Origin of the sequence: Streptomyces sp. NPDC048197, from assembly GCF_043202395.1 — a bacterium.
Classification (GTDB): Bacteria; Actinomycetota; Actinomycetes; order Streptomycetales; family Streptomycetaceae; genus Streptomyces; species Streptomyces siderophoricus.
In genome coordinates this window covers 1-56,984 of the sequence record NZ_JBIDAJ010000026.1, presented here as the reverse complement: position 1 = coordinate 56,984, position 56,984 = coordinate 1, and the positions used below count along the sequence as shown (strand labels likewise).

At 72.9% G+C, this 56,984-nt stretch carries 49 protein-coding genes and 2 pseudogenes; 31 read left to right on the top strand and 20 right to left on the bottom strand.

Features of this window, described 5'->3' with window-relative positions:
* Nucleotides 1-135 precede the first annotated feature (135 nt).
* The 3 genes from ACGF4C_RS28350 to ACGF4C_RS28340 all read left to right on the top strand — a co-directional run bounded on the left by ACGF4C_RS28350 (nt 136) and on the right by ACGF4C_RS28340 (nt 2,925).
* A complete protein-coding gene (locus ACGF4C_RS28350) occupies nt 136-1,173 on the top strand; it encodes a LacI family DNA-binding transcriptional regulator (protein ID WP_393569712.1) in 1,038 nt (345 codons plus the stop codon).
* A gap of 79 nt (nt 1,174-1,252) precedes the next feature.
* Nucleotides 1,253-1,771 carry a lytic polysaccharide monooxygenase auxiliary activity family 9 protein gene (locus ACGF4C_RS28345; protein WP_393569710.1) on the top strand — a complete coding sequence of 173 codons (519 nt, stop codon included), beginning with the start codon at nt 1,253-1,255 and terminating at the stop codon, nt 1,769-1,771.
* A 206-nt stretch (nt 1,772-1,977) separates the two neighbouring features.
* Complete coding sequence (locus tag ACGF4C_RS28340; RefSeq protein WP_393569794.1) at nt 1,978-2,925, top strand: hypothetical protein; 948 nt, start codon at nt 1,978-1,980, stop codon at nt 2,923-2,925.
* Nucleotides 2,926-3,124: 199 nt separating this feature from the next.
* Here ACGF4C_RS28340 and ACGF4C_RS28335 read toward each other — a convergent pair whose 3' ends face one another.
* Both ACGF4C_RS28335 and ACGF4C_RS28330 read right to left on the bottom strand, forming a co-directional pair.
* Nucleotides 3,125-3,517 (bottom strand): DUF779 domain-containing protein, encoded by a 393-nt coding sequence (locus ACGF4C_RS28335; RefSeq protein WP_037808113.1) that lies wholly within the window; start codon nt 3,515-3,517, stop codon nt 3,125-3,127.
* A gap of 122 nt (nt 3,518-3,639) precedes the next feature.
* A complete protein-coding gene (locus ACGF4C_RS28330; RefSeq protein ID WP_393569708.1) occupies nt 3,640-4,068 on the bottom strand; it encodes a cupin domain-containing protein in 429 nt (142 codons plus the stop codon).
* 153 nt (nt 4,069-4,221) lie between these two features.
* Between ACGF4C_RS28330 and nsrR the strand changes: the two genes are divergently transcribed.
* The 4 genes and pseudogenes from nsrR to ACGF4C_RS28310 form a co-directional block, all read left to right on the top strand.
* Complete coding sequence (gene nsrR, locus ACGF4C_RS28325; protein WP_362140747.1) at nt 4,222-4,665, top strand: nitric oxide-sensing transcriptional repressor NsrR; 444 nt, start codon at nt 4,222-4,224, stop codon at nt 4,663-4,665.
* A gap of 116 nt (nt 4,666-4,781) precedes the next feature.
* Nucleotides 4,782-5,996, top strand: a complete 1,215-nt coding sequence (locus tag ACGF4C_RS28320; RefSeq protein ID WP_393569706.1) for a globin domain-containing protein — start codon at nt 4,782-4,784, stop codon at nt 5,994-5,996.
* Nucleotides 5,997-6,046: 50 nt separating this feature from the next.
* Entirely contained in the window at nt 6,047-6,475 is a 429-nt protein-coding gene (locus tag ACGF4C_RS28315) for a hypothetical protein (RefSeq protein WP_393569792.1), read from the top strand.
* 201 nt (nt 6,476-6,676) lie between these two features.
* Nucleotides 6,677-7,033, top strand: a pseudogene (locus tag ACGF4C_RS28310) (FG-GAP repeat protein); the annotation flags it as partial.
* 148 nt (nt 7,034-7,181) lie between these two features.
* Here ACGF4C_RS28310 and ACGF4C_RS28305 read toward each other — a convergent pair.
* Nucleotides 7,182-7,559 carry a helix-turn-helix domain-containing protein gene (locus tag ACGF4C_RS28305; protein WP_261954440.1) on the bottom strand — a complete coding sequence of 126 codons (378 nt, stop codon included), beginning with the start codon at nt 7,557-7,559 and terminating at the stop codon, nt 7,182-7,184.
* A gap of 173 nt (nt 7,560-7,732) precedes the next feature.
* Here ACGF4C_RS28305 and ACGF4C_RS28300 point away from each other — a divergent pair, with 173 nt between their 5' ends.
* The 3 genes from ACGF4C_RS28300 (at nt 7,733) to ACGF4C_RS28290 (ending at nt 11,029) form a co-directional block, all read left to right on the top strand.
* A complete protein-coding gene (locus ACGF4C_RS28300) occupies nt 7,733-8,704 on the top strand; it encodes an NADP-dependent oxidoreductase (protein WP_393569703.1) in 972 nt (323 codons plus the stop codon).
* Nucleotides 8,705-8,859: 155 nt separating this feature from the next.
* The gene (locus ACGF4C_RS28295; protein ID WP_393569701.1) at nt 8,860-9,465 is read left to right on the top strand and encodes a TetR family transcriptional regulator; all 606 of its coding nucleotides are present in this window, start codon (nt 8,860-8,862) and stop codon (nt 9,463-9,465) included.
* Between the two features lie 103 nt (nt 9,466-9,568).
* Entirely contained in the window at nt 9,569-11,029 is a 1,461-nt protein-coding gene (locus ACGF4C_RS28290; protein WP_393569699.1) for an FAD-dependent monooxygenase, read from the top strand.
* Nucleotides 11,030-11,113: 84 nt separating this feature from the next.
* On the opposite strand, the gene ACGF4C_RS28285 is transcribed toward ACGF4C_RS28290, so the two are convergent.
* Nucleotides 11,114-11,854, bottom strand: coding sequence for an SDR family NAD(P)-dependent oxidoreductase (locus ACGF4C_RS28285; protein WP_393569697.1), 741 nt, complete (start codon nt 11,852-11,854; stop codon nt 11,114-11,116).
* 191 nt (nt 11,855-12,045) lie between these two features.
* Between ACGF4C_RS28285 and ACGF4C_RS28280 the strand changes: the two genes are divergently transcribed.
* The 4 genes from ACGF4C_RS28280 to narI are packed head-to-tail and all read left to right on the top strand — an operon-like array spanning nt 12,046 to nt 18,893.
* Nucleotides 12,046-15,855 (top strand): nitrate reductase subunit alpha, encoded by a 3,810-nt coding sequence (locus ACGF4C_RS28280; protein ID WP_393569695.1) that lies wholly within the window; start codon nt 12,046-12,048, stop codon nt 15,853-15,855.
* A gap of 1 nt (nt 15,856) precedes the next feature.
* Nucleotides 15,857-17,518 carry a nitrate reductase subunit beta gene (gene narH, locus ACGF4C_RS28275; protein WP_393569693.1) on the top strand — a complete coding sequence of 554 codons (1,662 nt, stop codon included), beginning with the start codon at nt 15,857-15,859 and terminating at the stop codon, nt 17,516-17,518.
* Nucleotides 17,515-18,153, top strand: coding sequence for a nitrate reductase molybdenum cofactor assembly chaperone (gene narJ, locus ACGF4C_RS28270; protein WP_393569691.1), 639 nt, complete (start codon nt 17,515-17,517; stop codon nt 18,151-18,153). The genes narH and narJ overlap by 4 nt, the downstream gene beginning before the upstream one ends.
* The gene (narI, locus tag ACGF4C_RS28265) at nt 18,150-18,893 is read left to right on the top strand and encodes a respiratory nitrate reductase subunit gamma (protein WP_393569689.1); all 744 of its coding nucleotides are present in this window, start codon (nt 18,150-18,152) and stop codon (nt 18,891-18,893) included. Before narJ ends, narI begins: the two co-directional genes overlap by 4 nt.
* Here narI and ACGF4C_RS28260 read toward each other — a convergent pair.
* Nucleotides 18,871-20,775 carry a chloride channel protein gene (locus tag ACGF4C_RS28260; RefSeq protein ID WP_393569687.1) on the bottom strand — a complete coding sequence of 635 codons (1,905 nt, stop codon included), beginning with the start codon at nt 20,773-20,775 and terminating at the stop codon, nt 18,871-18,873. The genes narI and ACGF4C_RS28260 overlap by 23 nt on opposite strands.
* A gap of 515 nt (nt 20,776-21,290) precedes the next feature.
* On the opposite strand from ACGF4C_RS28260, the gene ACGF4C_RS28255 reads away from it, so the two are divergent.
* Entirely contained in the window at nt 21,291-21,644 is a 354-nt protein-coding gene (locus ACGF4C_RS28255; RefSeq protein WP_393569685.1) for a DoxX family protein, read from the top strand.
* A gap of 87 nt (nt 21,645-21,731) precedes the next feature.
* Here the strand turns inward: ACGF4C_RS28255 and ACGF4C_RS28250 are convergent, their stop codons facing one another.
* Together ACGF4C_RS28250 and ACGF4C_RS28245 are read right to left on the bottom strand one after the other, a co-directional pair.
* A complete protein-coding gene (locus ACGF4C_RS28250; protein ID WP_393569683.1) occupies nt 21,732-23,228 on the bottom strand; it encodes an alpha/beta hydrolase family protein in 1,497 nt (498 codons plus the stop codon).
* Nucleotides 23,225-23,800 (bottom strand): helix-turn-helix domain-containing protein, encoded by a 576-nt coding sequence (locus ACGF4C_RS28245; protein ID WP_393569681.1) that lies wholly within the window; start codon nt 23,798-23,800, stop codon nt 23,225-23,227. Before ACGF4C_RS28245 ends, ACGF4C_RS28250 begins: the two co-directional genes overlap by 4 nt.
* 177 nt (nt 23,801-23,977) lie before the next feature.
* On the opposite strand from ACGF4C_RS28245, the pseudogene ACGF4C_RS28240 reads away from it, so the two are divergent.
* A pseudogene (locus ACGF4C_RS28240) lies at nt 23,978-26,432 on the top strand (SpoIIE family protein phosphatase).
* Between the two features lie 9 nt (nt 26,433-26,441).
* Here ACGF4C_RS28240 and adh read toward each other — a convergent pair.
* Both adh and ACGF4C_RS28230 read right to left on the bottom strand, forming a co-directional pair.
* Nucleotides 26,442-27,965, bottom strand: a complete 1,524-nt coding sequence (adh, locus tag ACGF4C_RS28235; protein WP_393569679.1) for an aldehyde dehydrogenase — start codon at nt 27,963-27,965, stop codon at nt 26,442-26,444.
* Between the two features lie 67 nt (nt 27,966-28,032).
* A complete protein-coding gene (locus ACGF4C_RS28230; RefSeq protein ID WP_393569677.1) occupies nt 28,033-29,346 on the bottom strand; it encodes a GAF domain-containing protein in 1,314 nt (437 codons plus the stop codon).
* A gap of 230 nt (nt 29,347-29,576) precedes the next feature.
* Between ACGF4C_RS28230 and ACGF4C_RS28225 the strand changes: the two genes are divergently transcribed.
* On the top strand, nt 29,577-30,233 hold the full coding sequence (locus tag ACGF4C_RS28225) for a TetR/AcrR family transcriptional regulator (protein WP_393569675.1): 657 nt from the start codon (nt 29,577-29,579) through the stop codon (nt 30,231-30,233).
* 93 nt (nt 30,234-30,326) lie between these two features.
* Here the strand turns inward: ACGF4C_RS28225 and ACGF4C_RS28220 are convergent, their stop codons facing one another.
* A complete protein-coding gene (locus tag ACGF4C_RS28220; protein WP_393569673.1) occupies nt 30,327-31,607 on the bottom strand; it encodes a glycoside hydrolase family 18 protein in 1,281 nt (426 codons plus the stop codon).
* Nucleotides 31,608-31,968: 361 nt separating this feature from the next.
* On the opposite strand from ACGF4C_RS28220, the gene ACGF4C_RS28215 reads away from it, so the two are divergent.
* The 3 genes from ACGF4C_RS28215 to ACGF4C_RS28205 all read left to right on the top strand — a co-directional run bounded on the left by ACGF4C_RS28215 (nt 31,969) and on the right by ACGF4C_RS28205 (nt 35,574).
* The gene (locus ACGF4C_RS28215) at nt 31,969-33,141 is read left to right on the top strand and encodes an acyl-CoA dehydrogenase family protein (RefSeq protein ID WP_201811380.1); all 1,173 of its coding nucleotides are present in this window, start codon (nt 31,969-31,971) and stop codon (nt 33,139-33,141) included.
* 163 nt (nt 33,142-33,304) lie between these two features.
* The gene (locus ACGF4C_RS28210; protein ID WP_393569671.1) at nt 33,305-34,447 is read left to right on the top strand and encodes a hypothetical protein; all 1,143 of its coding nucleotides are present in this window, start codon (nt 33,305-33,307) and stop codon (nt 34,445-34,447) included.
* Entirely contained in the window at nt 34,444-35,574 is a 1,131-nt protein-coding gene (locus ACGF4C_RS28205; RefSeq protein ID WP_393569669.1) for a phosphotransferase family protein, read from the top strand. The genes ACGF4C_RS28210 and ACGF4C_RS28205 overlap by 4 nt, the downstream gene beginning before the upstream one ends.
* Nucleotides 35,575-35,647: 73 nt before the next feature.
* On the opposite strand, the gene ACGF4C_RS28200 is transcribed toward ACGF4C_RS28205, so the two are convergent.
* Entirely contained in the window at nt 35,648-36,073 is a 426-nt protein-coding gene (locus ACGF4C_RS28200) for a hypothetical protein (RefSeq protein ID WP_030412642.1), read from the bottom strand.
* Nucleotides 36,074-36,281: 208 nt separating this feature from the next.
* Here ACGF4C_RS28200 and ACGF4C_RS28195 point away from each other — a divergent pair, with 208 nt between their 5' ends.
* From ACGF4C_RS28195 to fxsA, 5 genes are all read left to right on the top strand, one after another.
* Nucleotides 36,282-36,722, top strand: coding sequence for an Lrp/AsnC family transcriptional regulator (locus ACGF4C_RS28195; RefSeq protein WP_030412641.1), 441 nt, complete (start codon nt 36,282-36,284; stop codon nt 36,720-36,722).
* A gap of 67 nt (nt 36,723-36,789) precedes the next feature.
* Nucleotides 36,790-38,430, top strand: coding sequence for an amidohydrolase (locus tag ACGF4C_RS28190; protein WP_393569666.1), 1,641 nt, complete (start codon nt 36,790-36,792; stop codon nt 38,428-38,430).
* Nucleotides 38,431-38,941: 511 nt separating this feature from the next.
* Nucleotides 38,942-40,615 (top strand): apolipoprotein N-acyltransferase, encoded by a 1,674-nt coding sequence (gene lnt / locus ACGF4C_RS28185; protein WP_393569790.1) that lies wholly within the window; start codon nt 38,942-38,944, stop codon nt 40,613-40,615.
* A complete protein-coding gene (locus tag ACGF4C_RS28180) occupies nt 40,612-41,367 on the top strand; it encodes a polyprenol monophosphomannose synthase (RefSeq protein ID WP_393569664.1) in 756 nt (251 codons plus the stop codon). Before lnt ends, ACGF4C_RS28180 begins: the two co-directional genes overlap by 4 nt.
* Before the next feature lie 81 nt (nt 41,368-41,448).
* Nucleotides 41,449-42,033 carry an FxsA family membrane protein gene (fxsA, locus tag ACGF4C_RS28175; RefSeq protein ID WP_393569662.1) on the top strand — a complete coding sequence of 195 codons (585 nt, stop codon included), beginning with the start codon at nt 41,449-41,451 and terminating at the stop codon, nt 42,031-42,033.
* 138 nt (nt 42,034-42,171) lie between these two features.
* Here the strand turns inward: fxsA and ACGF4C_RS28170 are convergent, their stop codons facing one another.
* From ACGF4C_RS28170 to ACGF4C_RS28155, 4 genes are all read right to left on the bottom strand, one after another.
* On the bottom strand, nt 42,172-42,549 hold the full coding sequence (locus ACGF4C_RS28170; RefSeq protein ID WP_026170122.1) for an RNA polymerase-binding protein RbpA: 378 nt from the start codon (nt 42,547-42,549) through the stop codon (nt 42,172-42,174).
* Nucleotides 42,550-42,807: 258 nt separating this feature from the next.
* Nucleotides 42,808-44,196 (bottom strand): MFS transporter, encoded by a 1,389-nt coding sequence (locus ACGF4C_RS28165; protein WP_393569660.1) that lies wholly within the window; start codon nt 44,194-44,196, stop codon nt 42,808-42,810.
* Nucleotides 44,197-44,246: 50 nt separating this feature from the next.
* Complete coding sequence (locus ACGF4C_RS28160) at nt 44,247-45,047, bottom strand: glycerophosphodiester phosphodiesterase family protein (RefSeq protein ID WP_393569658.1); 801 nt, start codon at nt 45,045-45,047, stop codon at nt 44,247-44,249.
* The gene (locus ACGF4C_RS28155; protein WP_393569656.1) at nt 45,044-45,721 is read right to left on the bottom strand and encodes a YitT family protein; all 678 of its coding nucleotides are present in this window, start codon (nt 45,719-45,721) and stop codon (nt 45,044-45,046) included. Before ACGF4C_RS28155 ends, ACGF4C_RS28160 begins: the two co-directional genes overlap by 4 nt.
* A gap of 107 nt (nt 45,722-45,828) precedes the next feature.
* Here ACGF4C_RS28155 and ACGF4C_RS28150 point away from each other — a divergent pair, with 107 nt between their 5' ends.
* Entirely contained in the window at nt 45,829-47,334 is a 1,506-nt protein-coding gene (locus tag ACGF4C_RS28150) for a PLP-dependent aminotransferase family protein (RefSeq protein WP_393569654.1), read from the top strand.
* A 32-nt stretch (nt 47,335-47,366) separates the two neighbouring features.
* Here the strand turns inward: ACGF4C_RS28150 and ACGF4C_RS28145 are convergent, their stop codons facing one another.
* The gene (locus ACGF4C_RS28145; protein WP_393569652.1) at nt 47,367-49,037 is read right to left on the bottom strand and encodes a hypothetical protein; all 1,671 of its coding nucleotides are present in this window, start codon (nt 49,035-49,037) and stop codon (nt 47,367-47,369) included.
* 153 nt (nt 49,038-49,190) lie between these two features.
* A complete protein-coding gene (locus ACGF4C_RS28140) occupies nt 49,191-49,385 on the bottom strand; it encodes a hypothetical protein (protein WP_030412631.1) in 195 nt (64 codons plus the stop codon).
* A gap of 227 nt (nt 49,386-49,612) precedes the next feature.
* Here ACGF4C_RS28140 and ACGF4C_RS28135 point away from each other — a divergent pair, with 227 nt between their 5' ends.
* A complete protein-coding gene (locus ACGF4C_RS28135; protein WP_393569649.1) occupies nt 49,613-50,053 on the top strand; it encodes a YchJ family protein in 441 nt (146 codons plus the stop codon).
* 13 nt (nt 50,054-50,066) lie between these two features.
* Here the strand turns inward: ACGF4C_RS28135 and ACGF4C_RS28130 are convergent, their stop codons facing one another.
* Nucleotides 50,067-50,450: an RNA-binding S4 domain-containing protein gene (locus ACGF4C_RS28130; protein ID WP_393569647.1), complete on the bottom strand. Its 384-nt coding sequence runs from the start codon at nt 50,448-50,450 to the stop codon at nt 50,067-50,069.
* A gap of 64 nt (nt 50,451-50,514) precedes the next feature.
* On the bottom strand, nt 50,515-51,639 hold the full coding sequence (locus ACGF4C_RS28125; protein ID WP_393569645.1) for a Ku protein: 1,125 nt from the start codon (nt 51,637-51,639) through the stop codon (nt 50,515-50,517).
* 30 nt (nt 51,640-51,669) lie between these two features.
* Here ACGF4C_RS28125 and ligD point away from each other — a divergent pair, with 30 nt between their 5' ends.
* Together ligD and murJ are read left to right on the top strand one after the other, a co-directional pair.
* Nucleotides 51,670-52,563, top strand: coding sequence for a non-homologous end-joining DNA ligase (gene ligD / locus ACGF4C_RS28120; RefSeq protein ID WP_393569643.1), 894 nt, complete (start codon nt 51,670-51,672; stop codon nt 52,561-52,563).
* A 132-nt stretch (nt 52,564-52,695) separates the two neighbouring features.
* Nucleotides 52,696-54,264, top strand: coding sequence for a murein biosynthesis integral membrane protein MurJ (murJ, locus tag ACGF4C_RS28115; protein ID WP_393569788.1), 1,569 nt, complete (start codon nt 52,696-52,698; stop codon nt 54,262-54,264).
* 34 nt (nt 54,265-54,298) lie between these two features.
* Here murJ and ACGF4C_RS28110 read toward each other — a convergent pair whose 3' ends face one another.
* A complete protein-coding gene (locus tag ACGF4C_RS28110) occupies nt 54,299-54,700 on the bottom strand; it encodes a hypothetical protein (protein ID WP_393569641.1) in 402 nt (133 codons plus the stop codon).
* A 139-nt stretch (nt 54,701-54,839) separates the two neighbouring features.
* On the opposite strand from ACGF4C_RS28110, the gene ACGF4C_RS28105 reads away from it, so the two are divergent.
* Entirely contained in the window at nt 54,840-55,469 is a 630-nt protein-coding gene (locus tag ACGF4C_RS28105) for a class I SAM-dependent methyltransferase (protein ID WP_393569639.1), read from the top strand.
* Between the two features lie 161 nt (nt 55,470-55,630).
* Complete coding sequence (locus ACGF4C_RS28100; protein WP_393569786.1) at nt 55,631-56,773, top strand: MFS transporter; 1,143 nt, start codon at nt 55,631-55,633, stop codon at nt 56,771-56,773.
* Nucleotides 56,774-56,984: the final 211 nt, after the last annotated feature.

The following is a 56,984-nucleotide window of genomic DNA, read 5'->3' as shown; positions in this document are numbered from 1 at the left end:
CGCCCATCGCTCCTTGCGATGTCAACGAAATGTGAGCCATACGACCGCTTGATCCGGCTCACGGACACGGTGGGTGAGCGGTGATAACGTTTGCCGCCCTCATCCGGTACGGGTCGACAAAAGGGGCGCGCCACCGTGGCCGAAGTGACCTTGAAGGACGTCGCGCTGGCGTCCGGCTGCTCGATCGCCACGGTCTCCCGGGTGCTCGCCGGCACCCGCCCGGTCGGCGCCGAGACCGCCCGCACCGTCCGCGCGGCGGCCGAGCGCCTCGGCTACCGCCCCAACCACGTCGCGCGCGCCCTGCGCAGCCGCTCCACCGGCACCGTCGGGCTGGTCCTGCCGCAGATCACCAACCCGTTCTTCCCCACCCTCGTCCGGGAGCTGGAGCACGCCCTGCACGCCGAGGGCCGCGCCGTCCTGCTCGCCGACTGCGACGACGACCCGGCCACCGAGGCGGCCCGGATCAGCGCCCTGCTGGCCCGGCAGGTCGACGGGCTGCTGCTGATACCGGTCGACGAACGGCACAGCCGGGAGGCGGTGGCGGCCGCCGCCGCACAGGTGCCGCTGGTCCTGCTGGACCGCGGCTGCGGCCCCGGCGTCGCCGACTCCGTGGCCGTCGACAACGCCGCCGGAATGGCGCTCGTACTGGCCCATCTGGCCGCCACCGGGCGCCGCCGCCCCTGCTTCATCGGGGCCGCCGGCACCGCCTCCGCGGCCGTCGAGCGGCGCACGGCGTACGAGAACGGCGCCGCGGCCCTCGATCCGGCGGCACCCGGCCGGCTCGCCCTCGGCGACTTCTCGGTGGAGTGGGGCCGGGCCGCCGTCGACCGCCTCTGGCCGGCCCGCCCGGACGCGGTGGTCTGCGCCAACGACCTGATCGCGGCCGGCGCGCTGCAACGGCTGCGGCAGTTGGGCGCGGACGTCCCGGGCGAGGTCGCGGTCACCGGCTTCGACGACATCCCGCTCGCCGGGCTGGCCGACCCCGCGCTCACCACCGTCCGGCAACCGGTCGCCGACCTCGCCGCCGAGGCCGCCCGCCTGTTGTCCCGGCGCCGGGCCGACGGTTCGTCAGGGCCGGGCCACACGGTCCGCCTCGCCCCGGAGTTGGTGGTCCGGGCCTCCAGCGGGACGGCGGTCGCGGTCGCTGCCGACGGACCCTTCCGGACCTCTTGACCGTACACGGTCACGGAGTAAAGTCCAGACCAATCAGTGCACCCCTCGCGCCCCTCACCCCCCTCGCGAAAGGGTTGACATGAACAAGAAAAGAAGGCTGGCCCTCGCCATCGGCGCCGGCATCGCCCCGCTGCTGGTCGTCACCCTGCCGGTCACCCCGGCGAGCGCCCACGGTTACGTCTCCGCACCCCCCAGCCGCCAGGCGCAGTGCGCCGCCGGCACCATCGACTGCGGCCCCGTCAAGTGGGAGCCGCAGAGCGTCGAGGGCCCCAAGGGGCTGACCAGTTGCAGCGGCGGCAACAGCCGGTTCGCCGAACTCGACGACGACGCCAAGGGCTGGAAGGTCACCCCGATCGGCCACACCCAGACCTTCACCTGGCGACTGACGGCCCGTCATGCCACCAGCACCTGGCAGTACTTCGCGGGCGGCAGGAAGGTCGCCGAGTTCGGCGGCGGCGGCGCGCAGCCTCCGGAGACCGTGACCCATACCGTCAACTTCGGCAGCATCACGGGCAAGCAGAAGATCCTCGCGGTCTGGAACATCGCCGACACCGCGAACGCCTTCTACGCCTGCATCGACGTCACCATCGGCGGCTGACCGGTCGCCGCCGGCCGACCGCTTCTTCCGCGTACGTCCCCCTCGCCCCGCTCGTCCGTCCCCGTCCTCACCCGCCTCACCCGCCCCGTCGCCCTGCGGTGTCACGGCAGTGTTCCGTGGTCAGCAGGGTGCCGGGGCCGGCCGGCGCACCCGTTACGATCGGCCCATTCATGGCCGTTGTGCGTGGCCGCTGCCGGGAGGAAGAGATGGGCCTGTTCCGCCGAGGACCGAAGCGGGATTCCCGCGACCTGGCACGCGACGGGGAGTTCAGCTTCTTCTCCGAGCGGGAGGGCGGGGTCTTCCGGTCCCAGGTCCGGCAGGCCTTCGCCGAACAGGGCCTGGAGGTCACCGCGTACGCGGGGGTGGTCACCGACTCGTCGGGGCGTCAGTTCGGCCTCGGCAACCTCGCCGCGGTGTGCCACCGCGACCGGCGCGGCGAACGCGCCTGGCCCGGGCTGATCCGGGACCACGTCGGCAAGGTGCTGCGCACCATGGACGGCCCGCAGCCGCTGGAGGTGCTCTCCGCGGACGAGATCCGGGCCTGCCTCTACCCCCGGGTCGTCGCCCAGGAGACCCTGCCCGCCTCGGACGCCTTCCGCTACGGCCGGGAACCGGCCCCCGGTCTGCGCGAGGTGCTCGCGCTCGATCTGCCCGAAGCGGTGCAGATGCTGAGCGAGGACTCGCTGAGCGACCTCGGGAACGTCGCCGAACTGCGGATCCGGGCCATGAACAACCTCCGCGCCCTGCCCGTCGAGGGGCACGAGACGGTACGCCGCGGCGACGGCTCGGCCTTCGAAGTCCTGCTCGGCGACTCCTTCTTCACCGCCAGCCGGGTGCTGGTGCTCGACGATCTGGTCCAGCGGCTCATGGGCACCGGGCTCACCCCGGACGGTGCGCTGGTCGCCATGCCGTTCCGCCACCAACTGGCGTTCCACCGCATCCAGGACGCCCAGGTGATCCCGGCGCTCCAGGCCATGGCGCAGTTCGCCGCGGCCGGCCACGAGGACGCGGCGGGAGCCATCAGCCCGCGGGTCTTCTGGTGGCGCCGGGGCATGATGACCCCGCTGAGCGAGCCGGACGGGGACGGCCTGCGCGTGGTCGTCGACGGGGAATTCCAGGAGCTGCTCGAACGCCTGGTACAGGGCGAGACCTGAGCGGGCGGACGGGACCCGAGCGGGTGGACGCGAGCCGGCCGGGGGGCCCGGCCGGAGGCGTCGTTTCCGCGAACCCGAAAGATTCTTCCCCGAATCCTCACAGCAGGGGAACCACTTCGCGCTCCCACCCGTTCCTATAGGTGAGACCCCACGCTCTCCCCCGTGCGTGGGGTCTCACCACGTTCTCCCGGCCGGCCCCTCAACCGTGGGCCGGCCGGCTCGCCGGCTCCTCGGTCAGCAGCCGCGAGCGGATCAGGAACCGCACCCCTTCGGGCGCCTCCAGGGAGAAGCCACTGCCCCGCCCCGGTACGACGTCCACGGTCAGATGGGTGTGCCGCCAGCGCGCGAACTGGTCCGCCGACATCCAGAAGTCCACCGGCTCGGGCACCCCCGCCACCGCCAGCCGTCCCAGCAGCACGTCCGACCCGCCCGTACGGAATTCCCCCGCCGGGTAGCACATCGGCGCACTGCCGTCGCAGCAGCCGCCGGACTGATGGAACATCAACGGCCCGTGCTGCTCCCGCAAGGCCCGCAGCACGGCACCCGCCTCCGCGGTCACCGCGATCCGCTCCACACCGGCATCCGCGTCCACGGCCGCACCACCCTCCACATCACATCAACGTCAGGCAGACGCCCTTCAGTCAACCTCCTACGAGGTTGCGAGAGGGTTGCACGACCCGTCCAGGGCGGAAGCGGTGCACCACCGACCGCGGTTCACGGCCGGAGGCGGTCGGCGGACGAGGGCGGCTGGATCTGCATGCCCGGCCGGCGGCGGTGGACGGTCAGGTAACCGAGGCCCCCCGCGCCCGCGACGAGGCCGCGGGTGGAACCGTGCGGCAGCCAGACGAGGCTTCCTTCGCCCAGCGGGTGCGCACCGTCGGTGGCGAGCAGGGTGCCGTCGCCGGCGACGACCAGCAGGAGGACGTCCAGGTCCGGCTCGGTGTGCGGGTCCACCCGCCCCGCGGGCGGGATGCGGACGACATTGGCGTCTAGTTGCCGTCCCGGTTCCGCCAGGCGCCACAGCGCTCCGGCCGGCGCGCCGTCGAGCGCCGCGTGCGCGGTCAGGGCCCCGGCGTCGCACAGCACGCGGGGGACCGGTGCGTCACCGGCCGGTCCGGGGGAGCCGTCGTTTTCCACAGTCATACACGTGCCCTGTTCGATGTGCGGTGCCCACCGCCTGCGGAACGGGCCCTCGGTGGCCGCTGCCCGCCGGCAGTCTCGCTCGTGACGCATACCACACCGTCACGGGCGGATCTGAATGGGAATCTTACATGCGTCTTTGTTAACGTCCGGTTTGTGCGGCTGACGAAGTTCACCGACCTGGCGCTGCGTTCCGTGATGCGCCTGGCGGTCTCCGGAGAGGGCGACCCGCTGACCACGCGCGAGGTGGCCGAGGCCATGGACGTGCCCTACACCCACATGGCGAAGGCGGTCACCCGCCTCCAGCGCCTGGGTGTGGTGGAGGCGCGCCGGGGTCGCGGCGGCGGCCTGGCGCTGACCGGTCTCGGCCGGCAGGCGTCGGTCGGCTGGCTGGTCCGGGAGCTGGAAGGTGAGGGCGAGGTCGTCGCCTGCGAGGGCGACCCGCCGTGCCCACTGCGTGCGGCCTGCCGCCTCCGCCGGGCGCTGCGCGACGCCCAGGAGGCGTTCTACGCCACGCTCGACCCGCTCACCGTGGCGGACCTGGTGGCCTCACCCACCGGCCCCGTGCTGATCGGTCTGGTCGGCCGCCCGCCGGAGTGACCCTCGCCCCACCGGCACCACCGCCCTGCGGGCGGCCGGTGCCTTACCCCTGCATGCCCGCACCCGCGCCCTGCGCGCCTGAATAAGAAGATCGTTAACCAATTAAAGGAGTCGCGGTGCTCTCCGAGCAGTCCACCCCGGTCATCCGGGCCTCCCTCCCGGCGGTCGGCGCCGCCATAGGCGACATCACCGCGCTGTTCTACCGGAAGCTGTTCGACGCCCATCCCGAGCTGCTGCGGGACCTGTTCAACCGGGGCAACCAGGCCAACGGGGAGCAGCAGCGCGCCCTCGCCGGCTCCATCGCGGCGTTCGCGGGCATGCTGCTGGAGGGCCCGGACGCCCGGCCCGACACCATGCTTGCCCGGATCGCGCACAAGCACGCCTCCCTCGGCATCACCTCCGACCAGTACAAGATCGTCCATCGCCACCTCTTCGCGGCGATCACCGAAGTGCTCGGCGACGCGGTCACCCCCGAGGTCGCCGCGGCCTGGGACGAGGTCTACTGGCTGATGGCGAACGCGCTGATCGCCGTCGAGGCGCGGCTCTACCAGGAGGCCGGCGCGGCCGAGGGCGACGTCTGGCACCGCATGGAGATCGTCGAACGGCGGCAGGAAACCCCCGACGCCGTCTCCTTCGTCCTGCGTCCGGCCGACGGCCGCCCCACCGCCCCCTTCCGCCCGGGCCAGTACGTCAGCGTCCAGGTCGAACTCCCCGACGGCGCCCGGCAGATCCGCCAGTACAGCCTGTCCGCCGCGCCCGGCCGCGCCGATTGGCGCATCACCGTCAAGCGGGTCCGGGCCGGGAACGCGAACGACGCGGCCGGCGGGCAGCCGGACGGCGAAGTGTCCAACTGGCTCTGCGACCACGCCCGTACCGGGGACGGGCTCACGGTCTCCGTCCCGTTCGGCGACCTCGTGCTGCCGGAGGGGGAGGCCCCGCTGCTCCTGGTGTCCGCCGGTATCGGCGTCACGCCCATGCTGTCCATGCTCGACCACCTCGCCGCCGGCGGATCCGCCCGCCCGGTGACCGTCCTGCACGCCGACCGCACCCCCGCCGACCACGCCCACCGCGGCGAACAGCGCAGCCTGGTGGGCGCGTTGCCGGACGCCCGGCTGCACCTCTGGTACGAGCAGATGGACGACCAGGCCCCGGAGGCGTCGACCGGCCGGGTCGATCTCGACACCGTCGACCTTCCCCCGGGCGTGACCGCCTACCTCTGCGGCCCGCTGCCCTTCCTGCGCGCGGTCCGCGGCGACCTGCTGCGCCGCGGCGTCCCCGCGGAAGCCATCCACTACGAGGTCTTCGGCCCGGACCTGTGGCTGGGGCAGTGACCGCCGTGCATGCTACGAACACCGTGCACGCGCTGCACGCCACGAGCACCCTGCACGCCGCCCCCGCCGCCGTGGCCGTCGCGGCGACCTTCGTCTGGCTGGGAATGGTCCTCGCCATCTCCTTCCTGGAGGCGCCCCTGAAGTTCCGCGCCCCCGACGTGACCATCCGCATCGGCCTCGGCATCGGCCGCCTGGTCTTCCGGGCCCTGAACCGGGTCGAGGCGGTGCTGGCCGTCGTCGTGGTCACCACGGTCGCCCTCGGCCGTCCCCCGGCCTCCGTGGTGCTCCCGGCGGCCGTCGCCGTCCTTGTCCTGGCCACCCAGCTCACGGCGATCCGCCCGGCCCTGAACCGCCGCTCCGACCGGGTGCTGGCCGGCGAGGAACTCCCGCGCTCCCGCGCCCACTTGCTCTACGCCGTAGCCGAGTCGCTCAAGGCACTCGCCCTGCTGGCCCTGGGCATCGCGACACTGACGGCCTGAGCGCTTACGGCCTGAGCGCCCGTACCGGGGGAGGTGCGACCCGTGGGCTCGCGCCTCGCACCGGCGGCCCCAGCTCCTACGCGTCGGCCGTACAACCCCGGGCCGCTCAAGTGGTCCCCTCCGTACCGCGGTTGCCGGACTGCGCACCGCGGCAGCCGGCCAGGGCCTCGTGCCCGTTCCGAACCGGAGACCCACCCACCCATGAGACCCCATTCGATCGGAGAAGCGGCCTTCCCCGGGACGCGCACCGAGCGGAACGCGTGGTTCCTCAAAGGCGGTGCGAAGCCCGCGTCCGGCAAGGTGCTGAAGGTCAACTCCGCGGACTTCCACGTCGGGGACGGTCTGATCGCCGACTTCGACAAGGACGGCCACGGCGACATCGCCATCGGAAATCCGGACGACGCGAACGGCCGGGGCGCGGTGACCGTCTGGCGCGGCGGCGCACAGGGCCCCACGACCGCCGCCCGGATCACCCAGGCCACCGCAGGAATCCCCGGTACCCCCGAGCCGGAGGACTGTTTCGGCGCCTCGCTCTCCGCGGGCGATATCGATCACGACGGCTACGCCGACCCTGTTCGTGACCAGCACCGGTGGCGCGCTCCGCCTGCCCGGCAGCGCGGCGGGCCTCACGACCGCGGGGGTCACCTCCGTCGACCCCGACTTGGTCGACGGCTCCCTCCAGTAGGCCGACGGGCCGGGGCGCACGTCAGCCCGCTGCGGCGGCCGGGCTGCCGATCTCGTCGAGGTGGGCCTCGACCCAGTGCCGTACGGCCGCCAGCGGCTGGGCGACGCTGCGTCCCAGGTCGGTCAGCGCGTACTCGACGTGCAGCGGTACGGCGGGGATGACGGTCCGGTCGACGAAGCCGCCGGTCTCCAGCCGCCGCAGGGTCTGCGTCAGCACCTTCGGGCTGACGCCTTGGAGCCGGCGCTGCAGGGCCCCGAAACGCTGCGGTCCCTCCTCCATGGCGCCGATCGCGAGCGCCGTCCACTTGTTGGACAGCAGATCGAACACCTCACGTCCCGGGCAGAGCGCCGCGTAGACGTCGTGTTCGTCATGGCTCCCGGTCCTGCACGTCGTCGTCATCCCCTGCCACCTCTCCACCACCTCGATACTTCCCCTTGGATAGTAACCGCCCTTGCTGGTTACTACTCCCTCCGGGGTAGCTTCCGGGACGCGCGGTGAGGTGCGGTCCACCAGACCTCCCCGTCACCGTCGCCACCACCCGTTGTCCCGCCCCAGTACCCAGGAGCCACCCCATGACCACCCCCTCCACCACCATGCTTGCCGTCGTCCAGGACGCCTTCGGCGGTCCCGAGGTGCTGCGCGTCGCGCAGACCGCGCGGCCGGTGCCGTTGCCGACCGAGGTACTGGTGCGGGTGCACGCCGCCGGGGTCAACCCGGTCGACTGGAAGACCCGGGCCGTGGGCGGGCTCGGCGTGCTCGGTGACCCGCCGTTCACCCTGGGCTGGGACGTCTCCGGCGTGGTGGAGGAGGTCGGCTTCGGCGTCCACACGCTCAAGGTGGGCGACGAGGTCTTCGGCATGCCCTGGTTCCCCCGGGCCGCCTCGGCCTACGCCGAGTACGTGACCGCGCCGGCCCGGCAGTTCGTCCGCAAGCCCGCGGTCCTGAGCCACGAGGCGGCGGCTGCGGTTCCGCTGGCCGCGCTCACCGCCTGGCAGATCCTGGTCGACGCCGCGGACGTCCGGCCGGGCCGGCGGGTGCTGATCCACGCCGCGGCCGGCGGGGTGGGTCATTTCGCCGTGCAGATCGCCCGGCACCTGGGCGCCCATGTCATCGGGACGGCGCGTGCGGGCAAGCACGAGTGGCTGCGGGAGCTGGGCGCCGACGAGCTGATCGACTACACCGCCGTCCGCTTCGAGGACGTGGTGAAGGACGTCGACGTGGTGGTCGACCTCGTCGGTGACGCGGTGGACGCGACGGGCACCCGTTCCCTCGACGTCCTGGCCCCGGGCGGTCTGCTGGTCGTCGTGCCGTCGGACGTGGCGCCGGAACTCGCCGCCCAGGCCGAGGACCGCGGCCTGCGCACGACCCCCTTCCTCGTCGAGCCCGACGGCGCGGCGCTCGCCCAGGTCGCCCGGCTGATCTCGGACGGCGCCCTCTCCGTCGAGGTCGCCGACGTCTTCCCGCTGGAACGGGCCGCCGACGCCCACCGCCTCGGCGAGACCGGGCGGACCCGCGGGAAGATCGTCCTCAAGGTCACCGACTGAGCACCGTCCTCGCGCGAGCCGGCGCACTTCTCCGCCGAGGAGGCACCTCGACGTCCACACCGAGGCGGGACGGCGGGCTGAGGAACACCGCCGAAACGAAACTTGCGTGGCACGCATATTTGCGTGCCACGCAAGTTTTGCTACCGTCTTCTGTCATGGGGTTGCGAGAGCAGAAGAAGGCCGAGACGCGTGCGGCGCTCAGCTGGGCGGCGGTCCGGCTGACCGTCGAGCGCGGTTTCGGCAACGTCAAGGTGGAGGACATCGCCGAGGCTGCCGGCGTCTCCCCGCGCACGTTCAACAACTACTTCTCCAGCAAGGGAGAAGCGATCGTCGCCCGCCACCTCGACCGGATCCTCCGCATCGCGGAAGCGCTGCGTGCGGGGCCGGGGGAGCCGCTCTGGGAGGCGCTCACCCGCTCGGTGCTGGCCCAGTTCGGGCCGGACGCCGAGACGGCCGCGCATCCCGTCGCCGACGCGGCCCGGTGGACGGCCGGCGTGCGCATGATGGTCTCCGAACCGGCCCTGCAGGGCGAGATGTTGCGGGCCGGCGCCCTCGCCGAGGCCGAGATCGCCGCGGCCGTCGCCGACCGTACCGGTACCGATCTGCGGCAGGACCTGTACCCGCACCTCGTCGCGTCCGCAGTCGTCGCCGCGATCAACACCGCCACCGCGCACCACCTCCGCACCGATCCGCCGGTGCCGGTGAGCCGTCTGCTCGCGGACGCCCTCACCCGGGTCGCGACGGGTCTGTCGGCCCCGTAGGCGTCCACCCCGAGGAATCCACCCGTAGGCAACACTTCCTCCCGGACCGGAAGCCCGGCGGCGGCCGGGCCGACGGCCCCTGCCCGGAAACGGAAACCCACTCATGATCGACGTCGTCATCGCGGGCGCCGGCCCCAACGGCCTGATGCTCGCCTGCGAGCTCGCCCTGGCCGGCGTGCGCCCGCTCGTCCTGGAACGCCTCGCCGAACCGACCTCCGAGCAGCGCGCGAACGGCCTGGTCGGTCAGGTCGTCCGCATGCTCGACCGGCGCGGCCTGTACGAGCGGCTGACCGCGCCCGGTGCCCCTGCCACCCCCCGGCCGGCACCCGGCTACGTCTTCGGTGCGTTCCCGCTCGACCTGACCGGTTTGCCGGACAACCCGCTCCACACCTTGCAGGTGCCACAGCGCCGAATTGAGCAGATGCTCGCTGAGCGCGCGGCCGAACTGGGCGTGGAGATCCGCCGCGGCCATGAGGTCATCGGCCTGACGCAGGGCGAGCGGTCGGTGGTGATCGAGCTGCGCGGGCGCAAGCCGGTCGAGGCGGCGTTCCTGGTCGGCGCCGACGGCGGGCACAGCGTGGTCCGCAAGCTCACCGGGATCGACTTCCCGGGCGTGACCAGGGACGACTCGGTGTCGCGCACCGGACATGTCAGCGTGCCCCGGGAGCTGGTCGGGGCCGATGGTGAGCTGGTCGTACCCGGCTTCGGCACCGTGCCGCCGTTCCGGCACCTGCGGACCGAAGGCGGTCTGATCGCCTGGGCGCCGTTCCCCGGCGGCGATCCGCTGCTCAGCACGGTGGAATGGGGGCAGCCGGCCGAGGGTGAGGCCTCGCTCGACGCGCTTCGGGCCAGCGTCTCCCGGGTGCTCGGCGCGGACCTGCCGCTCGGCCCGCCGAACGGGCCGGGACCACACTCGATGAGGCTGCTGTCCGGCGGCAACACCCGGATCGCGTCGCGCTACCGAGCGGGCCGGACATTCCTGCTCGGCGACGCCGCGCACGTGCACTCGGCGATCGGCGGCCCGGGGCTCAACCTGGGCCTGCAGGACGCGGTGAACCTCGGGTGGAAGCTGGCCGCGGCCGTGCGCGGCCACGCGCCGGAGGGACTGCTGGACACCTACGAGGCGGAACGGTCCCCGGCCGCCCGGCGGGTCGCCATGCACACCCAGGCGCAGTCGCTGCTGACCCGGCCGGGCGGCGAAGTGACGGCGTTGCGGGAACTCTTCGGCGAGTTGCTCGCCCAGCCGGCGACGCGGCAGCACCTCGCGGATCTGCTGTCCGGCGCGGACCTCAGCTACGACATGGGGCCGGCGACCGGAGCGCTCGTCGGCCGCTGGGCACCGGACCTGCCGGGCCTGCGCGAACTGACCCGCACCGGCCGGCCGCTCCTCCTGGACCCGACGGGGACCCTCGACGCAGGCCCCTGGGCCCCGCACGTCGACACCGTGACCGTCCCCGGACTCGACACCGCCCTGCTGCTCCGGCCCGACTGCTACGTCGCCTGGCAGGGCACCACGGGCGACGGCCTGCACGAGGCGCTGGGCACCTGGTTCACGGCGGCTTGAGCGGAACGGCCCGTAAGGCGCCCGAGGTGGCCGAGGCGCCCGAGGTGGCCGTCCGCCCGCGCCGCCGCCCCGGCCCCTGGCGCGTCAGGTGAGGTTCAGCCCGCCGTCGAGCAGGATGACCTCGCCGGTGAGGTAGCTGTTGGCGAGCACCGAGGCCACCAGGTCGGCCACGTCGGAGGGTTGGGCCGGGCGGCGCATCGGCGCGCGGTCCCGCCAGATTTCGTGCGCATGTGCCCAGTCCTTCGTCATGGGCGTGTCCACCAGCCCCGGAGCCACCGCGTTGACCCGTACGTCGGGCGCGAGCGCGGCCGCGAGCAACCGGGTCACGTGGTTCAGCGCGGCCTTGCTCGCCGCGTACGGCACCGAGGAGCCCTTGGGGCGGACCCCGGCGTGGCTGGTGACGTTCACGATGCTGCCGCCCGCCGGGGCTTCGCGCAGGGCCGGCAGCGCCGCCGTGCACAGCACCCAGGGCGCGATCAGGTTGGCCTCCAGCAGCTGCCGCCAGTCCGCCGGAGTGGCCGCGGCCAGGTCATCGTGCGGGATCGGCCAGCTGATGCCCGCGTTGTTCACCAGCACGTCCAGCCGCCCGTACCGGTCGAGCGCCGCCTCGGCCAGCCCGCGGGCCTCGTCCTCCACCGCCAGATCGGCCCGTACGTACGCCCCGCCGAGCTCCGCCGCCAGTTCCTCGCCCGCCTCCGCGCTGTTCCGCGAGTGCACGACGACCCGCATGCCGTCCGCCGCCAGCCGCCGTGCGACGGCTTCGCCGATCCCCGAGGTGGACCCCGTGACCAGGGCAACGGGCCGATCCGATGGTTCAAGCGTCATGATCGGGAATCCTCCCACGGCCAGGCGGGCGAGAGGGTGCGGGGGCGCGGGGACGCGGAGTGCGGGGTGTCCGAAACTGTTCGGTCAGAAAGATAATGACGCCGCCAAACATTGCAAAGTGCAATGAAAGCCTTCGCCAGCTCTCGCTAAATGCCCCGGTATGTTCTATTTGCTCGTTGATCCCCGGCGGGATGCTGGGCGAGCAAACGAGGGCGATCCGCCTCCACCTGAGGTGGTGCTCCATCGCGTTCACAAGAGAGTGGTGGGCTGTGGTGCGAGGCAGGGCGAGGGCGGACGCGGAGCGTGCGGCGGCCGAAGCGGCCGAACGGCTCCTCAAGGCGGGCCAGTTGCTGCGGAGGGCGCCGACGACCCCCGATCTGCGGGCCGTGTACCGCACGGACCAGTCGGTCAACGACAGTGCGTACCGCGAGCGGTGGGCCCACGACAAGGTGGTCCGCTCCACCCACGGCGTCAACTGCACCGGCTCATGCTCCTGGAAGGTCTACGTCAAGGACGGGCTGATCACCTGGGAGACCCAGGAGACGGACTATCCGTCGGTCGGCCCCGACCGGCCGGAGTACGAGCCGCGGGGCTGCCCGCGCGGTGCCTCGTTCTCCTGGTACACCTACTCGCCCACCCGGGTGCGCCACCCGATGGCGCGGGGCGTGCTCGTGGAGCTGTTCCGGGCGGCGAAGGCGCGGCTCGGCGGTGACCCGGTGGCCGCCTGGGCGGAGATCACCTCGGACCCGGAGAAGCGGCGGCGGTACCAGTCGGCGCGCGGGCAGGGCGGTCTGGTGCGCATCGGCTGGGACGAGGCCCTGGAGATCGCGGCCGCCGCACAGGTGCACACCCTCAAGGAGTACGGCCCCGACCGCATCGCCGGGTTCTCGCCGATCCCCGCCATGTCGATGGCCTCCCACGCCGTCGGCGCGCGCTACCACTCCCTCATCGGCGCGCCCATGCTCTCCTTCTACGACTGGTACGCCGACCTGCCGATCGCCTCGCCGCAGGTCTTCGGCGACCAGACCGATGTCCCCGAGTCGGGGGACTGGTGGGACGCGGCGTATCTGATGCTGTGGGGCTCCAACGTGCCGGTGACGCGCACGCCGGACGCGCACTGGATGGCCGAGGCGCGCTACCGCGGCCAGAAGGTCGTGGTGGTCTCGCCCGACTACGCGGACGCGACGAAGTTCGCCGACGAGTGGCTGCACCCGCATCCGGGCACCGACGGCGCCCTGGCCATGGCGATGGGCCATGTGGTGCTCACGGAGTTCTTCGTCCAGCGTCAGGTCCCGTACTTCACCGACTACGTGAAGCGCTTCACCGATCTGCCGTTCCTCGTGGCACTGGAGGAGCGCGGCGCCGGCCGGTACGTGCCGGGCAAGTTCGTCACCGCCGCCGATCTGGGACTCGCCCCGCACGCGGAGGAGGAGGCGCGGCAGTGGATGCCGGTGCTGGTCGACGCGGACACCGAGGACGTGGTCGTACCGAACGGGACGATGGGGGACCGGTGGACCAAGGGCGGGGAGGGCGCCTGGAACCTGGACCTGGGCGGGGTCGATCCACTGCTGTCCTTCCACGGGCACGAGGACGCCCACGGCGGTGGCTCGGGCGTCGGGGTGACGCTTCCCCGGTTCGACGAGCCGGGCCGCACGGTGACCCGTGGCGTCCCGGTCCGCGAGATCGGCGGGCGGCTGGTGACCACCGTCTTCGACCTGCTGCTCGCCCAGTACGCGGTGCCCCGCCGCGGCCTGACGGGTGAGTGGCCCAGCGGCTACGACGACGCGGCGCAGCCCGGCACCCCGGCCTGGCAGGAGGAGATCACCTCGGTGCCGGCCGCCGCGGCGGTCCGGGTGGCACGGGAGTTCGCCCGCACCGCGGAACGGAGCCGGGGCCGCGCCATGATCGTGATGGGCGCGGGCACCAACCACTGGTTCCACTCCGACACCATCTACCGGACGTTCCTGTCGCTGCTGATCCTCACCGGCTGCCAGGGCGTCAACGGCGGCGGCTGGGCGCACTACGTCGGCCAGGAGAAGGTGCGGCCGTACGCGGGCTGGCAGCAGCTGTCCTCCGCGGCGGACTGGGTGCGGCCCTCGCGCCAGATGGCGGGCACGCCGTACTGGTACCTCCACACCGGCCAGTGGCGTTACGAGTCGTACGCCGCCGACGCGCTGGCCTCGCCCACCGGCCGCGGTACCTTCGCCGGGCAGCACACCGCCGACCTCGTGGCACGGTCCGCCCGGCTCGGCTGGATGCCGTCGTACCCCACGTTCTCCGCCAACCCGCTCGACCTCGGGCGGCGGGTGCGCGAGAGCGGCCAGGAACCGGGCGACTGGGTGGCGGACCGGCTCGCCGCGGGTGAACTGGACTTCGCCTGCGAGGATCCGGACGCGGCACCCAACTGGCCGCGGGTGCTGACGGTGTGGCGGGCCAACCTCATCGGCTCGTCCGCCAAGGGCAACGAGTACTTCCTGCGGCATCTGCTCGGCGCGCGGGACAGTGCCGGCGCCGAGGAGGCGCCGCCGGAGAGCCGCCCCCGAACGGTCACCTGGCGTGCGGACGCCCCGCACGGCAAGCTCGACCTGCTGCTCTCCCTCGACTTCCGGATGACCTCCACCACGCTCTTCTCCGACCTCGTGCTGCCGGCCGCGACCTGGTACGAGAAACACGACCTGTCCAGCACCGACATGCACCCCTACGTGCACGCCTTCAGCCCCGCCATCAACCCGCCCTGGCAGGCCCGCACCGACTTCGAGATCTTCCACGGCCTGGCCCGCAAGCTCAGCGAGCTGGCCGCCGGCCGCCTCGACGTGGCGTACGACCTGGTGGCCACCGCCCTGCAGCACGACACCAAGGACGAGACCGCCCAGCCCGGTGGGCGGGTCACCGACTGGCGCGACGGACCGGAGCGGCCCGAACCGGGCCGCAACCACCCGAAGATGACGCTGGTGGAGCGCGACTACACCGCGGTCGCCGACCGGATGGCCACGTTCGGACCGCTGGCCGAGGAACACGGCATGACGGTCAAGGGGGTGACCGTCATGCCGGGCCCGGAGGCGGGCTGGCTGGCCGCGCGGTGCGGCACGGCCACCTCGGGGCCGGCCCGCGGACGGCCGCTGCTCGACACCGACGTCAAACTGTGCGAGGCGATCCTCGCGCTGTCCGGCACCACCAACGGACGCCTCGCGGCCGAGGGGTTCGACCGGCTCGCCGACCGGGTCGGCCCCGGCGCCGGGCTCGCGGAGCTGTCGGCGTCGGTGGCCGAGCGCCGGGTGGTGTTCAGCGACACCCAGCAGCGGCCGGTGCAGGTCGGCGCCAGCTTCGAATGGTCCGGCAAGGAGGCCCCGGACCGCCGGTACGCGCCCTTCACCATCAACACCGAGCACCACAAGCCCTGGCACACCCTCACCGGCCGGCAGCACTTCTACCTCGACCACGACTGGATGGCCGAGCTGGGCGAGCAACTGCCCGTCTACCGGCCGCCGTTGAACATGGCCGAGCTCGGCGAGAGCGGCCCGGCCGGGCGCCCGGGCGCGGACCGCGCGGTGACCGTCCGCTATCTCACCCCGCACTCGAAGTGGTCCATCCACTCCGAGTACCAGGAGAACCTGCTGATGCAGACGCTGGCCCGCGGCGGCCCGGTGATCTGGATGAGCCCCGCCGACGCGGAGGCGATCGGGGCCGCCGACAACGACTGGGTGGAAGCGGTCAACACCAACGGCGTGGTGGTGGCCCGCGCGGTGGTCTCGCACCGCATGCCGACGGGCACGGTGTTCATGTACCACGTACAGGAACGCCTGGTGAACGTGCCCAGGTCGGAGGCGACCGGGCGGCGCGGCGGTGTGCACAACTCCCTGACCAAGCTGCTCATCAAGCCGACCCATCTCATCGGCGGATACGGCCAGTTGTCGTTCGCCCCCAACTACTACGGCCCGACCGGCAACCAGCGCGACGCCGTGACGACGATCCGCCGCCGCGCCCAGGACGTGGAGTACTGACATGAAGCAGAACAAGGCCGGGCGCCCGCGCAAAACCCCCGGGCCCGGCCGCCCACGGGTCATGGCGCAGGTGGCCATGGTCATGAACCTCGACAAGTGCATCGGCTGCCACACCTGCTCGGTCACCTGCAAACAGACCTGGACCAACCGCACCGGCACCGAGTACGTCTGGTTCAACAACGTCGAGACCCGCCCCGGCCAGGGCTACCCCCGCGGCCACGAGGACCAGGACAGGTGGAAGGGCGGCTGGCAGCTCAAGCACGGCCGGCTGGTCCCGCGCACCGGCGGCCGCGCCCGCCGCCTGGCCCGGCTCTTCGCCAACCCCGAACTGCCCACCCTCGACGACTACTACCAGCCCTGGACGTACGACTACGAGAACCTGACCACCGCCCCGCTCGGCGACGACCTCCCCACCGCCCCGCCCCGCTCCCTCATCGACGGCCGCCCCACCGCGGTCACCTGGGGCCCCAACTGGGACGACGACCTGGGCGGCGGCCCCGACCAGCTGGCCGCCGACCCGGTCCTGCGCCGGATGAACGAGAAGGTCCGGCTGGAGTACGAGCAGGCGTTCATGTTCTACCTGCCGCGCATCTGCGAGCACTGCCTCAACCCGTCCTGCGTCGCCGTCTGCCCCTCCGGCGCGATGTACAAGCGGATCGAGGACGGCATCGTCCTGGTCGACCAGGACCGCTGCCGGGGCTGGCGGATGTGTGTGAGCGGCTGCCCGTACAAGAAGGTCTACTTCAACCACTCCACCGGCAAGGCCGAGAAGTGCACCTTCTGCTATCCACGGGTCGAGGCCGGTGAGCCCACCGTCTGCTCGGAGACCTGCGTGGGGCGGCTGCGCTACCTGGGCGTCATGCTGTACGACCCGGACAAGGTCGGCGAGGCGGCCTCCGCCGAGAACGAGCAGGACCTCTACGAGGCGCAGCTCGGCTGCTTCCTCGACCCGGACGACCCCGAAGTGGTCCGGGCCGCCGGGGAGTCGGGCATCCCGCACGACTGGGTCGAGGCCGCCCGCCGCTCCCCGGTCCGCGCGCTGATCAGCCGCTTCCGGGTGGCCCTGCCGTTGCACCCGGAGTACCGGACGATGCCGATGGTCTGGTACGTCCCGCCGCTGTCACCGGTGGTGGACGCACTGACCGCCACCGGCCACGACGGCGAGGACCCGGCCGGCCTGTTCGGCGCGATCGACTCCCTGCGCATCCCCGTCGCGTACCTCGCCGAACTGTTCACCGCCGGCGACCCGGCCCCGGTGGAGGCCGCGCTGTGCCGGCTCGCGGCGATGCGCGCGCACATGCGGCGGGTCAACCTCGGCGACGAACAGGACCCGGGCATCGCGGCCGCGGTGGGCCTCGACGAGCAGGGCATCCTGGACCTCTACCGGCTGCTCGCCCTGGCCAAGTACGAAGAGCGGTACGTGATCCCGACCAGCTACACCGCCGGCGCCCCGCACGACGGGAGCGCGGACGGGTGCAGCCTGGACGGGGCCGGCGGCCCGGGGATGATGCCGGGCCGGGACGCCGACGCCTTCCACGCCGCACCCGCCGTGGGGCCGGCCGGCCCCGGCACCGGACTGCACGGCCGCGTCAACCTGCTCAACTGGGACGGAAGGGGACGGCCCGCCGGGCTCTTCCCCCGCGTGACGGAGCCGCGACGGTGACCCGCCCCGTCGGCCCCGTCGGCCCCCTCGTCCACCAGGCTGCCTCCCTGCTCCTCGGCTACCCGGACCACGACTGGCCGCAGCGGCTGCGCACGGTCCACTCCGCGGTACGCCAACTCCCGGGCACCGAGGTGGAGTTGCTGCTCGGCTTCTGCACACGGATGGCGGGCGCCGACCCCCTGGACCTCGCCGCCCGGTACGTCGCCACCTTCGACCGCAGCCGGCGGCGCTGTCTCTACCTCACGTACTACACCGACGGCGACACCCGCCGCCGCGGCTCCTCCCTGGCCCGCCTCAAGTCCCTCTACCGGCAGCACGGCTGGGTGCCGCCGGAGGAGGAGCTGCCCGACTTCCTGCCCGTCGTCCTGGAGTTCGCCGCCCGCAGCCCGGCGGCGGGCGTCCCGCTGCTGACCGGGTACCGGGCCGCTCTTGAGGTGCTGCGCTTCGCCCTGATCGCCCACCGCAGCCCGTACGCCGACCTCCTCCAGGCCGTCTGCCTCGGCCTTCCAGGCACGTCGCCGGCCAGCCGCGAGGAGGCCCTCCGGCTCGCCCGTACCGGGCCGCCGACCGAGACCGTGGGCCTGGATCCGTTCCCCGCCCAGCCGCAACCGAGCGACCGAGGAGCCCGCAGATGACGCATCTGCACATCGCGCTGTGGGGCGTCCTGCCCTATCTCACGCTGGTCCTGCTCGTCGCGGGGGTGACCTGGCGCTACCACTACGACCGGTTCGGCTTCACCACCCGCTCCAGCCAGCTGCACGAGAGCAGGCTGCTGAAGATCGGCGGCCCGCTGTTCCACTACGGCCTGCTGTTCGTCATCGCCGGACACATCGCGGGGCTGCTGGTACCGGAGTCGCTGACCGACCGGCTGCACATCAGCGAGCACCTGTACCACGAGAACGCCCTGTTGGTGGGCGGAGCCGCGGGCCTGGCCACCGCGCTGGGCCTGGCCGTCCTCCTCTACCGCCGGCTGCGCGTCCCCGCCGTACGGGCCGCGACCAGCCGCAGCGACCGGGCCGTCTACCCGCTGCTCACGGCGGTGCTGCTCGCGGGCCTGACCGCAACGGCCTCCGGGGTGGCCGCCCATTCGTACGACTACCGCCTCGGCGTCTCGATCTGGTTCCGCAGCCTGTTCGCCCTGGACCCCGAGGTCTCCGCCATGGCCCGTGCGCCGCTCGTCTACCAGGTGCACGCGCTGCTGGCGATGGCGCTGTTCGCGCTGTGGCCGTTCAGCCGTCTCGTGCACGCCTTCACCGCGCCGGTCGGCTACCTCGTCCGCCCCTACGTCGTCTACCGCTCCCGCACACCGGCCGCGCCGTACCGCCATCCGGCGGTCGGCGCGGCGCGCGGGATCAGCAGCCGGCGGCGTCGCTGAGCGCCCCGGCGGAGGCCGCCGGGGCCGGCTTGCGCTGCTGCGGCACCCGCCGGAAGGGGGTGAGGACGCGTTCGGCGTGCTGTTCCTCGTGCAGGTCCACCCGGCGCGCTTCGAGCAGATGACGCAGGCTCAGGATCCCCTCGACGCGGTCCGGCGCGCTGCGGGGAGTGACGACGACGCGGGTGACCTGGTGGGCCGCCATGCGGTTGGCGATGGTCCGCAGGGTCTCGTCCGGATGGGCGGTGATCGCGGGACGGGCGAGACCGCCCAGCTCCCGCTCGTCGTCCGGAGCGCCGTGCAGCAGTTCCGCGCGGGTGACGACCCCCGCCAGGCCTCCCGCGCCGTCCAGGACGGGGTAGAGCCGCTGGGCGAGGACGCCGTCGGCGTCCCGGGCCTGATGCGCCTCGCGCAGCCGGGCCCCGGCCTCGCCGGCGGTCTGGTCCGTACGGAAGGTGAGGGTGACGGGGGTTTCCAGCTGGCGTACGAGGTGGACCTCCAAGGGGTCCACGGAGTACTCGCGGGTGAGGTGGAGGCCGCGGCGGGCGATCTTCTCGGTGAGCACGGACCGCTTGAGGACGATCACCGACAGCAGATACGCCGAGGACGCGGTGATCACCATCGGGAGGAGGGCGTGCAGCTCATGGGTCAGTTCCACGCAGAACACGATGCCGGTCAGCGGCGAGCGCATGACCCCGCCCAGCACGCCCGCCAGTGACACCAGGGCCCAGAAGCCGGGGCTGACGGAGGGGAAGACGAGCCCCTCGGCGGCCCCGAGCGCGCCGCCGATCATGAACATCGGGGCGAGGACGCCGCCGGAGGTGCCCGAGCCCAGGGAGAGCCCCCAGATCAGCGTCTTGACGACGAGGATGCCGAGGATCAGCCCCACGGTGGCGCGGCCGGTGAGCAGCTGGTCGATGACGTCGTAGCCGACGCCCAGCGCGCGCGGCTCCACCAGGCCGCCGAGTCCGATGACCGCGCCGCCGAAGGCGGGCCACCACATCCAGTGCAGCGGCAACTTGGCGAACAGGTCCTCGGAGAAGTAGACGAGCCACGTCGCCAGAAGGGCGAGGAGCCCGGCGGCGAGCCCGGCGACGACACACAGCCCGTAGACGGAGACCGGCAGTTCGGTGGGGACGTGGGCGCCGCCGAAGAGCGGCTCGGTGCCCAGGAGCGGTCCGCGTACGAGGGTGGCGGTGACCGCGCCGACCGCGACCGGCAGGTAGGAGCGGGGCCGCCACTCGAAGAGCAGCAGCTCGACGGCGAGCAGGATGGCGGCGAGCGGGGAGTTGAAGGTGGCCGCCATGCCCGCGGCGGAACCGGCCACCAGGAGGGTCTTGCGTTCGTCGGTGGTGACGCGGAGGAACTGGGCGAGGATCGAGCCGACCGCGCCACCGGTCATGATGATCGGCCCTTCGGCGCCGAACGGGCCGCCGGAGCCGATGGATATCGCGGACGAGACCGGCTTGAGGACCGCGACGCGCGGCTGGACCCGGCTGCCTCCGACGAGGATCGACTCGATGGCCTCGGGCATGCCGTGGCCGCGGATCTTCTCCGACCCGAACCTGGCCATCAGCCCGATGACCAGCCCGCCCAGCACCGGCATGCAGAGGATGAGCCACCAGTGCGCGGTGGAGCCCGGGGTGGCCCCGCCGAAGGAGAAGCGGCCGTGGAAGCACAGGTTGGTGAACAGGGCGATCAGTTTGAGCAGCCCCACGGCGACGAGCGCGGCGACCGCCCCGACAGGCACGGCCAGGCCGGTGATCACCGCGACCCGGGGCAGGACGTGGAAGTCGCCGAGCTCCGCGATCTTCTCGCCGGAGGGGCGGCCGGGCCTCTTCGCTCCTGTCGTCGTCTGATTCCGGGCGGCGTCGGGCCGGGCCACGGGGTACCTCCGCTTCGTCTGGCTGAAAAGGAACAGGCCACTGTCAGCGGACCCCGCGAACCGGCCCCCGGCTGTCAGGGGGGCCGGGCGTGGTCACACAGCGGCAAGGGCGGGCGTCATTGCCCTGGGAAAGAGAACGGGCGGGGGCCCCGGTGCCGATACCGGTGCCGGATCAGTCGCGGTGCGATCCGCTCCGCTCTCTGGTCATCGGCGCGCACTGGTGGTGCTAGTCGATGGAACGGCGGACGGCGGCACGCGCCTCACGCCCGGTGGACCGGCCCTGCCGCGCCGCACAGGATCGGTCATCGCACTCACCGTAACATTGCACAGTGCAATAATAAATATGACGGCGATAACGGCTTGATGAACCGGCCTGGTGGGAAGGGCGGCGGACCGCCGTACTGCCTGCCCGCCCCCTCCTCGACGTGGTGATGTCACGAATCGCCGGCCCGCGCTCGTCCCTCGTGCGACAGCTGTTCCCGCGCTTCCCCCGGCTACGAAACGAGGTATCCGTCGTGATCCACCCGTGGTGGCTCTTGGCCGGCCTGGCCGCCGTCCAGCTCGGCGACGCCGCACTGTGTGTCGGGCCCGTCGCATTCGTCCGGGCCTGCCTGGAAGACGTCGGCTTTTCGCGCCGGTACTGGCGACTGCTGCCCGTGCTGAAGACCGCCTCGGCGGCCGGCCTGATCGTCGGCATCCGGTTCCTGCCGCTGGCCGTTCTCACCACCGCGTCGCTGGTGGCCTACTTCCTCGTTGCCATCTCCTTGCACGTACGCGCCAAGGACTACGGGCGCAACCTCTTCCTCAACGCCACCGGCATGCTCGTCCTGTGCACGTCCGCACTGGTCGTCGCGCTCCAGGCGGTGTGAGCCCCCCGGCCCACGGCACGGGCGCGGAGGGCTCGCCGGGGGACGTGTTCGGCCGCCGCGGCCCCGGACCGGGCGCCGCGGTGTTCCTCACGGACGCAACGTCCCCCACCACAGCGCCCACGGCACGAACAGCACCGCTGTCGCCATCAGCGTCGCCCGCGCCACCCCGGGACGGGCGGGCGGCCGCGAACGCACCGCTGTGCGGGGCCCTTTCCACCGGCGCCAGGCCGCCACCCCGGTCAGCGCGACCACGGTGACGCTCAGTGCCTGCGCCACCAGCCATCCCAGCGGACGTCCCGCCACCACCGGTCCCGCCGCACCCCCGTCGCCCACCGCATACACCGCAAGTGGGCACAGCACCGCGGCGGTTACCGCAACGAGGCCCAGCCCGGCCAGCCAACGCCGCAGGGCCGCCCCCCGGGCCGGGCCGGGCCGCGGGCGCCGCGCGATCCGTCGTAGCGCCCCGCTCACCGGGTAGGCGGCGAATCCCAGGAGCAGCAGTACGGGAGGCAGCCAGGCGTACCGGGCGCCGGCTGCGGGGGCACTGGCCACCGGCTGTGGCGGGGTGGGGGCGGTGCTGGACCGGGGAGGGTGACCGGAGGCCACCGCAGCCACCCAGGAGGTGAGGGTGTGGACGTAGCCCGGGGCCAGCGCCCCCAACCGCTTGCCCTGATAGAGCGGTCCGGCGATCCGGTCGAAGCCGTCCGAGGTGCGGTGGCCGTTGTGCGCGGCGCCCCGGAGGAAGCGGACGACGACATGCCGGTTGCCCGCCCCGGCCAGGGTGCGCCGAAATATCTGCGCGCTCTCCCGCGGCGGCACCTGCCGGTCGTGATCGCCCCACAGAGCCAGCACCGGCGTGTGGTGCAGCCGCCTCAACGCCGGCAACGGATCGAAGTCTCCCTCGGGGAACAGCCCGGTGGCGGCGACGAGTTGGGCCGCGGGCCCCTCCAGGGTGGGCAGGAAGGAGCCGGTGATGCCGCGATGCCGCAGATGGGTGGTGAGGTTCCAGGTCTGGGTGCGCAGGGGCGAGTGGCCCGGCCCGCCGATGGTGATCACGAAGCCGACGTCGGAGGAGCGCGCGGCGGCCGGCGGGGCGACCCAGCCCCCCTCGCTGAATCCCCACAGACCGACGTGGTGCGGATCCACCCCCGGCCGGCCACGCAGCAGCCGCACCCCTGCCACGGCGTCCGACACCAGCAGGCCGAAGTCGCGGTCCATCCTGGAGTAGCCCACCGTGCGCTTGTCGTACACCAGTGTCGTGATCCCCGCGCGGGCGAAGGCCTCGGCCTCCTGCCGGTACTCCTCGCGAGGCCCCGGCCCCGCCCCGCCGACCAGCACGATCCCGGGCCGGGCGGGCGCCCCCTGAGCCGTGGCCGCGCTCAGCACCGTTCCGTGCAGAACGAGCCCGTCACCGCCCCGGAAGGAAACCTCCTGGCGGACCAGGCCCGCGCCGCCGTGGACGCGTCCGTGCGAGGGGTGCCCCTCGGCCCGGGCGGCACCCGCGGGCACCAATACGGCGGCAAGGGCAACCGCCCACACCACGGCCACCCGCGGATACCGGGATCGTGGGAACAAGAGCCTCACGCCGTGCCGTCCCCTTCACCGATCTCGGGAAACCCGAGCAGACGGACCAGGACGGCGCGCGCCCCGGGAGCCGCTTCCTCCTGCGTGGGGGAGTACCGGTGGAGCAACGCGATGTACTCCTCGAAGAACTCCCGGAGTTGCGCCGGATCGAGTCGCAGCGTGGCACGGGAGAAGACCGCCGCATCCGCCCACGGGCCGAGGGTGTCACGCGCCGCCTCGAACTGCCGGGCAGTGTCGAGCAGTTCGGCGAGGTTCAGCCGGTGCATCTGCGTCAGCGCCTCGCGCATCTGCGGCGTCTGCCGGCTGTACGGCGGGAACCGGCGGTCCCCGGGGACCGCCCGCCACCACCGCTCCCGCCCCTTCGCCAGCTCGGGCGCCTCCTCGATGAACCCGTGCTTGGCCATCTGGCGCAGGTGATAGCTGGTCAGCCCGGTGCTCTCGCCCAGTTCGCGCGCGAGGGTGGTGGAGTTGGCGGGGCCCTTGCGCAGGCACTGCTCGATCTTCTGCCGCATGGGGTGCGCGAGCACCCGGAGGGCCTCCACGTCGCTGATTTCCTGAGGTTCGGGTGGCACAACGGCAGCCTAGAAGTTGCAAAGTGCCCTTGCAAGCCAGATTTGCAACTCTGCCTGCCGAGCTGGGACCCCGAACCCACGCAGGTGGCCACCCTCCGGACCGATCGTCGGGCCGGTACGAGCAGCCCTCCCGGCCTCAGCGCGCGATCTCGCCGGGGTGGTACGAGGGTGGTAGTGATGGACACACCGGTGACGACGTTCAGCGAGAGTCCGGACGACCCGTTCGCGGTGCGTCGCTCGGCCTCTGCGGTGCTGGACGACACGGGGCGGGTCGTCGGCTGGAGCGAGCGTGCCGAGGCGCTGCTCGGCCACTCGCCCGAGGAGGTGCTGGGACGGGCGGCCCGCGACCTGCTGCTCGACCCCCGCGATGAAGACGTCGTCATGGCGGCGGTGGCGGCCTGCGTGAGTGCCGGCGGTTGGTTCGGGGTCATCCCGGTGCGGAACCGGGGTGGTGAACGGGTCGAGGTGGGCTGCCGGGCCCGGGCGGTGGTGCGGCCGGGCTCCCGCGTCGAGTGGTTCCTCGCGAGTGCGCCCGCGGAGCAGGTGATCCAGTGGGAGACGGACCGGTCGGTCCTGGACGGGATGTTCCGCCGCTCCCCGATCGGTCTCGCCGTCCTCGCCCCCGACCTGAGCCTGCTACGGGTGAACCGGGCGATCGCGCGGTTCGGCGGCCTCCCGGCCGAGTACTACCGGGGGATGCGCACCGGAGACTTCGTCGTCGACCGGGACACGGCCCTGGTGGAGTCGGGGCTGCGGCGGGTGCTCGAAACGGGCCAGCCACTGATCTTCACCGAGCAGCCCTGCCATCTGCGGCACGACCCCCACACGGAGATGTTCGTCTCCGTCTCGGCCTTCCGGATGCAGGATGCGTCCGGGCGCATCCTTGGTGTCACCGAGCTCGTCGAGGACGTCACGGACCGCTACCGGGCGCGCCGGAGACTGGCGCTGCTCAATGAGGCGGGCGCCCGCATCGGCACCACCCTCGACGTGGAGGCCACGGCGCGTGAGCTGGCCGAGGTGGCGGTCCCCGACCTCGCGGACTGTGCTTCCGTGGATCTGCTCGAACCGGTGACCCGCGGTGAGGAGCCGGACCAGGAGCCGTCGGCCGCCCTGCGCAGGACGGCCGTGCGGAGCGTCTCGCCGGAGACGCCGCCGGTGATGTTCCCGGTGGGCCACACCCTGCACTTCCCCCCGGAGGCACCGCAGGCCAGATGCCTGGCCGAGCGACGTCCCGTCCTCGAACCGGTCCTGGAATTCTCCCCCGCCTGGTCGACCCTGGACCCGGCCAGGGTCGAGCGGGTCCGCGAACTGGGCGTCCACTCACTCATCGTGGTGCCGTTGGTCGCCCGCGGCCTCGTACTGGGCGTGGTGAGCCTGTGGCGGTGGCGCCGGCCCGAGCCGTTCGAGGAGGACGACCTGACGCTGGCCGAGGAGTTCGCCGCCCGCGCCGCCGTGTCCATCGACAACGCCCGGCGCTACACCCAGCAGCAACACGCCGCGGTCGCGCTGCAACGCAGCCTGCTCCCGCGCGCGGTGCCCGAGCACCACGCGGTCGAGATCGCCCGTCGGTACCGGCCGGCCGACACCACCGCCGGCGTCGGTGGCGACTGGTTCGACGTCATCCCGCTCTCCGGACTCCGGGTCGCCCTCGTCGTCGGCGATGTGGTCGGCCACGGCATCCACGCCGCGGCCACCATGGGCCGGCTGCGCACCGCGGTCCACACCCTCGCCAACCTCGACCTGCCACCGGACGAGGTCCTCTCCCATCTGGACGACCTCGTGGACCGGCTGGCCGCCGAGCAGGAGGCGACCGACGAGAACTCCCCGCAGATCGTCGGCGCGACCTGCCTGTACGCGGTCTACGACCCGGTCCACGGGCGCTGCGCCCTCGCCCGCGCCGGCCACCCGCCGCCCGCCGCCCGCCGTGGTGACCCCGGACGGACGGGTGGACTTCCCCGATCTGCCGGCCGGCCCGCCGCTCGGCCTGGGCGGCCTGCCCTTCGAAGCCACCGAATGGGACCTGCCCGAGGGCTCCCTCCTCGTCCTCTACACCGATGGACTCCTGGCGGCCTGGCGCCGCGATCTCGACGAGGGCCTGGCTCTCTTCCGCGAGGCGCTGAGCGATCCCGCCCGGTCACTGGACGAGACCTGCAAGGCGGTGGAGGACGCGCTGCTCCCCGAGAGTCCCCGCGACGACATCGCGTTGCTCGCAGCGCGCACCCGTTGCCTGGCCGAACACCAGGTGGCCACCTGGGAGTTGCCGGCCGAACCGACCGCGGCCGCCGAGGCCCGCAAGCTCGCGGCCGCCCAGCTCCACGACTGGGGCCTGGAGGACCTGGCCCTCACCACCGAGCTGATCGTCAGCGAGCTGATCACCAATGCCTACCGCTACAGCAGCGGCCCGGCCACCCTCCGGCTCATCCGGGACCACCACCTCATCTGCGAGGTCTCGGACACCAGCAGCACCTCGCCCCACCTGCGCCACGCCGCCACCACCGACGAAGGCGGCCGCGGCCTCTTCCTGATCGCCCAACTCACCGCCCGCTGGGGCACCCGCTACGTACGCAACGGCAAAACCATCTGGGCGGAACAGCCGGTGGAGTCGGCGCCCACGGGGGTGGGAAGTGCGTAGGACGGGCGCCTAGAAGAAGCCGAGCTTCTTCGGCGAGTACGACACCAGCAGGTTCTTCGTCTGCTGGTAGTGGTCCAGCATCATCTTGTGGTTCTCGCGGCCGATGCCGGACTGCTTGTAGCCGCCGAAGGCGGCGTGGGCCGGGTAGGCGTGGTAGCAGTTGGTCCAGACGCGGCCGGCCTGGATGGCGCGGCCGGCGCGGTAGGCGGTGGAGCCGTCGCGGGTCCAGACGCCGGCGCCGAGGCCGTAGAGGGTGTCGTTGGCGATGCCGATGGCGTCGTCGAAGTCGGAGAAGGGGGCCACGGCGACGACCGGGCCGAAGATTTCCTCCTGGAAGACGCGCATGTCGTTGTTGCCCTCGAAGACGGTGGGGCGGACGTAGTAGCCGCCCTCCAGTTCGCCGCCGAGTTCGGCACGGGTGCCGCCGGTCAGGATGCGGGCGCCTTCCTTCTGGCCGATGTCCAGGTAGGAGAGGATCTTTTCGAGCTGGTCGTTGGACGCCTGGGCGCCGATCATGGTGTCGGTGTCCAGCGGGTGGCCCTGGACGATCTTCTCCGTACGGGCCACGCCGGCGGCCAGGAAGTCGTCGTAGTGGCCGCGCTGGATCAGTGCGCGGGAGGGGCAGGTGCACACCTCGCCCTGGTTGAGGGCGAACATGGTGAAGCCCTCCAGCGCCTTGTCGAGGAAGTCGTCCGTGGCGGCGGAGACGTCGTCGAAGAAGATGTTGGGGCTCTTGCCGCCCAGTTCGAGCGTCACCGGGCGCAGGTTCTCCGAGGCGTACTGCATGATCAGCCGGCCGGTCGTGGTCTCGCCGGTGAAGGCGATCTTGGCGACCCGGGGGCTGGACGCCAGCGGCTTGCCGGCCTCGACGCCGAAGCCGTTGACGATGTTGACCACGCCGGGCGGCAGCAGGTCCGCGACCAGGCTCATCCAGAAGTGGAGGGAGGCGGGGGTCTGTTCGGCCGGTTTCAGGACCACCGTGTTTCCCGCCGCCAGCGCCGGGGCGAGCTTCCAGGCGGCCATCAGGATCGGGAAGTTCCACGGGATGATCTGGGCGACCACGCCGAGCGGCTCGTGGAAGTGGTAGGCGACGGTGTCCTCGTCGATCTCCGACAGCGAGCCCTCCTGGGCCCGGAGCGCCCCGGCGAAATAGCGGAAGTGGTCGACCGCGAGCGGGATGTCGGCCGCCAGGGACTCGCGTACCGGCTTGCCGTTCTCCCAGCTCTCGGCGACCGCGAGGGCCTCGAGGTGCGCCTCCGTCCGGTCGGCGATCCGGTGGAGGACGGCGGCGCGTTCGGCGGCCGGGGTACGGGCCCAGCCGGGCGCGGCCGCGTGCGCGGCGTCCAGTGCCCGCTCGACGTCCTCGGCGGTGCCCCGGGCGATCTCGGTGAACGGCGCTCCGTTGACCGGCGTCGGATTCTCGAAGTACCGGCCCGCCGCGGGCGCCACGAACTCGCCGCCGATCCAGTGGTCGTAGCGCGGCAGATAGCTCATCACGGCATCGGCGGAACCCGGGCTGGCGTAACGGGCCATGAAGCGGCCTCCCCATCACTCTCGGTGCGGTGCCCGCCGCTCCCGTGCGGCGGGGGATGGGCGCACCCTAGGGCGGCGGAGGTTGCCGGAACGTTGCGCCGCGCGCGGCGGCCGGGGCGGGTGCCGGGCCGCCGGTCAGGCCGTACGCGGCGCGCAGCCGGTCCGCGGTGGCGCGCGGCCCGCCGCGGGCCGGTGACCGCTCCGGCAGCGCGTCCACCAGGGCCTCCCAGACCTCCAGGTCGTCCTCGCCCCACGGCGTACGGGACCACGCGCCCAGCAGTCCCGGATCGCGCGCGGCGAGCAGGGCGGCGCGCAGCCGGTCCGCGAGTGCGTCCCGCAGCCGCCGCACACCGGGTGCCTCCGACGACGGCAGCAGCGGGCCGCGGTAGCCGTCCAGCGCGGACCACGGGTCGCCGGCCGTCAGCCGTTCCTCGACCGTGCCGAGGTCGGTCCCCACCGGCCGGCTCAGGCGGTACGGGCGTGAGTGCAGCAGGCCCCCGACGAGCTGCCGCAGCCGGGACAGCTCGGCGCGCAGCGTCACCGGGCGCATCTCGCGCTCGCCGTAGAGCCGAACCGTGAGCTGATCGCCCGTCAGCCCCGCCGGATGACGGGCCAGCAGCAGCACGATCTCGCTGTGCCGGCGCCCGAGCCGCAGCCGCCGGCCGTCGACGACCAGCAGCGCCTCGTCCCGGCCGAGCACGGACAGGTACGCGCCCGGTGCCGGCGCCCCGGCCGCGAGATGGGCCTCCGCGGCCCGGGCGGTGGCCTGCACCAGGGCCAGGCTGTGCGGGCTCGCCAGATGGTCGCCGCCGGTGATGTCCACCGCGCCCAGCAGCCGCCCGGTCCGCGGATCGTGCAGCGGCGCGGCGGCACAGGTCCAGCGCTGCACCTGCCGGTTGTAGTGCTCGGCGGCGAAGATCTGCACGGCGTGGTCGGCGGCGAGCGCGGTGCCGGGTGCGTTGGTGCCGGCGTGCGGCTCGTCCCAGCGCGCGCCGGCCACGAAGTTCATCCGCTCGGCGCTGCGCCGCACCCCGCGGTGCCCCTCCACCCACAGCAGCCGCCCCTGCTGGTCGCAGACGGCCAGCAGATGCGCCCCGTCCTGCGCGATGCTGCCCAGCAGGTCCCGGAAGACGGGCATCGCACGGGCCAGCGGATGGCTCTCGCGGTGGGCCCGCAGCGCCGCCTCGTCCAGTTCGATCGGCGCGGCCCCGTCCCACGCGGCCCGCGCATGCGCGGACCGGCGCCACGACTCGGCGACGACCCGGCGGACCGGCGGGGCGACGGTCCCGTCGGCCAGGAACGCGGCATGCGCCCGGCGCACCGTCCGGGTGCGCTCCACCGGATCGGCGCCGGCCTCCATCGCCAGCCAGGGGTTGACCACGTGTCACCTCTCCGCAGCGGCTCCTGCACCGTACGTGCCGATGGTGCTCGGCCGGGACGGAGCCGTAAACCCCGCCTGCCCGCCGTCGCTCAGGCGTGCGGATCTCCCGCGTGCAGCCGCAGGCGCGCCCGCGGTGATCAGGTCCGAGGTGGCGCGGTACGGCGGCCCAAGGCTCATGACGCTCTGTCATACTTCCTGGAAATCATGGCAGTTGGAGACTAGGGCGAATTGTGAACGAGGGCCGACAGCGCGGCACGAGCGGCTCCCCGGCCGCTCGTGGCACCGCGCGCTCCCAGGCGCGCCGCGCCGAACTGATAGCCACCGGAAGGAAGTTGTTCGCCGACACCTCCTACGACGCGCTGTCGATGGACGACATCGCCCGCCAGGCCGGCGTCGCCAAGGGCCTGATCTACTACTACTTCACGAACAAGCGCGGCTATTACCTCGCGATCATCGAGGACGCGGTGGCCGGGCTGGTCGAGCGGGCCGGTGCCACCCACGACCTGCCGCCGGCCGCCCGCGTGCAGCGCACCGTCGACGGCTATCTGCGCTACGCCCAGCACCACCAGGCCGCCTACCGCGCCATCGTCACCGGCGGGGTCGGCTTCGATGCCGAGGTCATGGCGATCCGCGACTCGGTGCGCGCCCGGCTGCTCGGCACCATCGCGCTCGGCGCCTGGGGCCGTACCGACCTCCCGCCGCTCGCCCGCACCGCGCTGACCGGCTGGCTCTCCGGCGTCGAGGGCGTCACCCTGGACTGGATCGCGGAGCAGGAGGTGCCCCGCGAGACCGTGGTGACGCTGCTGGTGCGCGGGCTGGGCGACACCCTCCGGCTGATCGAGGAGTTCGAACCGGCCTGCCCGGCCCCGCCGCGGCCGCCCGCCTGAGACGGGCGGGGCGCATGCCGGGCCGGCGGGGCGGCATGCCGGACGGGCGGGAGGCCGCCACCTCCCGCCCGTCCGGGTCCCGTGCGCCGACCGCTAGTCGATCGCCTTGATCAGCTCGCCGTTGGCGGTGTCACCGCTCAGTTCCCAGAAGAACGTGCCGCCCAGGCCCTGGGCGTTCTTGAAGGCCATCTTGGTCCCGATGGTCTCCGGGGTGTCGTAACTCCACCACTGGTCACCGCACTTGGCGTACGCGGCGCCGCCCACCTTGCCGGTGGCCGGGCAGCGGGTCTTGAGCACCTTGTAGTCGTCGATGCCGGCCTCGTACTTGCCCGGCGCCGCACCGGTCGCCGTGCCGCCCGGCGCGTCCTGGGTGACGCCCGACCAGCCGCGGCCGTAGAAGCCGATGCCCAGCAGCAGCTTGCTCGCCGGCACCCCGAGGCCCTTCAGCTTGGCGATGGTGTCGGTGGTGTTGAAACCGGCCTTGGGGATGCCGTTGTACGACGAGAGCGGGGAGTGCGGCGCGGTCGGGCCCTTGGCGTCCCAGGCGCCGAAGTAGTCGTACGTCATCGGGTTGTACCAGTCGACGTACGGGGCGGCGCCCGCGTAGTCGGCGGCGTCCATCTTGCCGCCCGCCGAGGCGTCCGCGGTGATCGCCGCGGTCACCAGGTTGTTCTGACCGAACTTCGCCCGCAGCGCCTTCATGACGTCTCTGAAGGCGTCCTTCCCGCTGGTGTCGCAGCTCAGGCCGCAGGCGTTGGGGTACTCCCAGTCGATGTCGATACCGTCGAAGACGTCCGCCCAGCGGGGGTCCTCGACCAGGTCGTAGCAGGACTGCGCGAAGGCGGCCGGGTTCTTGGCGGCCTCGCCGAAGCCGCCGGACCAGGTCCAGCCGCCGAAGGACCAGATCACCTTGAGGCCGGGGTGCAGCTTCTTGAGCTTCCTGAGCTGGTTGAAGTTGCCGCGCAGCGCACCGGCGTCCCAGGTGTCCGCCGTGCCGTCGACGCTCTGGTCGGCGGTGTAGGCCTTGTCGTAGTCGGCGTAGGAGTCACCGATGGCGCACCTGCCGCCCTGGACGTTGCCGAAGGCGTAGTTGATGTGTGTCAGCTTGGCCGCCGACCCGGACGTCTCGATGTTCTTGACGTGGTAATTGCGGTCGTAGACACCCCAGTTGGTGAAGTATCCGACCACCTTGCCGCCCGCCGCGGCCGGCTTCGCCGTGGGGACGGCGGCCGCGGACGGGTGCGGGGCGGAGGTGCCGGCCGGGTGGGCGGAGGCCGGGCCGGCGAGCAGGGTGCCGGCCAGCGCCGCGGTACACAGCGCGGTGGCGGCGGCGATCAGCCGGCGCGGCGATCGCCTCCGGTGCGGTCTGAGCATGTCGTCTCCTCGGAGGGGGGCGAGGGGGAAGCTTGCGGACCTGCGTTCCGAATTGGCATGAACGCGTTGAACGTTGAGGAGAAGGTAGAAGGACTAGACCAGTGCGTCAATGGTTCGGACCAATTTCACCGGCGGTCGGTAGCGGCACCGCGTGCCACCCGGGTAGCGGGCCGGAACCCGTATCCGCAGTTGATCAACCAGTGACGCGGGGCCGCCGATCGGGCATACTCCTAGCGCCACAGCCGCAGGTCATCGCGTTCCGAGACCCGGAAAGCGATCATCGGCCTGGCACTACGGAAACGGCGCCGCCGCCCACCCCGCGTGCGTCGCCGCAGCGCCCGACAGGGAGGAGAGCGCCGCCATGACCGAGTACGGCCCCCGGCCGGTGGACCGCAGGCTGCCCACGGAGGAAGCCCGCGACCTGATGACGCTCGTGCGAGAGCTCGCCGAGCGCGAGATCAGGCCGACCGCCGCCGAGGAGGAGGACGCCGGCCGCTTCCCCCGCGAGACCTTCCGGCTGCTGTCGGAATCCGGACTGCTCTCGCTGCCCTACGACGAGGAATTCGGCGGGGGCGGCCAGCCCTACGAGGTCTACCTCCAGGTCGTCGAGGAGCTCGCGGCCGCCCGCCTCACCGTCGGCCTCGGCGTCAGCGTGCACACCCTCGCCTGCCACGCCCTCGCCGGCTACGGCACGAAGGAACAGCGCGCCGAACACCTCCCCGCCATGCTCGGCGGCGGCCTGCTGGGCGCCTACTGCCTCTCCGAGCCGTCCTCCGGCTCCGACGCCGCCTCGCTGACCACCCGCGCCGAGCGGGACGGCGACACCTGGACGTTGAGCGGCACCAAGGCCTGGACCACCCACGGCGGCGTGGCCGACTTCTACACCGTGCTGGCCCGCACCGGCGGCAGCGGCGCCCACGGCATCACCGCCTTCCTCGTGCCCGGCGACGCCGACGGCCTGAGCGCCGCCGCGCCCGAGCGCAAGATGGGCATGAAGGGCTCGCCGACCGCCCAGCTGCACTTCGACGGCGTCCGCGTCCCCGACGCCCGCCGCCTCGGCGACGAGGGCCAGGGCTTCGCCATCGCGCTGTCCGCCCTGGACTCCGGCCGCCTGGGCATCGCCGCCTGTGCCGTCGGCGTCGCGCAGGCGGCGCTGGACGAGGCGCTCTCGTACACCGCCGAGCGCCGGCAGTTCGGCCGCCCCCTGGTGGACTTCCAGGGCCTGCGCTTCATGCTGGCCGACATGGCCACCCAGATCGAGGCCGGCCGGGCGCTCTACCTCACCGCCGCCCGGCTGCGGGACGCCGGTCTGCCGTTCTCCAAGGAGGCGGCGATGGCCAAGCTCTTCTGCACCGACACCGCGATGCGGGTCACCACCGACGCCGTCCAGCTCCTCGGCGGCTACGGCTACACGCTCGACTTCCCGGTCGAGCGCTACATGCGCGAGGCCAAGGTCCTGCAGATCGTCGAGGGCACCAACCAGATCCAGCGCATGGTCATCGCCCGCCACCTCGCGGGCCCGGAAGGCCGCTGATCCTTCACCGGGCGGGCCGGCACCCCCGGCCCGCCCGTGCGCCCGACACCTCTCACGCCGACCGGGGTCTGGCCGTCCGCGCCGAGCTGACGTACCGTCAACTCCCCGCCGCGGCCCGCGAGTCCGGGCGGTGCCCGGCCTGCCCGAGCGCCCAGGAGGAGAAGTGTCCGACCGTCCCATCGCGCTCGACGAATACCCGATCCACCAGGTCCCGCTGTCCCTGCGGCACGTCGCCACCGGCGACCGCAACGCCTACGACCGGTGCATCTTCCACGTCCTGGACCACTCGGGCCGGGCCCTGCTGATCGCCGGCCTCGGGGTCTACCCCAACACCGGCGTCATCGACGCCTACGCCACCCTTCGCCTCGGCGACCGGCTGCACGCCGTACGCGCCTCCGACGCGCTCACCGACGACCGGATGGCGCTCACCGTCGGCCCGCTCTCGATCACCGTCGAGGAGCCGCTCGCCCGGCTGCGGCTGACCTGCGCCGCGGACCCCGGCGACCCGGACGGCCTGGCGTACGACCTGACCTGGACCGCGGCCTTCCCGGCGACCTGGGAACCGCACCACACGCAGTACCGCGGCGACCGGCTGACGCTCCAGGCCCGGCGGTTCGTCCAGGCAGGCACCTGCACCGGCCGGATCCGCGTCGCGGGAGAGGAGATCGCCGTCACGGCGGGGGAGTGGACCGGCACCCGCGACCGCAGCTGGGGCGTCCGGCCGATCCCCGGCGAGGACCCCGGACGGGCCGGGGCGGAGCTGCGGACCGAGGGCTTCCACTGGATCTGGTGCCCGGTCCGCTTCGACGACCGGTTCGTCATGGTCATCGTCCAGGAGGACGCCGACGGGTACCGCACCCTGAACGAGGCGCGGCAGGTCCGCCCGGACCGCCCCGACGTCCAACTCGGCTGGCCCCACACGGACATCAGCTACCGCCCCGGCACCCGGCACCCCGAGCGCGCGGTCGTCCACCTCACCGGCCCGGCCCGCGAACCACTGGACCTCACCGTCGAGATCCTCACCTCCTCACCCCTGGCCGTCGGCGCCGGCTATCCCCCCGCCGATCCTGTCGACGACTGGCAGCACGGCACCTGGCGCGGCCGCGGCTGGACCGACCGCCGCGTGTACGACCTCAAGGACCCCGCGGCCCGCCCCCACGCCGCCTACGGCGTCACCGACCACGCCGCCCGCTTCACCCTCGACGGCCGCACCGGCTACGGGATCTTCGAACACGGCAGCTTCGGACGCCACGACCCCAGCGGCTTCGCCGACTACGCCGCGGTCGCCCCGGAGGCGGACCGATGAGCACCGCGCCCCGGCCCCGTACCACCACCCGCGACCCCGGCGAGCTCGCCGCCCGGCTCACCGCCTGGCTCGGCACCCGGCTCCCCGGCGCCCGCGCCACCCGCACCACCGTCCCCGGCTCCAACGGCATGTCCAGCGAGACGCTGCTCTTCGACATCGAGCACGCTCAGCCGCCGTCCCCCAGGCTCTCGGCTTCGCCCGAGCAGGGAGCGACCCCCATGCGCTGCGCCCTGCGGCTGGCCGCCGACCCGGCCGCGTACACCGTCTTCCCGCGCTACGACATGCCCCGCCAGTACCGCACCATGCGGCTGGTCGCCGCGCACACCGACCTCCCCGTGCCCCGCACCCTCTGGCTGGAGGAGGACCCGGCGCACCTCGGCGCGCCGTTCTTCGTCATGGCCCGGGCCGACGGCCGGGTGCCGCCGGACGTCATGCCCTATACGTACGAGGGGACTTGGCTGTCCGGCGCCACCGACGCCGAACGCGACCGCCTGGAGGCCGCCAGCGTCGGGGTGCTCGCCCGGCTCCACGACCAGGTCCCGCTCGCCGGGGCCGGCTTCCTGGCAACCGCCGGAACCGGGAGCGCCCTGCAGCGGCACGTCGCGGCCCAACGTGCCTACTACGCCTGGGTCGTTGCGGACACCGCGCGATCACCGCTGATCGAGCGCGGCTTCGCCTGGCTCGCCGACCACTGGCCCGCCGACCCCGGCGAGACCGTACTGACCTGGGGCGACGCCCGGATCGGCAACATCGTCTACGACGGTTTCGAACCCGCCGCCGTACTCGACTGGGAAATGGCCGCGCTCGGGCCCCGGGAACTGGACCTGGGCTGGATGATCTACCTCCACCGCTTCTTCCAGGACCTCACGGAAGGCAGCGGCCAACGCGGGCTGCCCGGTTTCCTGCGCCGGGACGCCGTCGAGAGCCGCTACGCCCGGCTCACCGGGCACACCCCGCGCGACATGGAATTCCACACCCTCTACGCGGCGCTGCGGCACGCCGTCGTGATGCTGAGAGTGGCCTACCGCCAGGTGCACTTCGGGGAGGTGCCGGTACCGGAGGACGCCGATGCGCTGATCCTCCACCGGGACAGCCTGGAGGCGATGATCGAGGGCCGGTACTGGTGAGCCACTGAGGCCGGGCCCTGGTCCCGGTACGTACGAGGAACACCGAGGCCGCCGGACGGCCGCGGGCGGAACGTCAGGCGCTGTGGCGCATCCGCGGCACCCGCAGCGGACGGGTGCCGGGCCCGCCGATGTGCGAGAACGGCTGGCGGCGCCAGTCCAGGCCCTCCGGCAGGGTCAGCAGCACGGCCGCGTCCTGCTCCTGGGCGTCCAGTGCGTCCTCGGTCTCCGGGGCCTCGGCCACCGGCCGGCCGGAACCCTGGCACACCGTCAACCCGAACGGGTTCCACGGAGTCGGGCACAGCGCGTGCTCGGGAAGGGCGTCCTCGTCCGCCAGCAGCGCGATCGGCTGCAGGCAGTCCGGGCAGGTCACCCGGTAGATCTCGAAGGTGTCGAAGGCGTCGTACGCATCGTCGTCGCCGGTGAGGCCGGAACTGTCGCCCTCCTGGGCGCCGATGTTCGCGGCGGCGGAGTCCTGCTGAAGGCGTCGCATGATGTCCATCCCCCTCGGGTGGGCCGCGGGGACCGCTGACTTCCTTGACGGGCGGTCCTGGCCACCACCAGCAATTCCCTTCATGCCGCGCGCATAATCGCGACCGCCCCACGGACACGGGTTCACCCATGTGGCATTGGTCACACGGCAGGGCGCGGGGGTGTCCACGATCCGGCGCACGATGCGCATACGCGCCCGCGCACAGTAGGTTGAACGGGTGGAGGAGTTGGACCGACAAATCGTGGATCTGCTCGTCAAGGACGGGCGGATGAGCTACACCGACCTGGGCAAGGCGACCGGCCTGTCCACCTCGGCGGTGCACCAGCGGGTGCGCCGCCTGGAGCAGCGCGGTGTGATCCGCGGCTACGCCGCGATCGTGGACCCGGAAGCCGTGGGCCTGCCGCTCACCGCCTTCATCTCGGTCAAACCCTTCGACCCCAGCGCCCCCGACGACATCGCCGACCGGCTCGCCGAGGTCCCGGAGCTGGAGGCCTGCCACAGCGTCGCCGGCGACGAGAACTACATCCTCAAGGTCCGGGTCGCCGCCCCGCTCGAACTGGAACACCTGCTCACCCGCATCCGCACGCTCGCCGGTGTCTCGACCCGCACCACCGTCGTGCTGTCCACCCCGTACGAGTCCCGCCCGCCGCGCATCTGACCCGAAGGACACCCTCGGGTGCCCCCTGCGTGCGGAGCGTGCCCGCACAGGGGCCAGACTGTCCGGTATGAGCGAGCACATCCCCGACCCGGTTTCCCCCCGCACCGTTCTGCTGCGCGGCGGTGAGGTGCACAGCCCCGCCGACCCCTTCGCCACCGCCATGGTCGTGGAGGGGGACCGCATCGCCTGGGTCGGTGAGGAGGGCGCGGCCGACTCCTTCGCCGACGGCGTCGACGAGGTCGTCCGGCTGGACGGGGCGCTGGTCACCCCGGCGTTCACGGACGCACATGTGCACACCACGGCCACCGGACTCGCGCTCACCGGCCTCGACCTGCTCGGCGCCACCTCGCTGTCCGACGCGCTGGCCCGCATCCGGGCCCACGCCGACGCCCGCCCGGCGGACCGGATCCTGCTCGGGCACGGCTGGGACGCCAGCGCCTGGCCCGAGGGCCGCCCGCCGTCCCGCGCCGAACTCGACGCCGCCACCGGCGGCCGGCCGCTCTACCTCACCCGGGTCGACGTGCACTCCGCCGTCGTCACCACCGCCCTGCTGGACCTCGTCCCCGGCATCCGCGACCGCGCCGGGTTCCGCGCCGACGCCCCGCTGACCGGCGACGCCCACCACGCGGCCCGCCGCGCCGCCTTCGCCACCGTCACCCCCGCCCAGCGCGCCGAGGCCCAGGCCGCCACACTGGCCCGGGCCGCCGCACTCGGCATCGGCAGCCTCCACGAATGCGCCGGCCCGGAGATCTCCGGCGAGGACGACTTCACCGCACTGCTCGCCCTCGCCCGGCAGGGGACCGGCCCCCGCGTGGTCGGCTACTGGGCCGAGGCGGTCGCATCCGCAAAGGACGCCGAGCGGATCCGTGAGCTGGGCGCGATCGGCGCCGCGGGCGATCTGTTCGCCGACGGCTCGCTCGGCTCGCACACCGCCCATCTGCACGCCCCGTACGCCGACGCCGGGCACACCGGCACCGCGCAGCTCGACGCCGACGCGGTCGCCGCCCATGTCGCCGCCTGCACCGAGGCCGGACTGCAGGCCGGCTTCCACGCCATCGGCGACGCCGCCCTGACCAGCGTCGTCGACGGCGTACGGGCCGCCGCCGAGAAGGTGGGAACGGACCGGATCCGGGCCGCCCGGCACCGCGTCGAACACGCCGAAATGCTCACCGACGCCACCATCGCCGGCTTCGCCGAGCTGGCGCTCACCGCCTCCGTCCAGCCCGCCTTCGACGCGGCCTGGGGCGGCACCGACGGCATGTACGCCGCCCGCCTCGGCGCCGAACGGGCAGCCACCCTCAACCCGTACGCCGCGCTGCTCAAGGCCGGTGTGCCGCTCGCCCTCGGCTCCGACAGCCCGGTCACCGCGCTCGACCCCTGGGGCACCGTGCGCGCCGCGGTCTTCCACCGCACCCCCGCCCACGGCATCTCCGCCCGCGCCGCCTTCACCGCCCACACCCGGGGCGGCTGGCGGGCCGTCGGCAGGGACGACGCGGGCGTCCTGGTCCCCGGCGCGCCCGCCGACTACGCGGTCTGGCGCACCGGCGACCTGGTCGTCCAGGCACCCGACGAGCGGGTGGAGCGCTGGTCCACCGACCCCCGCTCGGGCACCCCCGGCCTGCCCGATCTCACGCCGGGCCGGGACCTCCCGGTGTGCCTGCGCACGGTCGTCGGCGGCCGCACGGTCTTCGGGCCGCCGATCGAGTGACATCGGGCGGGCAGGTCCCTTCACGGCCCGTGCTTGCCGCTACTCGCCTCACCAGGGGCCGCTCGTTGCTGACCTGGGACGACGCGAAAACGACGCAGGCGGAGCACCTGTTGACAGCAGGCGGTCGGCGGCCGGTAGGTTCGGCCGAGTCCACCACAGGACGTCCGACCGGGAGACCTCCGCGCAGTCGTCGAACGCAGCTGGGCCATGGGGCGGTGCGCCACGGCACACCGCCACTGGGAGCCAGGTCCAGCACCAGCGGTACGGGGCGACGGAGGGTTTCGGCTGGTCGGCAGGTGCGACCCGGGTGGGGCCCGGACGCTCAGTAGACAACGGCTCTCGGTCGACCCGCAGCCAGCGGGTCCCAGGTCGGCCCGAAGGGCGCCCGGGCCCCGATCCGCACCCGTCTTCGGTGTTCTTCACCTTCTGCGCACCCCGCACCCACGATTCCGGTCATCCGATGTACGGTCACCTCACATACGCATGACCTGCTGCAGGAAGGCCCGTGACCGTGCCGTCGGGTTCCGACACCACCCAAGAAGCCGTGCGCGGCCCCTCGCCCGGCGGCGCGGTGCCGCCCGCCACGACCGGCGCCCCGGCCGCCCCCGAGAGCCCGGGCCGGGCCCGCCGCCTGCTCTCCCTGGCCCGCCGGGAGGCAACGCGCACCGGCCTCGCGGTCGTCTCCGGCGTCGCGCTGGGCCTGGCCTTCCCGCCGTACGACCTGTGGCCGCTGTCGCCGCTGGCGGTGGCCGCGCTGGCCCTGCTGACCCGCGGCCGGACCGCCCGCCAGGGCGCCTGGACCGGTCTCGCCTTCGGCCTGCCGTTCTTCCTGATCCTGCTCAAGTGGCTGCACGTCGTCGGCTGGGACGCGGTGGTGGGCCTCTCGTTCGCCGAGGCGCTCTTCGTGGCGCTGCTCGGCGCCGGGCTCGCGCTCACCTCCCGGCTGCCGGCCTGGCCGCTGTGGGGCGCCTGTCTGTGGGTCGCCGAGGAATGGGCCCGCGACCGGCTGCCGTTCGGCGGCTTCCCCTGGGGGCGGCTGGCCTTCGCGAACACCGGCTCGCCCTTCACCCCGCTCGCCGCGCTCGGCGGCGCCCCGCTGGTGACCTTCGCGGTCGCGCTGACCGGCACGCTGCTGGCGGCCTGCGCCGCCGTCCTGTGGGGCCTGCGCGGCAACGGCACGGTCCGCCGGGCCGTGCCGGCGCTGGAGGCGTTCGGGCTGGCCGCCGCGGTCGCCGCGGCCGGGGTGCTGGTGCCGGTCCCCACCAAGGCCGACGACACCGTCGACATCGCCGTGGTCCAGGGCAACGTCCAGCAGGCCGGAATGGACTTCCTGGGCCGCCCCATGAAGATCCTCGACAACCACGCCACGGCCACCGAGAAGCTCGCGGCCGACATCAAGGCCGGCCGCGCCAAGAAGCCGGACCTGGTCATCTGGCCGGAGAACTCCTCCGACCTCGACCCGTTCCAGTACCCGCAGGCGTACGACCGGATCGACGAGGCGGTCAAGGCGATCGGCGTGCCCGTGCTCGTCGGCGCCCTCGTGGACCATCCGTCCAAGAAGGGCTACGTCTTCAACGAGGGCATCGTCTGGGACCCGAAGAAGGGGCCGGGCGCCTCGTACACCAAGCAGCACCCGGTGCCGTTCGGCGAGTTCGTACCGTTCCGGGAGCAGCTCAGCAAGATCATCACGCGCTTCCAGCGGGTGCCCCGCGACTTCTATCCCGGCGACCACACCGGCCTGCTGCAGGTCGGCCCCGCCAAGCTCGGCGACGTCATCTGCTTCGAGGTCGCCTACGACGAGATCGTGCACGACACCGTCGGCGCCGGCGCCCGGGCCCTGGTCATCCAGACCAACAACGCCACCTACGGGCGCACCGGCCAGCCCGAGCAGCAACTCGCGATGTCCAAGCTGCGCGCCGTCGAGCACGGCCGCGCGGTGGTCACCGCGGCCACCAGCGGGATCAGCGCGGTGGTCGCTCCGGACGGCACGGTCACCCACCGGATCCCGGAATTCACCCAGGGCGTGGTCTCCGCCCGCATCCCGCTGCGGAACGAAACGACGCTCGCCGACCGCGTCGGCGCCGCACCTGAATGGGCGCTCGCTATCGTGGGCCTTCTGTCCTGTGCCGCCGCGGTGATCGGCGGCCGGCGCGGGCGTACGAAGGACGAGAAGGGGCAGCAGTGACAGACGGTCAGCGGCGGTACGGTCCGCTCGGCACCACCTTGGTGATCATCCCGACGTACAACGAGGCGGAGAACATCAAGCCGGTCGTCTCGCGGGTGCGGGCCGCCGTCCCCGAGGCGCACATCCTCGTCGCGGACGACAACAGCCCGGACGGGACCGGCAAGCTGGCCGACGAACTGGCCGCCGAGGACCAGCAGGTGCACGTCCTGCACCGCAAGGGCAAGGAAGGGCTCGGTGCCGCCTATCTGGCGGGCTTCAAGTGGGGCATCGACAACGGCTACGGCGTCCTCGTCGAGATGGACGCCGACGGCTCGCACCAGCCCGAGGAGCTGCCCCGGCTGCTGACCGCCCTCAAGGGCGCCGATCTGGTCCTCGGTTCGCGCTGGGTGCCCGGCGGCCGGACCGTCAACTGGCCCAAGTACCGCCAGTTCATCTCCCGCGGCGGCAGCACGTACTCGCGATTGGTGCTGGACCTGCCGCTGCGCGACATCACCGGCGGCTACCGCGCCTTCCGCGCGGAGACCCTCCAGGGGCTCGGGCTCGACGAGGTGGCCTCCCAGGGCTACTGCTTCCAGGTCGACCTCGCCCGGCGCGCGGTGCAGGCCGGCTACCACGTCGTCGAGGTCCCGATCACCTTCGTCGAACGGGAGCACGGCGACAGCAAGATGAGCCGGGACATCGTCGTCGAGGCACTGTGGCGGGTGACGGCCTGGGGCGTCGGCTCTCGGGTGGACAAGCTCCGCGGCCGCTGACCCCGGCGCCCGGGCCCCGGACATGATCCGTACCCGTCATCCGCGGGCGGTCCGACGGGGCGCGCCAGGCACACTTGAGGCATGACGTCCGGAGCCATGCCCCCGCCGAGTCCCCGCCCGCCCCAGCGCTCGCGCGCCCGCCGGTTCGCCCCCCTGGGCATCGCCGCCTGGATGGTGCTGGAGATCTGGCTGCTGACCCTGGTCGCCGGGGCCACCAACGGCCTGACCGTCTTCCTGCTGCTGGTCGCCGGGGTGATCGCCGGCGGGTACGTGATCAAGCGGGCCGGCCGCCGCGCCTGGCAGAACCTCACTGAGGGCCTCCGGGCGGGCGTCGATCCGGCCGCCGAGCAGCCGGCGCCGTCGGGCAACGACCGCCAGGGCGGCGGCAATACGCTGCCGATGGCCGGCGGTCTGCTGCTGATGATCCCCGGACTGGTCTCCGACGTCCTCGGGCTGCTGTGCCTCTTCCCGCCCACCGGCCGGCTGATCCGGCGGCGGGCCGAGAAGCTGCTGAACCGGCCGGTCTCCTACGCTCCGGGGTCGTTCGGTGACGCCTTCCAGCAGGCCCGGATGCACCGGCCGGACGGCAAGGTCGTCCAGGGCGAGGTGATCCGCGACGACGAGCCCCCACCCTCGCGCCGCCAGGACCCGCCGCTGACCGGCTGAGCAGCCGGCCGGCTCAAGGAGCCGGCCGGCGCACGCCGGAAGACGACACATGCCGGAAGACGACAAGGGCCGGGGCCACTGCACAAGTGCAGTGGCCCCGGCCCTGACGCGCTGGTGTTGCGGCCGCAGGTCGTGCCGTCAGGCGGACTTGCGGTTGCTGTCGCGCGGATGCACCGCGATGTTCATGGTGCCGGAGCGAAGGACCGCCAGCCGTTCGGCCAGCACCTCCTCCAGCTCCTCGCGGGTGCGCCGCTCCATGAGCATGTCCCAGTGCGTACGCGCGGGCTTACCCTTCTTCTCCTCAGGGCCGTCGCCATCCACCAGGAGCGAGGGTGCACCGCACACCTTGCACTCCCACTCCGGCGGAATCTCGGCCTCAACCGAGAACGGCATCTCGAATCGATGTCCGTTCTGGCATGCGTACTCCACCGCCTGGCGCGGGGCCAGGTCGATGCCGCGGTCGGTCTCGTAGCTGGTCACCACGAGGCGCGTGCCGCGGAGAGCTCGCTCACTCATGAATCGTGCCTCCCGGGCTTGTCGCCCACAGGACAGGTGTCGCTGTCGTCGTCATCCGGTCAACGTCCGGTCGGCGGTGAAGATTCCCGTAATCGGGACATGTGCGTCGCCCGTCGTGCCGCCCCTTGTTGTACCCACCGGCGCCCGGTTTGTCACATCTGGCAGCAGATGTCACCCAGCGCCTTCCATGCTTGAGCGCGCAGTAACGGTCCGCCTGGTGAGCCAAAGGCGTATACTACCGGCCCGCGCGCCCTGGGGCTAAATCCGGTCAGGTACCGGGTTCCCGGCCGCCGCGATAGCCCGCCCCACCGGCACCCTCGCCAGCAGGACGAGCCCGATCACGAAGAAGGCCGCCAGGGAAACGATCGCGGCCCGGTAGCTCCCCGACAGCTGGTAGGCCATCCCGAACACCAGCGGGCCCAGCCAGCTCACCCCGCGGTCGCTCATCTCGTACGCGGAAAAGTACTCCGCCTCCTTGCCGCGCGGGACCAGATGCGAGAACAGCGACCGGGACAGCGCCTGGCTGCCGCCCAGCACCAGCCCGATGCCGGCGGCCAGCGCGAAGAACCACACCGGAGCCCGCGCGGGCAGCACCCAGCCGGCCGCGACCGTCAGCGTCCAGGCCGCCAGCGAGCCCAGGATCGTCCGTCGGGCGCCGTACCGCCGGGCCAGCCGGCCCATCAGCAGGGCGCCCGCCGCGGCCAGCACCTGCACCAGGAGGACCGCCATGATCAGCGTCGTCTGGTCCAGGCCGAGCTCCTCGGAACCGTAGACCGACGCCTGGGTGATCACCGTCTGCACACCGTCGTTGTAGACGAGATAGGCCAGCAGGAACGACAGCGTGAGCGGGTGCCGGCGCATGTCCCGCAGGGTCTCGCGGAGCTGGTGCCGGCCCTGGCCGAGCGGGCCGCCGCCCGTCCCCGCGCGGCCGGGATCGGGATCGGTGCCGGCGGCCGTCGCGGCCCGCCGGTCGCGCAGCCGCCGCAGCGGGATCAGCGAGAACGCGCCCCACCACAGCCCGGCCGAGGCCAGGCAGATGCGCACGGCGACACCCTCGGAGACGCCGAAGGAGTCGTGCGCGCCGTAGAGGACGAGATCGGCGACGAGCACCAGCGCCCCGGAGGCGTAGCCGAACGCCCAGCCCCGCGAGGACACCGCGTCCCGTTCGTCGGGCGTCGCGATCTGCGGCAGGAAGGAGTTGTAGAGCATCGACGACACCACGAAGCCGACGTTCGCGACGACCAGCAGCGCCCCGCCCAGCAGATAGCGGTCACCGCCCAGGAAGAACATGCCGGTCGTCGCCGCGGCGCCGGTGTACGCGCACACGCCCAGCAGCGGCTTCTTACGGCCGGTCCGGTCGGCCAGCGCCCCGGCCAGCGGCATGACCACCACGGACAGCAGCAGCGACACCGACACCGTGTACGCGTAGAAGGAGCCGGCGCGCACCGGGACGCCCAGCGGGTGCACGAAGCCGTGCGGGTCCGCCGCGGCCCGGGCCACCGATGTCAGGTACGGGCCCAGGAAGACCGTGAGCACGCTCGTCGAATAGACGCTGTTCGCCCAGTCGTACCAGTACCAGCCGCGTTGCTCGCGGCGCCGGGCGGCCGTCTCGTCGACGACCCCGGCCACGGCCTCTGCGCTCCGCACGCCCACCCCCGTCTTCCCGTCCCCGTTCCGCCGCGGACGGCCCGGGGGCGTCAGACCCAGCTCCCCCGCTCGGTCAGCACCGTCCGCAGCGTCTCTATCTGGTCGGTCATGATGCCATCCACCCCCAGGTCGAGCAGGGCCTTCATCCGATCCGCATCGTTGACCGTCCAGACGTGGACCTGCATGCCCAGGGCATGCGCGGCGCGCAGGAAGAGCGCGTCGACGACCGGGATGCCGGTGTGCCGTTCGGGGACCTGGACGCAGACCGCGCTGCGCCGCACCGCCGTGCCCAGCAGCCGGTCCAGCGGCAGCGCCCCGCGGCCGTACGAGCGCATCCGCAGGCCGGCCACGCCGCGGGTGCCGAGCGAGCTGGCCATCCGGCCGCCGGCCAGCCGCTGCGCCCGGGCCACCCGGCCCTCCGAGAACGAGCCCACGCACACCCGGTCCCAGGCGTGCGTACGGCGCAGCAGGTCCAGCAGCGGCTCCAGCGCGGACTCCGCCTTGAGGTCGACGTTCCAGCGCGCCTCGGGGAACTCCTCCAGCAGCTCCTCGAAGAGCGGGAGCGGCTCGCGGCCGTCGACCCGGGCCCGGCGCACGGCCCGCCAGGGGAGCTCCGCGATGGCGCCGTGGCTGTCGGTGACCCGGTCCAGGGTCGGGTCGTGGAAGGCCACCAGCTTGCCGTCCGACGTGGTGTGCACATCGGTCTCCAGATAGCGGTAGCCGAGGCCGACCGCGCGCCGGAAGGCGGCGGCGGTGTTCTCCAGGCCGTCCGCGGCCCCGCCCCGGTGGGCGAAGGGCAGCGGTGCGGGGTGGTCGAGGTAGGCGTGGCGGAGGCGTGGTGCGGTGGTCACTTCCGCAGTATCGCGCGCGCAGGTGAAGACCCGGTGCCGGCCACCACACGGGACGGTGCCGGGGGCAGCCCGGAGATCGCGAAGCGGCGGAGGAAGAACTGCGCCAGCGGGCCGATGGCCAGGGCGTAGAGCACCGTGCCGACGCCGATCGAGCCGCCGAGGAGGAAGCCGGCCACCAGCACCGTCACCTCGATGCAGGTCCGCACCAGCCGCACCGGGCGGCCGGTCCGCAGATGCAGCCCGGTCATCAGGCCGTCGCGCGGGCCGGGCCCGAACCGGGCCGCGATGTAGAGGCCGGTCGCCGCGCCGTTCAGGACGACCGCGAAGGCGAGCAGCGGGATGCGGGCGCCGAGGGAGGACAGTTCCGGAAACCAGGCCAGGGTCAGGTCCATCACGACCCCGAGGATCACCACGTTCGACACCGTGCCCAGACCGGGGCGCTGGCGCAACGGGATCCACAGCAGCAGGATCAGCGCGCCGAAGGCGACGGTGACCGTACCGATCGACAGCCCCGTATGCCGGGAGATGCCCTGGTTCAGTACGCTCCAGGGCTCCAGGCCCAGGTCGGCGCGGAGCATCAGCCCCATGCTCACGCCGTACAGCACCAGCCCCGTGTAGAGCTGGACCAGCCGGCGCGCCAGCACTCCGCGCGGCGAGCCGGACTCCCTCGTCATGGACACGAAATTTCCCCCTCATGGCAGGATTGGACCGAGGCATGACACCATGTGGCATGTCCGGGCTCGCGAAGTAGAGCCAATTGCGGGAAGGTGGACTGATCTTCATGGCCCAGTGGACTTCAGCCGTCGGCGCGCCCCAACTCGCCCGGCTGCTCCGGTCGCAGGACTCCCGCGAGGTCCAACTCGCGGGCGGCGGACGCCGGTTGCCCGCCTACCGCGGCCTCGCCGACGGCATCCGCCTCCTCGTGCTCGAAGGCCGGATACCGGTCGCCGCCCGGCTCCCCGCCGAACGCGAACTGGCCGCCGCCTTCGGCGTCAGCCGCACCACCGTCGCCGCCGCCTACGAAGCGCTGCGCGCCGAGGGGTTCCTGGAGTCCCGGCGCGGCTCCGGCAGCTGGACCGCCGTCCCCGCCGGCAACCCCCTGCCCACCCGCGGCCTGGAGCCACTGCCCCCCGAGGCCGCCGGCTCCATGATCGACCTGGGCTGCGCCGCCCTCCCGGCCCCCGAGCCCTGGCTCACCCGCGCCGTCCAGGCCGCGATGGCCGACCTCCCGCTCTACGCCCACACCCACGGCGACTACCCGGCGGGCCTGCCCGTCCTGCGCCAGGCCCTGGCCGACCGCTACACCGCCCGCGGCATCCCCACCATGCCCGAACAGATCATGGTGACCACCGGCGCGATGGGCGCGGTCGCCGCCATCTGCCGCCTCTGTACCAGCCCCGGCGAGCGGGTGGCCGTCGACTCGCCCTCCTACGCCAACATCCTCCAGCTGATGCGGGACGCCGGCGCCCGGCTCGTCCCGGTCGCCCTCGGGGAGCGGCTGACCGGCTGGGACATCCCCGTCTGGCGCCAGGTGATGCGCGACGCCGCGCCCCGCATGGCGTACGTCGTCGCCGACTACCACAACCCCACCGGCACCCTCGCCACCGAGGACCAGCGCCGCCGCCTCGTCGACGCCGCCCGCTCCGCCGGCACCCTGCTCGTGGTCGACGAGACCATGACCGAGCTCCGGCTCGACCCGGAGACCGAAGCCCCGCCGCAGGTCTGCTCGTTCGACCCGGCCGGCAGCGCGGTGATCACCGTCGGATCGGCGAGCAAGGCCTTCTGGGCCGGGATGCGGATCGGCTGGGTGCGCGCCGCCCCCGACATCATACGCAGCCTGGTCGCCGCCCGCGCCTACTCCGACCTCGGCTCACCGGTCCTCGAACAGCTCGCCATCGCCTCGCTGCTGGACGGCGAAGGCTGGGAGCAGGCCGTCGGCATCCGGCGGGACCAGGCCCGGGAGAACCGCGACGCCATCGTCGCCGCGCTCCACCGCCACCTCCCGGACTGGGAGTTCAGCGTGCCGCACGGCGGCCTCACGCTCTGGGTGCGCACCGGCGGACTGTCCGGCTCGCGGATCGCCGAGGCGGGGGAGCGGCTGGGCGTACGGGTGCCTTCCGGCCCGCGGTTCGGCGTGGACGGCGCGTTCGAGGGCTTCGTCCGGCTGCCGTTCACGGTCAGCGGAGCGGTCGCCGACGAGGCAGCGGTCCGGCTGGCCGGCGCCGCCCGACTGGTCGCCACGGGCGCGCCGGTGGACACCGAACCACGGCACTCGTTCGTTGCCTGACAGCCCGTCAACTGCCGGGCGCGGCAAGGCGCTCAACCCTCCGCGCGCAGTGCCTCCACCGAGCCGCCCCGGGCCGCCCGGGACTCGCCGCCCTTGACGATCGACACCCGGGGCGCCGGCCCCACCGGCTCGGCGGCGGCCACCGACGCGTCCCCCGACGGCTCCTCGCCGGCCGGGACCGCCCGCTCCGGCAACAGGGCCAGCACGGCCTGCCGGTGCGCCTCGCCGGTCGCCTCGTCCAGCGGATCGGGGGTCGCGGGCACCTGCAGGCGCAGCACCTCGGCGGTCCCCAGCCGCACGTAGCCGCGCCCCGGCGGCACGCTCGCCGTCGGCGTGGTGTGCGGCGGCGCCCCGAGCACCGCCCGCACCTCCTCCGCCGTGGCGGACCCGAGCACCACCCGCGCCTTGGTGTGCGCCCGCACGGCCTCGCCGAGCAGCTCGGCGTTCTCGAACTGCTCCGCCACGACCACCGTCACCTGGGCCGCCCGGCCGTGCCGCAGCGGCACCTGCAGCCACCGCTGGGGGTCCTCCCGCCCTTCCGCGGACGCGAGGTGGGTCAGTGCCGACGGCCGGTCCACCAGGATCCACAGCGGCCGCCGGACATCCTCCGGTACGGGCCGGCCGGCCTGCCGCGCACGGTTCGCGGTGACCAGCCGCCGCTCGGTCTCCTGCGCGGCCCACTCCAGCGCCGTCAGCGCCCCGGCCAGCCCGCTCTCCACGCCCAGCACGCCCCGGCGGCCGGCCAGGCAGCCGAACTCACCGGCGCCGCCGCCGTCCACGACCAGCAACTCGCCGTGCTGCAGCGCCTGCAACGCGATCGAGCGCAGCAGCGTCGTACTGCCGGCGCCCGGCGGCCCCATGGCCAGCAGATGCGGCTCCGTGGAGCGCTGGCCGGTGCGCCACACCACCGGGGGCGCGTCGCGGGGCCCCGCGTCGCCGTCGACCGGCAGCGTCCGCCGCACCGCGTCGGCGTCGGTGAACCCGAGCACCGTCTCGCCCGGCGAGGTGACGAAGCGCTGCGCGGCGATATCGGTCGGCAGCGCGGCGAGCGCGGTCACGGTCAGCTGGTTGGTCAGCTCGTCCCAGGCGAAGTGGTACTCCCGGCCACGGCCGGCCTTGGCGTACAGCACCTGCTCGATGCGGACCCGGGACTGGTCCTCACCATCGGTGAAGTACGGCGGGTACTTCAGCCGGAGCCGCGCCAGCCGCCCGTCGTCGAAGGCGTACTCGGGGAACACCGCCGTCCAGTCACCGCCGGGCGCGTACAGCGGACCCGGGTCGCCCTCGACGGCCAGATACGGCACCAGCGCCTCGTACAGCGCCCGCAGCCGCTCGGTCTCCGCCTCACTGGGGCCGGTCTCCACCGGGACGCGTTCCCGTCCCGCCCAGGCCCCCGCGATCATCGTCGCGATCAGCGCCAGAAGCGGCCCGTACGGCACCAGCGCCACGATCAGCACGCACGCGCCGATGAAGAACAACGCCGGTCCGCGCTGCTCCCTGGGCGTCTCGGCCCACCGCCCCCGGCCGGCCACCGCCAGCCGGCGCAGCCCCCGGCCGATGGTGATCAGCGGGTGGAACACGTCCGAGGCGCCGTCGGCGGCGCTGCGCGCGACATCGCGCCCGCGCAGCAGCGACACGCTCTGCGCCACACGGGCGAGCGGTACGCGGTCGGTCAGGATGCGGGGCAGAGGACGCCGGGCCACATCGTCTCCAGGTGCTCGTGCGGTGGTCGGAGGAGCTCGGTCGGGCGGCGGGCCGGGGGCGGGCGGCGCGTGGCGGCCGCCCCGCCCCCTGGCCGCTGATCGGGAGGGGCCCGAAGGGGGAGGGACCCAGGGGGCACCCCGGGGGAGGCACTCCTAAAGCTTGATCCCCCCGAGGAGGCTCGCCAGGCTCGCCCCGCCGGCCTTGATGCTCGGCGCGATGGCGGAGCTCGCGAGGTAGAACCCGAAGAGCGCGGAGACCAGCGCGTGGGACAACTTGAGGCCGTCTTTGCGGAAGAACAGGAAGACGATGACACCGAGCAGGACGACGCCGGAAATGGACAGAATCATGGGGTGTTCTCTCCTGGGTGGTGGGGACGGTCACCTTGAGTTCTTCCAGCCTCACAGGTCGCATCAAGCCATAAGAAGCCGCAAACGGGTGATTTGTCGTTGAAATTCCCTATATGGGCGCAGCTTCAGGGCGTGTCGCCCCGGCGTGTCCGGCACCGCCGCCCGGCCGGCCCCGTGCACCCCCGGCGCGTCGCGAACCGCCCCCGCCGACCCGGCACAATCGTGGGGTGCCGAAGTCCAAGAAGAAGCCGGCCGGCCCGCCGCGCCGCCCCGCCGCCGTGACCCCCGCCGCGCCCTGCCCCTGCGGCCGCGCCGCCACCTACGCCGACTGCTGCGCCCCCTTCCACCAGGGCAGCGCCGCCGCCCCGACCGCGGAGCGGCTGATGCGCTCGCGCTACAGCGCCTTCGCCGTCGGTGACACCGGCTACCTGCTGCGCACCTGGCACCCGTCCACCCGGCCGGCCGCCCTCGACCTCGAACCGGCGCAGCACTGGACCCGCCTGGAGATCCTGGGAGCCACCGGCGGCAGCACCTTCCACACCGAGGGCACGGTGGAATTCCGCGCGCACTACACCCTGCACGGCCACGCCGACAGCCAGCACGAACACAGCCGCTTCGTCCGTCAGGACGGCGCCTGGGTCTACCTCGACGCGCTCCCGGACGCCTGAGGAACCCGCGGAGTCAGTCGATGTCGCGGCCCCGCAGCTGGTCGATCTCCCGGCGGTCGCGCTTGGTGGGACGCCCGGTGCCGCGGTCGCGGAGGCCCATCAGCGGGATCTCCTCGCGGGGCGGGGGCGGCGGGCTGTTGTCGACGAAGCACTCCGCGGCGACGGCCGCGCCGACCCGCTTGCGCACCAGCCGCGAGACCACCACGATCCGCTCCCGGCCGGCGTGCCGCAGCCGCACCTCGTCGCCGCTGCGCACGGCGTGCGCCGGCTTCACCCGCTCGCCGTTGACCCGTACGTGCCCCGCCCGGCAGGCCGCCGCGGCCAGCGAACGGGTCTTGGTGAGCCGTACGGACCAGATCCAGCTGTCGATACGGGTGGTCCCCTCGTCTGAAGCCATACCGAAACTCTAGAACGGGCGGGGGAGGAGGAAAGCGCGCGGCCGGAACCCGCGGGTGAAGGGCCTAGCCGGACTTCTTGGCCGTGCCCCTTTTGGCGGCGCTTTTCTGCGCGGCGCTCTTCTTGGCCGCACTTTTGCCCGCCGTGCTCTTCGCCGCCGCATGCTTCGTCGTCGCGCTTTTCGCCGCCCCGGTCTTCGCCGCCGTGCTTTTCTTCGCCGCGCTCTTCTCCGGAGCGGACTTCGCCGCGGACTTCGTGGCCGTGGACTTCGCCGTCGTGGATTTCTTGGCGGCGGCCTTCTTCGCCGGTGCCTTTTTCGCCGGTGCCTTCTTGGCCGCGGCCTTCTCCGCCGCCCGCCGCCCCCGTATCGGCGTCACGGACGCCGACTCCGCCTCGCCCTCCGCGGCGTCCGTCCGCCCTTCCCGCGCCGCCCGCACGCTCTTCTCCAGCGCCGCGGTCAGATCGATGACCCGGGCGGACGGCCCCGGGGCGGCGGGAGCGACCGGTTCCTCGCCCTCCAGCTTGGCCGCGACCAGCTCCTCCACGGCCTCCCGGTACTCGTCGTGGAGTTCGGCCGGGTCCAGCTCACCCAGGGAGTCCATCAGGGTCTCGGCCAGCGACAGCTCGTTCTCACGGATCTGCACGGCCTCGGGGGCCACACCGGCGGCCGGCCGGATCTGGTCGGGCCACAGCAGCGCATGCATCACGATCGCCCCCTCGTACGCCCGCAGCATCGCCAGCGACTCCCGGCCGCGCATCGCCACCTTGCCGATCGCGACCTTCCGGTGGTGCTCCAGCGCCTCCCGCAGCAGGGCGTACGGTTTGGTGGCGGCCGCCCCGTTGGGGCCCAGGTAGTACGCCTTGTCCAGCTGGAGCGGGTCGATCTCGCCGGGGTCGACGAAGGACAGGATCGTCAGCGTCTTGGACGTCGGCATCGGCAGCCGCGACAGTTCGTCGTCACTGACCGGCACGATGATGTCGTCGCCCGGCGGCTGGTAGCCCTTGCCCACCTCTTCGTTCGGAACTTCCTCACCATCGAGCTCACAGATCTTGCGGTACTGGATCTGCGCCCCGTCCTTTTCGTGAATGCGGACGAAAGAGACCGACGAGGTCCGGTCCGTGGCGCTGTACGTCTTCACGGGGATGGTGACCAGTCCGAAGGAAATTGACCCATTCCAGATAGAACGCATATTTCATCCCTTGTGTGGGATTCTCATCGTATGTCGCCGATCACCATGGTGGAGGGGCGGCGCCTCTCGCTGACCAACCTGGACAAGGTCCTCTATCCGGAGACCGGCACCACCAAGGGTGAGGTGCTGCACTACTGCACCACCACCGCGGACGCGCTGCTCGCGCACCTGCGGGACCGGCCGCTGTCCTTCCTGCGCTACCCCGACGGGCCCGACGGCCAGCGCTTCTTCACCAAGAACGTGCCGCCCGGCACGCCCTCCTGGGTGAAGACCTGCGACGTCCCCCATTCGACGTCCGGACCCACCCGGCAGGTCGTGATCGACGGCCTCGCCGCCCTGGTCTGGGCCGCGAACCTGGTCGTCGAACTGCACACCCCGCAATGGACGTGCCGGGCACCCGGCATCGCCGACCGGCTGGTGTTCGACCTGGACCCCGGAGAGCCCGCCACCGTCGTGGAGTGCTGCCTGGCGGCCCGGTGGCTGCACGCCCGGCTGGCCGCCGACGGCCTGGACGCACACGCCAAGACCAGCGGCTCCAAGGGACTGCACCTCATCGTGCCCATCGAGCCGGCCCCGTCCGAACGGGTCACCGCCTACGCCCGGCACCTCGCCGTCGAGGCCGCCCGGGCCCTGCCCGACCTCGTCGTCCACAAGATGACCAGGTCGCTGCGCCCGGGCAAGGTCTTCATCGACTTCTCGCAGAACTCCGCCGCCAAGACCACCGCCGTCGCCTACACCCTCCGCGCCCGCGCCACCCCCACCGTCTCCACCCCCGTCACCTGGGACGAGGTGGCCGACTGCACCGACCCGGCCCAACTCACCTTCCTCTTCAGCGACATCGCCCCCCGCTGCGCCGCCCACGGCGATCTGCTCGCCCCGCTCCTGGACCCCGACCGTGCCCGACCGCTACCGGGAGCGGCATAGATTGTCCCCATGATCGAGGGGACATCGGACGACACCATGCAACTGCGCGTCACCGGCCCGGAGATGGCCGCCGGCAAGGCGACCACGGGGGACGAGGAACCCGCGGGCGGCCTGGCCCGCTCCTCGCTCCTGATGGCGGTGGGCACCGTGGTGTCCCGCGCCACCGGACTCTTCCGGAACGTGCTCCAGGCGGCCGCACTCGGCACCGGACTGCTCGCCACCACCTACAACACCGCCAACGTCGTCCCGATGAGCCTCTACACCCTGCTGATCGGCGGCGCGCTCAACTCCGTGCTCGTACCGCAACTGGTCCGGGCCCGGGCCGAGCACCCGGACGGCGGCCGGGCCCACGAGCAGCGGCTGGTCACCCTCGTCCTCGCCGTGCTCGCAGTCGGCACCCTGCTCTCGGTGTGGGCCGCCCCGCAGATCGTCGCGCTCTACACCCCCGACACACCCCGGACCCACACCGCCTTCGCGCTCACCGTCGTCTTCGCCCGCTTCCTGCTCCCGCAGATCTTCTTCTACGGGCTCTTCTTCATCCTCGGCCAGGTCCTCAACGCCCGCAGCAAATTCGGCGCGATGATGTGGACACCGGTCCTCAACAACGTCGTGCTGATCGCGATGTTCGGCCTCTACCTCGGGCTGCTGGCCGGCCCCGACCGGATCGAGGACATCACCCCCGGCCAGATCGATCTGCTCGGCCTCGCCACCACCGGCGGCATCGCCCTGCAGGCCCTGGCCCTGGTCCCGTTCGTGCACGCGGCCGGCTTCCGCTTCCGGCCGCGCTTCGACTGGCGGGGCAGCGGCCTCGGCAAGAGCCTCGCCGCGGCCCGCTGGAAACTGCTGTTCGTGCTCGCCAACCTGGCCGCGATGACCGTCGTCACGCACTACGCCGGCGCCGCCGACCGCCAACTCCCCACCGCGGGCGTCGGATACACCGGGTACAGCCTGGCCCAGACCATCTGGGTGCTGCCGCAGTCCATCGTGACCGTCTCCCTGGTGACCGCCCTGCTGCCCCGGATGAGCCGGGCGGTCGCCGAGCACCGCCTGGACGACCTGCGAAGCGACCTCTCCCGGGCCCTGCGCGTCAGCGGCGTGCTCATCGTCCCGGCCGCCTTCTTCTTCGTCGCGCTCGGCCCGCAGACCGCCCAACTGCTCTTCGCCCACGGCTCGGTGAACGCCGCCTCGGCCGCACCCGCCGGCCACATGCTGCAGGCGTTCGGCCTCGGCCTGATCCCGTTCTCCGCCCAGTACCTGCTGCTGCGCGGCTTCTACGCCTTCGAGGACACCCGTACGCCGTTCTGGACCGGCGCCGGCATCGCCGCCCTCAACATCGCCCTGGCCACCGCCTGCCACCTGCTGCTGCCGGCCCGCTGGGCGGTCACCGGCATGGCCGCCGCCTACACCGTCGCCTACGGGGCCGGGCTGCTGCTCACCGCGCTGCTGCTGCGCCGGCGCCTCTCCGGCCGCCTCGACGGCCGCCGGCTGTGCCGGACCTACGGCAAGCTGACCGGCGCCGCCGCCGTGGCCGGCGCGGTGGCCTGGGCCGTGGCCCGGGCGTGCTCCGGGACCCCCGTCCCGCACTTCTGGGCCCCCGTCCTGGCGCTGGTCGCCGGCGGCCTCACCATGGCCGTGCTCTTCGTGGCACTCGCCCGGCTCCTCAAGGTCACCGAACTGCGCACCCTGCCCGGCCTGCGGTGAACCACAGGCCGGTGGCTCGCCTCGCGCCGGCCGGTCACACCGCGTGCGGCCGGGCCCAGGACGACCGGCCGGCCGCCTCGATCCAGCCGATGACGGCCCGGACCGTGGCGTCGCCCAGCCCCGAAATCTCCGCGACCACGACCGCGTCGTCGGCCTCCGACGCGATGCCGGCGGCGGTCAGCGCGGCCTGAAGGTCCGGCCGCCGATGACCGGGCAGTGCCACCGGCCCCTGCAGCCGCTCCTCGGGACGCGGCGGCAGCGGCCGGTCATCGGCCCGCCAGGGCCCGCCCGGCACCCGGTCCTCAGGACGCGGCGGCGGCAGCCGCAGATCGAGCGGCAGCGCCAGGGTGTCCAGCCGGTCCTCGGCACGCGGCGGGGCGAGCGTGTATTCCGGTGCCGCGCCGTACGGCGGGGGAGTGGGACGGTCGAGCGGCATCGGGACCTCCACGGCTCGCGGGAACGGATCAGCTCTGACAACCCTCCGGAAGCCGCGAATGCCCCGCCTGGTTGCGGCGCACGCACGGATTCACCCGATGGGACCACGCGGAACCGGCCGGGCTGGTTACGGTGATCCGATGCCGCTCACCGACGCACCGGCGCCGCCGGATCCGTACTGGAACCACAACGTGCACTACCACCGGCTGGTGCTGGACGCGGTGCCGGACGGCTGTGCGCGGGCGCTGGACGTCGGCTGCGGCGACGGCCTGCTGGTACGCAAACTGGCCCGGCGGATCGGCGAGGTGACCGGCGTGGACCGCTCCGCCGCGATGCTGCGGCTGGCCCGGGAGAGCAGCACCAAAGCCCCCAACGCCACCTTCCTGGCCGCCGACTTCATGGCGGACGGTGCCCTGCCGGGCGGCTACGACCTCGTCACGGCCGTGGCCGTCATCCACCACACGGAGTTCGCCGCCGCGGCCCGTCGTCTGACCGGGCTGCTGGCGCCCGGCGGCCGCCTGGTGGTCGTCGGGCTGGCCGCCAACAAAACCCCCTGGGACTGGCTCGTCAGCGGCGCCGGCCTTCCCGCCGCCCGCTTCCAGGCCCGCCGCCACGGCGGCAAGTCCGGGCCGCCCGGCATGCCGGTCATGGACAGCGTCATGACGTGGGGCGAGGTCCGGCGCGCCGCCCGCGCCTGCCTGCCCGGCAGCCGTTACCGGCGCCATCTGCTGTGGCGCTATTCGCTGGTCTGGGACACACCGCGGGGCTGACGCCGTGAGGCGACGCCTGCGACGACGCCTTGATGCCGCGTGCCCTCGTATCTCGCATCGCCGCACATTCTGAAACGACCGATCCAAAATGCGGTACAGTCCTGTCCATCCAAGTAATGTAACGATCGGTCCAGAAAGGTGGGGTGGACGGCCAGATGACCATGCCGCGCCCTGTATACGTGCTGGCCATGGGGGTTTTCGCCATGGTGACCAGCGAGTTCGTGGTGGCCGGGCTGATGCCCCAGATGGCCGCCGGACTGGCGGTGAGCGTCCCTCAGATCGGCTATCTCATCACCGCTTTCGCGGTGGCCATGGCGGTCGGCGGGCCCTTCCTCACCATCGCCGTACTGAAACTGCGCCAGAAGACGGCGCTGATGCTGCTGTTCGCCATATTCCTGGCCGGCAACGTGCTGGCCGCCCTCGCCCCGGACTACGGGGTGATGCTGGTCGCCCGCATCGTCACCGGGGTCGCCTCACAGGCCTTCTTCGGCGTCACCGTCTCCCTGTGCGTCCAGCTGACCCGCCCGGAGTTCCGCGGCCGGGCCATCGCGGTCGCCATGAACGGGCTGATGCTCGGCACCCTGCTGGGACTGCCGCTGTCGACGGTCGTCGGGGAACGCCTCGGCTGGCGGGCGGCGTTCTGGGTGATCTCGGCCATCGCCGTACTGGCCGCGCTCGCCACCCTCGCCGGCGTGCCGCGCCTGGGCCGGGCCGAGGGCAGCGGCAGCGTACGGGAGGAACTCGCGGCCTTCCGGAAGCCCCGGCTGTGGCTGGTGCTGTCCACCAGCACCCTGATCATCGGCGCCACCTTCGCCGCGTTCAGCTACTTCCACCCGCTGCTCACCGAGGTCACCGGCTTCTCGGCGGGCACCGTGCCGCTGCTGCTCCTCGGCTACGGTGCCGCCACCGTCGTCGGCAACACCGTCGTCGGGCGACTGGCGGACCGGTACACCGTCGGCGTCCAGTTCGTCGGACTGACGCTGAACGCGCTCTTCCTCGCCGCCTTCGCCCTCCTCGCGGACCGCGCCGTACCGGCCGTGCTGCTGATGACGGGGATCGGACTGGTCGGCGTCACGATGAACCCGGCCATGGTCGTAAGGGTCCAACGCGCCGGAAACGCCGGCCCGTTGGTGAACACCGTGCACACCTCCTTCATCACCCTCGGCGTCATCGTCGGCTCCTCCGCCGGCGCCCTGGCCATCGCCTCCGCGGGCCTACGCGCCCCGTTGTGGCTCGGCGCGGCCCTGGCGCTCCTGGGCCTCGCGACACTCCTCCCGGAACGGGGCCGCCTCCCACGCACCTAGCGGTTGCGCTTTGCGGCGCCCCCGTACGTACCTGGCTTTCCCGCCGCGGGGCGTCTCGCCGTTGCGCTTTGCGGCGCCGCGTACGTAGTTGTCTGCGGCGCCGCGGGGCTTGGTCTCCGTTGCGCCTGCGGCGGGCTGGGTGGGTGTCGGGTGCGGTGACGGACCTCCGGGGCCGGTTGTGTGGACTGCTGACGCTTTACGTCCACACAAC

What these genes read in the sequence shown, in the direction of transcription:
- ACGF4C_RS28345 (WP_393569710.1), top strand. Translation starts at nt 1,253, where the DNA reads ATGAACAAGAAAAGAAGGCTGGCCCTCGCCATCGGCGCCGGCATCGCC.
- ACGF4C_RS28340 (WP_393569794.1), top strand. Translation starts at nt 1,978, where the DNA reads ATGGGCCTGTTCCGCCGAGGACCGAAGCGGGATTCCCGCGACCTGGCA.
- ACGF4C_RS28330 (WP_393569708.1), bottom strand. Translation starts at nt 4,068, where the DNA reads ATGACTGTGGAAAACGACGGCTCCCCCGGACCGGCCGGTGACGCACCG.
- ACGF4C_RS28305 (WP_261954440.1), bottom strand. Translation starts at nt 7,559, where the DNA reads ATGACGACGACGTGCAGGACCGGGAGCCATGACGAACACGACGTCTAC.
- ACGF4C_RS28300 (WP_393569703.1), top strand. Translation starts at nt 7,733, where the DNA reads ATGACCACCCCCTCCACCACCATGCTTGCCGTCGTCCAGGACGCCTTC.
- ACGF4C_RS28295 (WP_393569701.1), top strand. Translation starts at nt 8,860, where the DNA reads ATGGGGTTGCGAGAGCAGAAGAAGGCCGAGACGCGTGCGGCGCTCAGC.
- ACGF4C_RS28290 (WP_393569699.1), top strand. Translation starts at nt 9,569, where the DNA reads ATGATCGACGTCGTCATCGCGGGCGCCGGCCCCAACGGCCTGATGCTC.
- ACGF4C_RS28285 (WP_393569697.1), bottom strand. Translation starts at nt 11,854, where the DNA reads ATGACGCTTGAACCATCGGATCGGCCCGTTGCCCTGGTCACGGGGTCC.
- ACGF4C_RS28280 (WP_393569695.1), top strand. Translation starts at nt 12,046, where the DNA reads ATGCTGGGCGAGCAAACGAGGGCGATCCGCCTCCACCTGAGGTGGTGC.
- narH (WP_393569693.1), top strand. Translation starts at nt 15,857, where the DNA reads ATGAAGCAGAACAAGGCCGGGCGCCCGCGCAAAACCCCCGGGCCCGGC.
- narI (WP_393569689.1), top strand. Translation starts at nt 18,150, where the DNA reads ATGACGCATCTGCACATCGCGCTGTGGGGCGTCCTGCCCTATCTCACG.
- adh (WP_393569679.1), bottom strand. Translation starts at nt 27,965, where the DNA reads ATGGCCCGTTACGCCAGCCCGGGTTCCGCCGATGCCGTGATGAGCTAT.
- ACGF4C_RS28220 (WP_393569673.1), bottom strand. Translation starts at nt 31,607, where the DNA reads ATGCTCAGACCGCACCGGAGGCGATCGCCGCGCCGGCTGATCGCCGCC.
- ACGF4C_RS28215 (WP_201811380.1), top strand. Translation starts at nt 31,969, where the DNA reads ATGACCGAGTACGGCCCCCGGCCGGTGGACCGCAGGCTGCCCACGGAG.
- ACGF4C_RS28205 (WP_393569669.1), top strand. Translation starts at nt 34,444, where the DNA reads ATGAGCACCGCGCCCCGGCCCCGTACCACCACCCGCGACCCCGGCGAG.
- ACGF4C_RS28200 (WP_030412642.1), bottom strand. Translation starts at nt 36,073, where the DNA reads ATGGACATCATGCGACGCCTTCAGCAGGACTCCGCCGCCGCGAACATC.
- ACGF4C_RS28190 (WP_393569666.1), top strand. Translation starts at nt 36,790, where the DNA reads ATGAGCGAGCACATCCCCGACCCGGTTTCCCCCCGCACCGTTCTGCTG.
- fxsA (WP_393569662.1), top strand. Translation starts at nt 41,449, where the DNA reads ATGACGTCCGGAGCCATGCCCCCGCCGAGTCCCCGCCCGCCCCAGCGC.
- ACGF4C_RS28170 (WP_026170122.1), bottom strand. Translation starts at nt 42,549, where the DNA reads ATGAGTGAGCGAGCTCTCCGCGGCACGCGCCTCGTGGTGACCAGCTAC.
- ACGF4C_RS28155 (WP_393569656.1), bottom strand. Translation starts at nt 45,721, where the DNA reads ATGACGAGGGAGTCCGGCTCGCCGCGCGGAGTGCTGGCGCGCCGGCTG.
- ACGF4C_RS28150 (WP_393569654.1), top strand. Translation starts at nt 45,829, where the DNA reads ATGGCCCAGTGGACTTCAGCCGTCGGCGCGCCCCAACTCGCCCGGCTG.
- ACGF4C_RS28140 (WP_030412631.1), bottom strand. Translation starts at nt 49,385, where the DNA reads ATGATTCTGTCCATTTCCGGCGTCGTCCTGCTCGGTGTCATCGTCTTC.
- ACGF4C_RS28130 (WP_393569647.1), bottom strand. Translation starts at nt 50,450, where the DNA reads ATGGCTTCAGACGAGGGGACCACCCGTATCGACAGCTGGATCTGGTCC.
- ACGF4C_RS28125 (WP_393569645.1), bottom strand. Translation starts at nt 51,639, where the DNA reads ATGCGTTCTATCTGGAATGGGTCAATTTCCTTCGGACTGGTCACCATC.
- ligD (WP_393569643.1), top strand. Translation starts at nt 51,670, where the DNA reads ATGTCGCCGATCACCATGGTGGAGGGGCGGCGCCTCTCGCTGACCAAC.
- murJ (WP_393569788.1), top strand. Translation starts at nt 52,696, where the DNA reads ATGGCGGTGGGCACCGTGGTGTCCCGCGCCACCGGACTCTTCCGGAAC.
- ACGF4C_RS28110 (WP_393569641.1), bottom strand. Translation starts at nt 54,700, where the DNA reads ATGCCGCTCGACCGTCCCACTCCCCCGCCGTACGGCGCGGCACCGGAA.
- ACGF4C_RS28105 (WP_393569639.1), top strand. Translation starts at nt 54,840, where the DNA reads ATGCCGCTCACCGACGCACCGGCGCCGCCGGATCCGTACTGGAACCAC.
- ACGF4C_RS28100 (WP_393569786.1), top strand. Translation starts at nt 55,631, where the DNA reads ATGCCGCGCCCTGTATACGTGCTGGCCATGGGGGTTTTCGCCATGGTG.